Annotated in this window: 24 protein-coding genes; 8 read left to right on the forward strand and 16 right to left on the reverse strand. The window is 43.4% G+C overall.

The window, feature by feature from the left end:
• Window positions 1-7 precede the first annotated feature (7 nt).
• Window positions 8-14,332, forward strand: a complete 14,325-nt coding sequence (locus VHA01S_RS18300; protein ID WP_255209300.1) for a VCBS domain-containing protein — start codon at window positions 8-10, stop codon at window positions 14,330-14,332.
• Window positions 14,333-14,686: 354 nt separating this feature from the next.
• On the opposite strand, the gene VHA01S_RS03490 is transcribed toward VHA01S_RS18300, so the two are convergent.
• From VHA01S_RS03490 to VHA01S_RS03500, 3 genes are read right to left on the reverse strand one after another with little or no spacing between them, the layout of a single operon-like run.
• Window positions 14,687-15,979 (reverse strand): HlyD family type I secretion periplasmic adaptor subunit, encoded by a 1,293-nt coding sequence (locus tag VHA01S_RS03490; RefSeq protein ID WP_023402965.1) that lies wholly within the window; start codon window positions 15,977-15,979, stop codon window positions 14,687-14,689.
• 2 nt (window positions 15,980-15,981) lie between these two features.
• Entirely contained in the window at window positions 15,982-18,051 is a 2,070-nt protein-coding gene (locus VHA01S_RS03495) for an ABC transporter transmembrane domain-containing protein (RefSeq protein ID WP_023402966.1), read from the reverse strand.
• Window positions 18,048-19,667 (reverse strand): ABC transporter transmembrane domain-containing protein, encoded by a 1,620-nt coding sequence (locus VHA01S_RS03500; RefSeq protein ID WP_023402967.1) that lies wholly within the window; start codon window positions 19,665-19,667, stop codon window positions 18,048-18,050. The genes VHA01S_RS03495 and VHA01S_RS03500 overlap by 4 nt, the downstream gene beginning before the upstream one ends.
• A 378-nt stretch (window positions 19,668-20,045) precedes the next feature.
• On the opposite strand from VHA01S_RS03500, the gene VHA01S_RS03505 reads away from it, so the two are divergent.
• Window positions 20,046-20,639 carry a nucleoside triphosphate pyrophosphohydrolase family protein gene (locus VHA01S_RS03505; RefSeq protein ID WP_039970096.1) on the forward strand — a complete coding sequence of 198 codons (594 nt, stop codon included), beginning with the start codon at window positions 20,046-20,048 and terminating at the stop codon, window positions 20,637-20,639.
• Window positions 20,640-20,747: 108 nt separating this feature from the next.
• On the opposite strand, the gene VHA01S_RS03510 is transcribed toward VHA01S_RS03505, so the two are convergent.
• From VHA01S_RS03510 to cysD, 6 genes are all read right to left on the reverse strand, one after another.
• Window positions 20,748-21,632 carry a VirK/YbjX family protein gene (locus VHA01S_RS03510; protein WP_023402969.1) on the reverse strand — a complete coding sequence of 295 codons (885 nt, stop codon included), beginning with the start codon at window positions 21,630-21,632 and terminating at the stop codon, window positions 20,748-20,750.
• 275 nt (window positions 21,633-21,907) lie between these two features.
• A complete protein-coding gene (locus tag VHA01S_RS03515; RefSeq protein WP_023402970.1) occupies window positions 21,908-22,888 on the reverse strand; it encodes a DHHA1 domain-containing protein in 981 nt (326 codons plus the stop codon).
• Window positions 22,881-23,477 carry an adenylyl-sulfate kinase gene (gene cysC, locus VHA01S_RS03520; protein ID WP_023402971.1) on the reverse strand — a complete coding sequence of 199 codons (597 nt, stop codon included), beginning with the start codon at window positions 23,475-23,477 and terminating at the stop codon, window positions 22,881-22,883. The genes VHA01S_RS03515 and cysC overlap by 8 nt, the downstream gene beginning before the upstream one ends.
• 63 nt (window positions 23,478-23,540) lie before the next feature.
• Entirely contained in the window at window positions 23,541-25,274 is a 1,734-nt protein-coding gene (locus tag VHA01S_RS03525; RefSeq protein ID WP_023402972.1) for an SLC13 family permease, read from the reverse strand.
• Between the two features lie 3 nt (window positions 25,275-25,277).
• A complete protein-coding gene (cysN, locus tag VHA01S_RS03530; protein ID WP_023402973.1) occupies window positions 25,278-26,693 on the reverse strand; it encodes a sulfate adenylyltransferase subunit CysN in 1,416 nt (471 codons plus the stop codon).
• A 90-nt stretch (window positions 26,694-26,783) separates the two neighbouring features.
• The gene (cysD, locus tag VHA01S_RS03535) at window positions 26,784-27,692 is read right to left on the reverse strand and encodes a sulfate adenylyltransferase subunit CysD (protein ID WP_021713596.1); all 909 of its coding nucleotides are present in this window, start codon (window positions 27,690-27,692) and stop codon (window positions 26,784-26,786) included.
• A gap of 390 nt (window positions 27,693-28,082) precedes the next feature.
• Between cysD and VHA01S_RS03540 the strand changes: the two genes are divergently transcribed.
• Complete coding sequence (locus VHA01S_RS03540; protein WP_084309046.1) at window positions 28,083-29,027, forward strand: DUF1254 domain-containing protein; 945 nt, start codon at window positions 28,083-28,085, stop codon at window positions 29,025-29,027.
• A 120-nt stretch (window positions 29,028-29,147) separates the two neighbouring features.
• Here VHA01S_RS03540 and ppsA read toward each other — a convergent pair whose 3' ends face one another.
• Window positions 29,148-31,520 carry a phosphoenolpyruvate synthase gene (ppsA, locus tag VHA01S_RS03545; protein WP_023402975.1) on the reverse strand — a complete coding sequence of 791 codons (2,373 nt, stop codon included), beginning with the start codon at window positions 31,518-31,520 and terminating at the stop codon, window positions 29,148-29,150.
• Window positions 31,521-31,698: 178 nt separating this feature from the next.
• On the opposite strand from ppsA, the gene ppsR reads away from it, so the two are divergent.
• Window positions 31,699-32,532, forward strand: a complete 834-nt coding sequence (gene ppsR, locus VHA01S_RS03550) for a posphoenolpyruvate synthetase regulatory kinase/phosphorylase PpsR (RefSeq protein WP_023402976.1) — start codon at window positions 31,699-31,701, stop codon at window positions 32,530-32,532.
• A 163-nt stretch (window positions 32,533-32,695) separates the two neighbouring features.
• Here ppsR and VHA01S_RS03555 read toward each other — a convergent pair whose 3' ends face one another.
• From VHA01S_RS03555 to VHA01S_RS03580, 6 genes are read right to left on the reverse strand one after another with little or no spacing between them, the layout of a single operon-like run.
• The gene (locus VHA01S_RS03555) at window positions 32,696-33,475 is read right to left on the reverse strand and encodes a heme ABC transporter ATP-binding protein (RefSeq protein WP_023402977.1); all 780 of its coding nucleotides are present in this window, start codon (window positions 33,473-33,475) and stop codon (window positions 32,696-32,698) included.
• Window positions 33,475-34,539: a FecCD family ABC transporter permease gene (locus tag VHA01S_RS03560; protein WP_023402978.1), complete on the reverse strand. Its 1,065-nt coding sequence runs from the start codon at window positions 34,537-34,539 to the stop codon at window positions 33,475-33,477. Before VHA01S_RS03560 ends, VHA01S_RS03555 begins: the two co-directional genes overlap by 1 nt.
• 2 nt (window positions 34,540-34,541) lie before the next feature.
• Entirely contained in the window at window positions 34,542-35,390 is an 849-nt protein-coding gene (locus VHA01S_RS03565) for a heme/hemin ABC transporter substrate-binding protein (protein WP_023402979.1), read from the reverse strand.
• Complete coding sequence (locus tag VHA01S_RS03570) at window positions 35,387-35,809, reverse strand: ExbD/TolR family protein (RefSeq protein ID WP_023402980.1); 423 nt, start codon at window positions 35,807-35,809, stop codon at window positions 35,387-35,389. The genes VHA01S_RS03565 and VHA01S_RS03570 overlap by 4 nt, the downstream gene beginning before the upstream one ends.
• Complete coding sequence (locus VHA01S_RS03575) at window positions 35,806-36,477, reverse strand: MotA/TolQ/ExbB proton channel family protein (protein ID WP_023402981.1); 672 nt, start codon at window positions 36,475-36,477, stop codon at window positions 35,806-35,808. Before VHA01S_RS03575 ends, VHA01S_RS03570 begins: the two co-directional genes overlap by 4 nt.
• Before the next feature lie 18 nt (window positions 36,478-36,495).
• Window positions 36,496-37,359 (reverse strand): energy transducer TonB, encoded by an 864-nt coding sequence (locus VHA01S_RS03580; RefSeq protein ID WP_023402982.1) that lies wholly within the window; start codon window positions 37,357-37,359, stop codon window positions 36,496-36,498.
• Window positions 37,360-37,540: 181 nt separating this feature from the next.
• Here VHA01S_RS03580 and hutW point away from each other — a divergent pair, with 181 nt between their 5' ends.
• The 4 genes from hutW (at window position 37,541) to VHA01S_RS03600 (ending at window position 42,298) form a co-directional block, all read left to right on the forward strand.
• Window positions 37,541-38,896, forward strand: a complete 1,356-nt coding sequence (gene hutW, locus VHA01S_RS03585; protein WP_023402983.1) for a heme anaerobic degradation radical SAM methyltransferase ChuW/HutW — start codon at window positions 37,541-37,543, stop codon at window positions 38,894-38,896.
• 19 nt (window positions 38,897-38,915) lie between these two features.
• Window positions 38,916-39,437, forward strand: a complete 522-nt coding sequence (hutX, locus tag VHA01S_RS03590; RefSeq protein WP_023402984.1) for a heme utilization cystosolic carrier protein HutX — start codon at window positions 38,916-38,918, stop codon at window positions 39,435-39,437.
• Entirely contained in the window at window positions 39,434-40,021 is a 588-nt protein-coding gene (gene hutZ / locus VHA01S_RS03595; RefSeq protein ID WP_023402985.1) for a heme utilization protein HutZ, read from the forward strand. Before hutX ends, hutZ begins: the two co-directional genes overlap by 4 nt.
• 114 nt (window positions 40,022-40,135) lie before the next feature.
• A complete protein-coding gene (locus tag VHA01S_RS03600) occupies window positions 40,136-42,298 on the forward strand; it encodes a TonB-dependent hemoglobin/transferrin/lactoferrin family receptor (RefSeq protein WP_023402986.1) in 2,163 nt (720 codons plus the stop codon).
• Window positions 42,299-42,376: the final 78 nt, after the last annotated feature.

The following is a 42,376-nucleotide window of genomic DNA, read 5'->3' on the forward strand; positions in this document are numbered from 1 at the left end:
AACTGATGTGGATCACAATGCTGTATTAACTTATACGCCAGATAACTTGCAAGGCACATATGGCACATTTGTTTTAAATCCAAGCTCAGGCGAATGGAATTACCAACTAGATAACAAAGCTCATCAAGCGCTTGCGGAAGGTGAATCTCACGTTGAAACCATGTTGGTCACGGTGACTGATGATCACGGTGCTACCACTACTCAACAAGTGCGCGTGACAGTTGAAGGTACCAATGATGTGCCTGTTCTTCATGCTGATACTCACACAGGTAGTGTGGAAGAAGACGGCACGTTATCTACAAATGGACAAGTAATTGCGACAGATGTAGACAATCATGCGAAATTAACCTTTAGCGCAAATGAGCTGCATGGTACCTATGGTGAGTTTACTCTTGATGCAGATTCAGGCGAATGGACGTATAAGTTAGCCAATGACCAACATCAAGACCTCTCCGAAGGTGAAACACATAAAGAGTTGATGTCGGTAACGGTGACAGACGACAAAGGTGCCAAGGTTGTTGAAACAGTTGAAGTTGTAGTAACGGGTACCAACGATCTGCCCGTACTTACTTTTACAGACCAAGCTAGTGATCACACTCAAGGTACGCTGTCATTTACCGACGTAGATACATTAGATACGCACAGTTATGCGGTTAGCGGAGGTACTGGCTCTGGTGATACACAAACTATTGTCGGCCAATTTGGCGATCTTGTATTAGATACAAAAACGGGTGAATACACATACACCCAACACCAATCTGTTGCTGGAATGAGCATCGATGCAAACGGTGTTTATCATGGTAAAGAATTCTTTGAGGTTAGCGTTGCTGATAACCATGGTGGCACGTCAACAAAATACCTCACATTTGAACCAAGTGTTGTTGTTAATGCGCCAAGCACAGACGGTCAACCGCCGGTATTGACTCCAGAGCTTACTCAAGCTCCTGAGTTACTAGATCAACAACCTGTGATTGCGCCAATCGTTCCACCGACCAATCAATTGAATCCGCTTACTATAGATCCGTCAAGTGACACCGGTGCTAGTCAAACGGATGGTATTACAAGTGTAGTAACTCCTAGCGTGACAGGTCATACCGATATCCCATTCTCAGTGGTCACTTTGACTGATGAAAATGGCAACGTGGTAGCACTTACTACTTCAAATGAACATGGTGATTTTACTGTCGCATTAGCTCAACTGTCCGGTAGTGTTAGTGGTGATGTACATCAGATTTCTGGTACAGCGGTTGCGCCATCAGCCACAGTTTCTGTATCGACGCCAACGCCATTACAATTGACGATTGATACCGACATCAATCAACCAACAGTTGATATTACGGATGGAAAGACTCAGACAGCATTACATCCAAATCATATTATCTCAGGTACAGAGCTAAGCCATGTAGATATCTCTGGGGTCATTGATCACCAAGGGGTTGAAACTGATTTAACTGGGTTAACGGTAACGGATACCCAAGGAAATGTGGCTCCTTTAGATCCAAGTCAAGCGACAGTTGATCCTGCAACGGGTGTGTTTACACTTAATAATGTTGACCTATCTAAATTTGGACTTGTTGACGGCACTCTTACAGTTCATGCCATCGCTACCGATCTAGCAGGAAATACGAAAGAAGGTACATTCACTGCAACGTTAGACACACAACCGGGCACTATTGCCATTGACGGAACGTTAGGCGGTGACAATGTCATCAATGCCGTTGAAACTCAGTCACCATTAACCGTGTCGGGTACCACAACTGGTATCGAAGAAGGACAAGTGGTGGCCATTAAGTTTAATGGTCAATCATATAGCGCTATTGTTGGTAAGGATGGCACGTGGAGCACTGATATACCTGTATCGGATCTGGGTAAATTAACCGATGGTACGACGCCAATCATTACCGCTTCAGTGGATGATAAAGCGGGCAACGTTGCAACACCTGCCACACATGATATGCAGGTGGATACGCATATCGACACAACCACAGTGGCACTTAATGATGGTGGAGTAGGTGCAAACTTTGATGGTGTTATTAACGCTGCGGAGCAAACTCACGCGGTCATTACTGGCACCATAGATCCAACGGCGAAATTAACACTGCTAACGATCAGTGACGGAACAGACACTATCCCAGTACCATTGGCTTCGGTATTAGTCAGCCAAGATGGACATTTTACAGCGACAGGTGTGGATGTCTCTTCATTGTCTGATGGCCAACTAACGGTTACTGCAACCGCAGTCGACCCAGCAGGAAATGAGTCGTCGAATACAGGCAGTGCATTAATGGATACTGCGCCGCCAAATGCTCCGCAGTTAACGCCAATTCCAGTGGGTCATGATAAAACGCCACCTCTTTCAGGCACTGGTGAGCCGGGCAGTACCGTCACTTTCTTTGATGGTCACGGCAATACTATTGGTAGCACTGTTGTGGGTAAGACCGGCTCGTTTACCTACACGCCGAGCACAGATTTACCCGATGGCGGTACGATAAGCGCAACGTTAACCGATATTCATGGTAATACGTCAGCGTCAACGACGATTCAAACCAATATCGATACACATATTGCGCCAACCACAGCCGATATTACTGATGGCACAGTGGGTAGCACGCAGCACCCGAACCATCAAATCAGCGCTGACGAACTGCACTCTGTACTTATTACGGGCAGCATTGATCGCACCGATGGCACTGAAAAACTAACCACATTGACTGTAACAGACAGTGCTGGAACTCAGGTCAATCTCGATATTAAGTTGGCTACTTTCGATTCAAGTACCGGCAAGTTCAGCATCAAAGGCCTTGATCTTAGTGGAAGTCATTTTGTATCAGGGGCATTAACTGTAGAGGCCACTGCTCAAGATAGCGCAGGTAATATTAGTATCGGTCATGGCACGGCAACTTTAGATATTGCGCCTGGTGAATTATTCTTTGATAACGTATTGTCGGGTGACAATATCGTCAATGCGAAAGAAAGCCAGTCACCATTGACGATTTCAGGTACCACGACTGACATTGAAGCGGGCCAAATTGTCGATGTAACGATTGCAGGTACGACTTATCATGCCACTGTCGATGCATCAGGTCACTGGGCTGCGGTCATGCCACAAACTGACGTGGCAAAATTGCCTGATGGCGATGTAATCATGCAGGCGACCGTACAAGATTTAGCGGGTAACAGCACTCAGGTTATTTCACATCAATTGTCTGTTGATACTCATGTTAAACCACCAGAATCAATTACATTTGAAAGTACTGGCCAAGATAATCTTTATAACATTGATGAACTTGGCTCTGATCAGACGGTTACCGCGACGATTGAGTTGCCTGATGATGTGAAATCCGGTGATATATTAACCATTAATGGTGTGGCTCAGACGTTAACCGATCAAGATATTGCGCATAATTATGTCAATACTGAGGTTTCTCCAAACACCAAAGTGACGGCATCAATAACCGATCAAGCTGGGAATACGTCCCAAGATATCTCAAATACGGCAGCAGGCGAAGATTTAACACCACCATTAACGCCAGTATTATCTCCGATCCCTAATGCCGATCATAACAACGATAATACGCCACCAATCACAGGGATTACCGAACCGGGCGCTGTGGTTGAAATCTTCATTGATAACATTTCAGTAGGTACCGTTACCGCAAATCAGGCGGGCTCGTTTAGCTATACACCGCCGATTCTGCCAGATGGCCCGCACAGTTTTACCGCAAAAGCGACAGACCATGCTGGTAATCCGTCAACATTAAGTGCGGCAGTACAAACAACGATAGATACAACGCCTCCAGCGCAGTTAGATCTTAGTCTGGTGAAAGATACCGGGATATCTCATACGGATTTGATCACACAAACAGGCTCATTACACATAGGGAACCAAGAAGCAGGCTCTCATGTCTTGTATTCAATAGATCACGGCACCACTTGGAGCAACAGCTTTACCCCTGTAGAAGGCGGTAATACGGTGACCGTAAAACAAGTTGATCAAGCAGGAAACGAATCACCGACAACGAGCCTAACTTTCACTTTAGACACCAAAGTGGCGGCTCCTCAGGTCAAACTGAAACTAGACAGTGGTTCAAGTGCTATCGATCACATCACTAATAACGCTGAATTAGAAGTTTCAGACGTTGAACCTGGGGCTCATGTTGAGTATTCCATCGATGGTGGTCAGCATTGGTTGGACAGTATTGGCCATCAAATTGATGGTGATTATACAGTCTTAGTACGTCAAACCGATGTGGCAGGGAATGTGTCTGGTAGTACAACAATCAGTTATACCTTAGATACTCAAACCCATGTGGATGTGGCGATTGCCGATATTTCAACCGGTGCTGTGCATGGAAATCATTTTTTAAATGACTATGAAATTGTACATAACGAGAATGAAATCACGGGACATATCGAACTTTCAGGGGAGCTAACCAAACTGGTCATTTCCGATGGTAATCATCATCAAGTTACTGTGGATCTGAGTAAGGTTAACCTGCACAACGATGGTAGCTTTGATATTTCACACACAGATTTATCCAGCCTTGATGACGGCACATTAACGGTTATGGCAACCTCGAAAGATACGGCCGGTAATACTGATACCCAAAGCTCAACAATCTTCAAAGATACGATCAATGAAGCGACAGATATTACGGGTTCAGTTAAAGAAGAATCGAAGACAACTATATCTGGTCATGTCAACATGGAACCAGACGCTCACGGTAGCTCTAGTTACGCTTCTGGTAGTAGTTCATTGTCAGGAGATATTGACGGCACTTACGGCACTTTGCATCTCAATAAAGACGGTACCTACACCTATGATTTACACAACGCAAACCCTAAGGTTCAAGCGTTAGGTGAAGGTGCAACACTGCAAGATATCGTTACTTACAAAACCACTGATCCTGCAGGAAATGAAAAAGAATCGCACTTAACTGTAACCATTACTGGCACCAATGATCAGGCAGTCATTGCGGGTGTTGATAGTGGTGATGTAGTTGAAGATAAAGTATCAACAACTGATCATTCACTTCTGAAAACAGATGGTCAACTTACCATCGATGATATTGATACCAATACACTTACCGCTGGTGGTGAAGAGCAGTTCGTATCCAAAGTCACGCCAGCTGCAAATGCGCATAACTTAGGCAGCTTGAGCATTGATAAAGACGGTCACTGGCATTATCAAGTGCGCAATGACAATCAACATGTTCAAGCTCTGCAAGAGCAAGATACGCATGTGGATCAGTTTGTCGTGCACTCTATTGATGGCACAGCTCATACAATATCGGTCACTATTACAGGTACTAAAGATGCCCCAACCATAGAGGTGAAAGCAGGCGCTGATCATGGTGCTGTGGTAGAGCAAGGCTCCACTAGCAGTGGACACGCTATTGCAGGGCAACAAACGGCCACAGGTCACTTAGTGGCTCATGACGTAGATACTGCGGATACTCAAGCGTGGACTATTGTGGGTTCGTCCGATGGTAGCTATGGACATATTAGTGTGGATGCCAATGGCGAATGGACTTATACACTAGATAACGCTCGCGCCGCCACTCAAGGCCTAACGCAAGATCAACACGTGACGGAAAGTTTTACCGTCAGAGTCACGGATAGCACAGGTTTAACCGCTGATCAGAAAGTGGTAATCAATGTTACTGGTAGTAATGACCAAGCCCAAATAGGGGGCACTGATGCAAGATCTGTGAAAGAAGATAGCAATGCAGGCGGTAGCAAACATCAATTACATACCGATGGTCAATTAACCATCTCAGATGTAGATAGTGGTGAGGCTCATTTCCAAGCCAGTACTATGGTTGCAGGGCAGGATGGGCATCTTGGCAGCTTAAGTATTGATGAAACAGGTCACTGGGATTATGTAGTAGATAATTCGTTACTAGCAGTTCAACAGTTAAAAGAGTCAGACCATATCGATGATGTGTTTACGGTTTTAGGTGCTGATGGCACAGAACACATCATCACAGTAACGATTAATGGTACCAATGATTTACCTGAGATAGCCAAAGGAACGGGTGATAGTGGCGCTGTCACTGAAGCAGGTTCTCATGCAGATAGTCATCACAATAAGGTTGTTGATGACGGTCAGAGTTCGACTAGCGGTACTCTCTCAGCCACCGACCGTGATGCAGGTGATCCTGCTCACTGGCAAGTAGCACACCCTGATGGCACCTATGGTCATTTATCCCTAAATGCTCAAACAGGGCACTGGGTTTATACGCTAGATAATGCTAAAGCAGACGGTTTACATGCCAAAGAAACAGTAACAGAGACTTTTGCTATTACAGATACAGATTCCTCAAATAGCCCTGTATCTACGGAAATAGTCATTACTATCACAGGTAGTAATGATGTTCCTGTGATCACTGGAAGTCATGCCGGAGCGGTAACCGAAGCTGGGGGAACATTAAATTCTCTTGCTGGAGTGGTAACTATTGATGGCACACTAACCGCTACTGACCCAGATAATAACGACGGAACATTAGCTTGGTCTGTGCAGGGGGCAACCTCTGGCACAACTGTAAAAGAAGGCACTTATGGCTCAATTAGTATTGATCAGCATGGGCATTGGGTTTATACGATTGATGATAGTAAAGATGCGACTCAAGCGCTAACCGGTAAGCAGAGCCCGATAGAACACTTCACTTTCTTAGTGACGGATTCCTCAGGCCAATCGATTAAACAAGATGTAGACATTACCGTGCACGGTAGTAACGATAACCCCGTGTTATCGGCATATACTCCAACAACGTTTGCTGAAGATTCATCGCCTGTCCATAGGCATAACCATATTCAGACAGTTACCTTACCTAAAGTGACTGATGTGGATGATTCAACCTTTACCTATAGCATTGATTCACACCATAATCACCAATGGATTACGATAGACCGCCATACAGGGGTAATTTCGGTTCACACTGATGCAAAAGATTTACAGCACTTGTCGGTGGGCGCCACACATACTGAAGATGTTGTAGTGACAGTAACAGATGCTCAAGGTGGTACCACCCAGCAAACCCTGCACCTCACAATTGCGGGTACTAATGATGCGCCTAAAATCACTTCAGCGAAAATCACATCAAATTATGATGAACACGGAACAAAATCTACTTCTGGCGTTGGAGCTAATGCATTGGCTCGGGTGGATGTTATTGAAGATCACACTGTTAGCGGCATTGTTCAGTTTTCTGATGTGGATGACAAACTAGATCCAAACCATCCAACCGGCGATATACACCAATTTTATTTGGTTGACGATAAAGGTCACCAAATCAATGAGCCAGGATTTATCTTAGATAAGAATACTGGTGCCTTCTTATTTAATACGAACATTGCTAAATATCAACATTTGCAAATTGGAGAGACAGAACGGGTTAATTTTAATGTAGAGGTTGTTGATAACCATGGTTTAACTAGTACAAAAACACTTCATTTTATCGTTCATGGCCGAAATGATGCGCCGCAAGTTGTGTTGTTACACCCATTACAGGTGTTAGAAGATGCGACATTGAAGTTCTCTGTTGATGATCTTGTCGGTGACAAGAATCAGTATATTGTCGATCCTGAAGGTGATGCGATGGCAATTTCTGATGTGAAGGTGGTCAACGGTTCGGATGGTCAAGTTCACGGTTCAATTGTTGATCTAGGGATGGGGAATTATCAATTTAAGCCAGATGCCAATTACCATGGTGAGGTGCATCTTCAGTATAAAGTTGACGATGGCCGCGGAAATACCATGGTCAAAAATGGCATCATCATAGTAACACCACAAAATGACTCCCCAACAGAAAGTGCAACACAGTTAGCTCATGTCGCAGAAGATTCGGGTGCTATTACCTTTACCTCACAGGATTTGCTCAAACACATCCATGATATCGATAACGTTGGCTCTTCTAACGCTGGTATTGAGTTGGTAGCGGGTTCGGTTGCGTTGCAGCATGGAGAAGGAACACTTGTTCATAATAGTGATGGTACTTGGACCTTTACTCCAGATGCTGATTGGAACAGTCATAAAGGTGGCGGTGATGCAGAGTTTTCTTTCAAATATATCGAAACGGGTTCGGCTTTTGGTCAAGCATCGGGAGTACCAGTAGAATATTCTGGTAGTGCTGCAATCAAAATTGACCCAGTCCAAGACCCTGCGACTATACATGTCCCTTTACCTGCAAGTGTTATCACCGCTGGAGGGGCGGATATTACTGGAAAGCTAACGGTAACTGATCCAGATCTTAATGAGGATCATTTTAAGGCAGAAAGTAGTATTCAAGGCGCACATGGTTTCGCCAAAATTAACACTCAAGGGGAATGGCAATACCAATTAGCTACGCAAGATCCTGCTGTGCAAGCTTTAGGTGAAGGTGAAACAATAACCGATACGATAAAAGTTCATTCAATGGATGGTACTGAAGCTAGTTTAGTTATTGAGATTCATGGAACCAACGATAAACCAAAAATAGCTCTAGCTCGTCAAATTACGGCAACTGAAGCAAATGCTAATGATGATTTTACTACTGACCCTAAGCTGGTTACGGGGCATTTTGCAGCTACAGATCCAGATGCTCACGACACGGTGACGTTTACGTTAATTGGTCATAGCAATCCTGCTGGTACTCATTTTCATGGTAATACTGTACCAGGATTAACTCTCAATTCAGACGGAAGTTACCGTTTTGATAGAACAGATCCAGCGTACGATTATCTTCAAGAAGGCGAAACACTTTCTTTTGATATCACCATACAAGCATCTGATAACCATGGTGGTATTGATACTCGAGTAGTGCCTGTTGTGATTATTGGTACCAATGATGCGCCGACAATAAGTCAGCCAATAGCAAGCTTAGGTACATTAGATTCTACGACTAATTTCTTAAAATTCGAAGAATCAACTCTGCTTGGGTCAGCTACTGATGTTGATGGCGATTTGTTGAGTATCTTCAAAGTAGGCACATCCCAGAATGCTGATGTACAAGTGTTGGACTCTACACTTGGACGCATTGATGAAGATGGTGCTGGTGGATATATCTATCATCCCACAGCGAATGCACGTGGCAAAGATGTCACTATTTCGTATAAAGTGACAGATGGTCGAGAAGTTGTCATAGGTACAACGGTTATTCATGTGGATCCTCTTCCGCCGAGTACTGGCCAGTCAGGAACCGGTTCATCAACTACTACAGGTAATACCCAGACGAATGGGAATGTTCCTCCACCGGTTGTTACTGATACAGATATAATCTCTGGTGACTTAACTGGGGATGTTGGTGAAGATGGCGGTGCAAGCTATAAAGATGCATCAGGGCATGTTCATCAAATAGACGCTGATGGACATGTTACCGCTAAATCACCCACTGAAGGTCATAGCCATGGCGTATTTGGTGCGAATCACACTCCAGGTAAATATGGGTACTTAAGTGTGACTCCTGAAGGTAAGTGGACGTACCACCTTTATTCACATACCGGATTAACGGATCCTGTGAATCAGTTAAGTGAAGGGGAGACGTTAAAGGATTCGATCAGTATCGAAAGTGCTCACTCAGGCCATCAAGATATTACGATTACTATTCACGGTACTAACGATGCACCAATTATCATGGGTGTAGAGAATGTGCAGGTGTTTAAACAAGGTGGTAACGGCCATGCTTTAACTCAACCCAAAGCGATTATTGAAGTTGATAAAATGCACCTTGAGGGTGATTTAAAAGCTCAAGACCCTGATAGTCAAGATCATGTTATTTACGCTGTTGATCCTTCAAATAAAGTTCAAGGTTTTACTATTGATCAGCATGGGCATTATCGCTATACACCAAGCCATGGCGATCCTGTATTGCAAGGTTTAAAACCGGGTGATACTCGGGACGTTACAGCACAAGTGCTGGTTTCTGACGGACATGGCGGCCATGTAACCGTACCTATTGTGATGACTGTTCATGGGCAAAATACAGCTCCTACCGCAGATAAGGATGTGGATTTAGGTCATAGTGATGAAGACCTAACGGTTCAAATAGATGGTACGTCTATCGGTTCTGGGCAACTGGTAGCTCATGCTGGTACAGTCGATTTGGTGGCACTTGCGCATGCTAAAGACATTGATAATGATGACTTACACGTAGTGAATATAAAAGTTGATGGCGGACATGGTACTTTTACCGACAAAGGTAATGGAGTTTATGAGTTTGTGCCTGAAGCTAATTATCATGGGAGTGTCGGTTTTACTTATGAGATTACCGATGGTCTAGAGTCAGTCCAAGTGCATGCGACGTTAAAAGTTGATTCGATTAACGATAAACCGATAGCACATGATTTTACGCTTAAAACAACCGATGAAGACCGGGCTATCCATTTTACTACTCGCGATATTATTGGCCAAGGAAGCGCAAGAAATCATGGACATGTAGATGATCCTGATTTTGCAACGGATTCCAATGAGAGGATTGAATTAACAGATGTTTCTCTTGTTGACAAATCTCAGGGAACATTGGTTGCTGATGGCAAGGGTGGCTATACATTTACTCCAGCAAAAGATGTGAATGGTGATATACGTCTGCAGTACAAAGTGCATGACCATTTAGGTTCTCACCGTGGTGTTCAGGGCGGTCAACAATCTGACACAGGTACAGCTACAATTCATGTCAATCCAATTAATGATAAGCCGGTTATTACTGACTCAATCCATGGTTCCTCAACCGAGGATAAGGCACAAACATATGTGGCAGAGGGTAAGCTTGATATCACTGATGCTGATAGTGGAGAGGGTAGTTTTGTCGCAAATAGTCATATGACTCCGCACAGTGGTGGTAACTATGGTTATTTGGAACTAGACAAACAAGGTCATTGGAAATACCACTTGATGAAAAACTTTGATTCTCACATTCAAGGTTTAGCAGCAGGTGAAAGGCTTGAAGAGCACTTTATATTACATACTGATGATGGTGCAGGTACTACGCATGAGTTAGTGGTAGAGATTATTGGTACTAACGATGGTGCAACTATTTCTGGTACTCATGCTAGTACAATGCAAACGGAAGTTACTCAAAGTGTGACCGAACAACTCGGTAGTTCGGTCAGCGCTACGGCGGTGCAGAACGAGATTACTACTACAGGGAAATTAACTGTACACGATGTTGATCATGGCGAAGCATTCTTTAAAGCTCAAACATTACAACCAACAAACTCTGGGCACCATTATGGCACCCTGACTATTCAGCAGTCAGGTGCATGGACCTATGTGGTTGATAATAATAATCGAGACGTTCAAGCACTTCATGAAGGTGAACAGATACAAGAGCACTTTACTGTGACCTCTCTCGACGGCACTGCGACACAGGATATTACGGTTACACTAGTTGGTAAAAATAATGCCCCTGTCATTGCGCACGTGGCCAGTCAACCGGCCACAGAAGCCGGAGCAACGCTCACAGGTCAGCTACACAGTAGTGATATCGACAATGATCATGCAACTGTGACTTACAGCCTGCTGCAGGGTGAAAATGTTCCTGATGGGTTTGTATTGCAGCCAAATGGTCACTATACCTTTGACCCAACAAATAAAGCTTATAATGCGTTATCAGCAGGAGAAACAACAACGGTCGTCGCACATGTAGTGGCAACAGATTCACACAATGGTGTGAGTGAAGCTAAAGAGATTGAATTTGTCATTACAGGTACCAATGATGCCGCAACCATCACTGGTAAAAGTACTGTTCATGTACAAGATTCTAATAATATTAGTACTCATACGTTATCGACAAAACAACAATTAGATGTGACAGATGTTGACCACGGTGAAGAGCATTTCCAAGCAGAGAACTCCATACTTCCAGACAGTAGTTCTCCTTCACATAAAGGCTTATCTACTAGTGCTTACGGTCATTTGTCCATTACTGACAATGGTCAGTGGCAATATCATGTTGATCATCCAGATAGAGTAAAAACCATTCCAAAAGGTCAACATGTGACAGAAACATTTACGGTCCATTCGGCTGATGGAACCCCACATACGGTGACCGTGACCTTAGATGGTAAAAATGAAGCGGCAACGTTTAAAGGTGATTTCTCAGGTGAAGTTACTGACGGACAAAGCGCATCTGTTACAGGTACAGTGCAGGTAGCCGATGTCGATTACGGCCAAGCGGGGCTTACCAAAGCGCAGAATCATTTGGCACCATCGAACACCGATATTCAGCACCATACTGGGCTTTCAACTCATGCTTATGGCCACCTTACTGTCGATACTCGTGGGCATTGGGCGTATCACATTGACGATACTGCGGCGTTCAATTCAATTGCTGATGGGCAAAAGGTAATCGAAACCTTTTCCATAGCAGCAAAAGATGGCACTCATCATAATATTGTAATTACTTTGATTGGTCGCAATGATGCGCCAACGGTCTCAGGCGCTGTGGCGATGCAGCAACATGGCACCGAAGATAAAACAATGACGTTAGACCAAAGCCAGCTATTGTCACATGCTGTCGATGTTGATAATGCTGATCATTTAACGGTGGTGAATGTACTGGCATTGCATGGCACGATAAAAGTAGACCAACAAGGGAAAATACTTTACACGCCAAACGCAAACTATCATGGCCCAGAGACCTTTACTTATGATGTGCAAGATAGCAAAGGTGCCACAGTGCATACCCAAGCTAGCATGCAAGTTAATTCGGTAAACGATGCACCAACTGTGGCTCATAGCGTAACGTTGACAGGCATTAACGAAGACACACATAGCAGTATTGATGCTTTGGCGTTATTGGCAGGTGCAAGTGATGTTGACCGTGATCGCCTTTCTATCTTGGGTAATTCGGTCACCGCTGAACATGGACAGATACGATATGATTCGCATAGCCATACGTACTTATACTATCCAGACCATAATTTTAATGGTCAAGATACGCTGCATTACAAAGTGTCAGATGGACACGGAGGGCAGGTTGCACAAACAGCAACAATAGATGTTGCCAGTGTGAACGACGCGCCAACAGTCACAGCGCCGGTCTCTTTACCTGATCATGCAGAAGACAGCACAGTGACCATCACCTCGGCGCAACTGCTTACACATGCTCAAGATGATGATGGTGATTCACTTCAAATAAGTGGACTACAAGTTAACCATGGCAAGTTAGTTGATCATCATAATGGCACTTGGATCTATACGCCGGATCATAACTACAACGGAAAAGTGACACTTAATTATCAAGTGAGTGATGGGCAAGGTGGGCATGTTCAGCAACAGGCGTTGATGACAGTCACTCCTGAAAATGACGCAGCGCATATTGATGAGCCAGCGGCCATGTATGTGGATAATGGACACAACTCTTTTGTGGCTGACAAGTTATCAATCACTGATGTTGATGGATCTTCTGAAGAGCGCTTTAAGCCTGAAACAGGTTTAAAAGGACAGTACGGCGAGCTAGAAATCTCGGCAGACGGACAGTTCAAATACGTTCTGAATTCACATTTGCCAATAATCCAACAAATGATGGATGGGGACACCAAAACAGATACTGTAACTGTACACTCTGTTGATGGCACAGCATATGATGTGCAAATTCATATCGGAGGGCACACTAATCACGCCCCTACGGTGAGTCAACATACGCCGATTGTTTTACAAACCAATGAGCATCATCAGTTCTCTTCTACGGACTTTTTGTTTAGTGATACAGATGGCGATTCACTGGATCATATTACAATTACTCAGTTGCCGACTCATGGAGAGTTAACATTAAACGGACATCATGTTCAGGCTAATCAAACTGTTGCCGCAAGTGATATTGATAAGTTGTTGTTTACAGCGGATAACCATTACAGTGGTTCTGTTACGTTTGATTTTACCGCTAATGATGGTAAGAGCGACTCAGTAGCTGCAAGTATGACGATATCAGTTTCTCATCCGCATACAGGACATACTGCAAACTTGGCTGGCTTTAATCCAGCGCCTCCAGCCGATTCGTCGGATGAAGCTATGTCTCATGAAGCTATGTCCGATGAACCGGTTGAAACGGTTTCTTTAGAATCTCTGGCATCACACAGCGATAGTAGCCATATTGATGGCGCACAAGCTTACTTAAATCAGTTGGGGGTTAGCGATGATAGTCTGTCTGAACCGTCTTTTGCGACTCATCAACCGGTAGGAGATTTGGATTTAGTACTAGCTCAATCCTCTGATGTAGTATTGGATGCGCAAGGACATGTCGTTGAGACTATCAATACAGAACCAGATAATCTTAATGATGATGACCACAAACATCATGATGAATTGCATCATCAAGATCTACATCATCAATGGGATGATCATCATGGTTAATATCAGCTCGTAACAAATTACAATGTTAGATATCAACATCGTAGATCTTTTAATCTAGGATGTTGATATCTCGAAAGTTGATTTATGCAGTTATAAGCAATGGACAGCTAATTCGTGCAACTTCCTCAGTACGATTAGTATTTATAGGCTGAGCAAAAAAAAACGCCAAAGCATAGTTGCTTTGGCGTTTTTATTTCTTTGGCTAATCTCAGTACATCACGATTTATTGAGTAATGAGATCTAGTCATCTGAGTGTTAAAGGCATTATCTACGATCTTTTATGTATTGTTATTGACATACAAGTTAAGCCTACTGCTTATCAGAAACTAAAAAGTAAATGAGAGCGATAAAATGCTATCGCTCACCAAACGCATGACTCACATTGGTATAAATCGGTTTCCATAAATATTGGAATACTGTTTTTTCACCGGTTGTGATATCCACTTCACCTGTCATACCTGGGATGATTCTAAAGCGAGCAGGATCATCGCCAAAGTAGCCTTTATCCAGTTCCACAATGACGTCGTAATAAATTTCACCACGTTGAGTTTGGCTGGTGGTAGGGGATATTTCAGTAACTTTACCTTTTAGTGCACCAAACCGGCTGTAGTCAAATGCATCTACTTTAACGCGAGCGGCTTGTCCTATAGAGACAAAACCTACGTCACGAGGCGATAGCTTGGCTTTAAAAGACGATGTGCCGTCTATTGGAACAATTTCAACTACAGTGCCACCGGGTTTGATTACGCCACCATTACGAGTTGTAGGTAAGCTTTGAACTAACCCTTTTACTGGCGAGGTCACTAGAGTGTTTTTCACTTTAGCTTGTCCTGAGCGTAAACGAGCGTAAAGTGCGGATAATTCAGATACAGCTTTCGAACGATCTTTGCTGACTTCGAGTTGACCTACCGCTTTGAGTTGTTCTTCTTTACTTTTGTTTGATTCTGCTTGTTTGATCAGTACCGCTTTCTTAGATTTTGATTGCTCTAGTTCGCTTTCTAATGCGGCAATTTTTTGACGCATTTCCAATACTCTAACTTGAGATATATTGCCGGTTTTTTGTCCTTTTAGAAGAATGTTCAACTCTTTTTTTGAAGATTCAAGTTGTCTTTCTTCTGCTGGTAGTTGACGAATAACGCCATTTAATTCTTCGTTGATACGTTCGCTTTCTTTTTGCAATACGATACGTTTTTTCAAAAATAATGACTTAGTGGCTTCTAATTGTGCGCGCTGTTCTGCAACAACATCAGGGTAATCTTTCTCGTATTGAGAGAAGTCTGGTTCTCGTTCTTCAATTAGAGCCGTCATTCTTTCAATTCTCAAACGCAAAGTCGCTTCTTTAGAATGTAACTCTTCTAGAGCCGTGGTCTGAAAGGTGGCGTCAAATTCAACGATAGGGTCGCCAACGTTAACTAACTGTCCACGTTTAACGAAAATATTTTTTAGTTTACCGCCTAATTCACTTTGTATTACCTGACGTTCACCTTCTGGAATGACCGCACCTTTGGCTTTTGCAATTTCATCGACTTTAGTAAACACCGTCCAGCCAATAAAAAGGATGATACATGCCCCAATCAATAAACTGCTGGTAGTGAGTAGGCGGCGGGTAATACGAGACTCAATCACTTCCACTGATGAATTATTCATGCTTATCCCTCGATGACTTGAGTTGGTTGATCGGGTTGAACTTGTTGTTCAGTTTCATCTGGAATAGGCCCTGCATAGCTGACATTCCCTGCATTTAGCACGACAACCTGATCCGATAGTTTAATCAGCTCTGTATCATGAGAAGTAAATATAATGGTGCTTTTACCTCTGTTTGCTGTGAGCCATTGAATGAACTGTTGTTTCGCTTTGTTGCTGGTTACCGGATTATCCAATAGAACTAACGGATATTGGTTACACAGCAATTTTGTTTGCGTGAGCAAGGTGGCTTCATAGTCAGAAAACGGATGTGACATAGACTCAATTTGATTTAAGTGAGTTTGTAACCCGTCAGGCAAACTGTTCACCCAGCTTAATGCGCCTTTTTGTTTAAGCACTGCTTCAATGGTTTCTACCGGAACTTCGTGTCCATCAGAGATAAACTCTTGAATCGTGATCGGCACCATCTCCGGCAGGTCGGAATAATAACCAAACCATTGTCTAAGCAATTGTGGGTCGTATTGCGATAAATTAATGCCGTTGAGTTTGATTACGCCATTTTGAGCAGGAATTAACCCAGCAATAACCTCTAATAACGAGGTCTTTCCTGAAGCCATAGGGCCTGTAATCGCAATCACTTGTCCTGGCTCAGCTTTGAAGCTAACGCTAGATAAAGCCGGTTTTAACTGATTAGCAAAACGTAGCGTGACTAACTCTAGCTCAACGCTAGGTGCTTGGTCAGTAAGGTGATGATGTTGATAAGAAAAGTCACCTTCTGCTTTATGATTAATCGATTGGTTAATTTGTTGCTTGGTTTGCTCCACGTGATGCAAGCGTGAGTAACTATTGGCCAGCATTTGTGCCGGGCTAGTGACTCGAGAAATCAACATCATAGTGGCAATTAGGCCACCGGCTGTTAACACGTGACCAAATATCAATCCAATGCCTAAACCAATGACTGCTAATGTACTCAGTAGACTAATGGCGTAATAGATAGAGGTGTATTTAGCCTGATGATTAAGGTGACTAAAGCTATTTTTAGAGGCTAGAGTATTTGCTTTTTCAAAGCGAGACATCCAATGTGGCAAAATATCGCTAGAGCGCAGATAGTTCAGCTTACCATTTAACTCGTACAAAAGAGAAAAGCGTGATGTGCCCGATATAGTCACTTGATTGCTCAGTAATCGTTGTTGTTTTTGACTGCGTTTTGCCAGCAACCAGTACAGTGCTAGTGTCACGATTGGCACAATCACTAGCCACCCACCAAGCACGCCAATAGCCACAATAAAAATAATGACAAACGGCAGGTCAAACAATGCGCCGCCTAATGGCCCTTGTGCAACGCTTTTAAGGCTTTCTGCGGTAGTGATTCGGCTCATTAAGGTTGAAGAGCCTGCCATTCGAGTCAGGTTTAATTGGCTAAATAGAATTTTACGCAATACTGATTCAGACACTTCTCGGCTGATACGGTTGGAAATGGTAGTCAACAATTGGCTACGAATCACTTTCAGCAACAACATCATGGAAAAGAGTAAAATGGCGCCCACTGAAATCCCGACCACTTCGTGACCGGCATCGCCACCAATAACATGGTCATAAACAGACATAGTGATAAATGGGATGGACAAAGCAAACAGGTTTGCAATAAAGCTGACTAGCAGCAGTTTAGGAATCAGAGGTTTAAAGTTGCTTAATTTGCTGGCTAGCCAATCCACCTCATTTCGCTCTTGCGGTTGGCCATGAATAAGAATAACTACATCGTTTATGGAGTGATCTACAGTGGCGGCGACAAGCTCTCCATCGTCATATTCAGTATATCCAGTCAAGCCATAGTGGCACACTGTGCCAGAGTCGGCGTTAACTCGAATAGCAACTAAGTGATCAATCGATTTAAGTTTACGGTTTGCCGGATGAACACTGTATGGAATCATTAAACGGTCGAGCAGGGTAAAAATATCCTCTGCGTCGTACATTGGATTGCTTTGTAGCCACTGGTTAGCAAAGTTTTGTACGCCTGATTCGACTTTGATAATAGTGAGAACATTTAATACGGAATCTGAATAGCTTTGATTCATTGTTCGTCCCCAATTGCCTGAATTTTAATTTGTTGTGAAGTCAGATTTACCAGTACTTCGCTTTCCGTGTTTATCACAAAAGCACGACCTTGGGATAAATAATACTTGATGACATCGCTCAGTCTGTTCAGCGATTCAATATCGAGATCTCTTTCGGGTTGATCCAATACGACTATCGGTGTTTCTTTAGCCAGTTGAGCGACAAGGGCGACAAGTTTTATGGCGCCTCGGCTAAGGCTTGAGCCAATGTTATAGCCAACCTTTGTTTCCATACCGTCGGCTAAATCTGAAATAACGCGATTAAGTCCTAGGGCTCCAACAAGTAAGTTTGCTTCTTCTAATCTTTCATTATTAAAACCACAAACGTTATCAATGAGAGATCCTGAGATAAGCTGCGGATTAATCGGCACAAAGCTCACTTGATGACGCCAAGTAAATTGATCGCTATGAAATGGGGTATCATTCCATGTAAAGTTACCTGAGACTGTGGGTTCTAAACCTGCGAATACAGAAACTGCGTTGCTACTAAGATCATAGTCTTCATTATGCAATGTTATTGCTTCGCCTTTATGCAGTTGCAATGAGTAGCCAAATCTCTCTTTAAAACGTGTAAAAACCACATCATTCACATCCAGACGTTCGAACGCACTAAATCCAATATGTTCATCGGTTGGGTTGTCTAACTCTTTTAATAAGTCAGTGACTGATTCGTTGGCGATTAAAAAAGAGCTATAACGAAGACGCAGCCCCATTAATGCGCTTAAAGGGGCTACAGCTCGACCAGACAATATAGAACACGCGGCTAAGCCACCAGAGGTCAAATCGCCGGCCAAAACACTAAGACTTCCGATCAATACAACCGCTACAGATGTACCCATAGCGGCAATTTGAATTAGCTCTTGAGCAATAGCAACCTTGCGTTCAGATTCGGCCATAGAGAGGTAACGTTTTTCATTGAGATGACGAAAGTAACGATACGCTTTAGATTCAAAGGCATGCTTTTTCACTTCGCAAAAGAAGGAGAACACTAGTATGAGGAAGTTCATTCGGCTCTGCTCAAACAAAGACGCTTCTTTTGAATAGGAGCTAGATTTTTGAGTAAATAACCAAACAAAAGCAAAGGTAATCGCCCAAACAACGATGGGGATAAATACCAAGTTCCCACCAACATAATAAATAAGTGCTAAGAAAATAATGGCAAATGGGACATCGATAAGTCCGCTGATGAAACCACCAGAGTAAAAGTCTTTAATTAAGCTAATCCCTTTTAAACTCTCTTGCAGAATGCCAGGTTTAAGGTGTTTTAATTGCGATGTAGTCGCCCTATTTAGGTGCTGAATGATTACTCGATAGGTTGAATGTTCGGTATTTACTGCCGCAGCACCTAACATCCACGTCCGGACATAACGTAAAAAGGCATCTAAACCGATAGCAATGGCAGAGCCGCCTAGTAAAAGGAAAGCCGTACCATAACTTTGGTTAGGTAAAATTCGGTCGTAGATCTGCAAGATCACAAGCGGAATAACTAATGATAAGAGATTGATGAGCAAAGAAGAGGGCAGAACACGAAGTATAGTAGTCCGTTTGGACGTCTGACTATTTAATGCATTGTTCATGACGAGTTTTTGTCCTGTTTAGGCAATTTAACGAAACCTATATGAAGTACATTTAATAAATGTAATAGGTGATCCTATAATTTTCCATAACCAATTGTTTTTATGGTCATTTAGATTGCACATTTGATTTATTTTATATGTCGAGTTTTAACGTCTATAAACAATCAAAATGGCTATGAAGTTATGACATTGGAATATGAGAGGCGAATATCTAATAAAAGGATCACATAATTTGATTTTCTTAATTAGTGGTGCAGGTAGAAGGGTCACGTGCATTGCTCTATGGTATTCTTCTGTTCATAGCCTATTACTGTTTCAAGGTGCAGCAAGACTTTTGCTGTAATATTTTGAAACATATTAATTATATTGGATATTTCTGTGACAGTACATAAAGAATTTTTTGCAAGCTTTTCACAACTCACCCCTGAGCTTTGGAACAAACTGTATAACGACATTAGTGAATTTCGTCAGCTATTCAATTTGCCGATTAATACCGGTATAGAAAGTGAAAAACTGTGTCATTTGCATTCAAACTTGATGATTGAAGAGTTAACAGAATTGGCGCGAGCCACTAATAAAGAAGATCAAGCGGATGCCATCACCGATACTGTATACGTTGCGGTGGGCCGTGCGGTGCATGTCGGACATCAAGTGTTGAGTGACACCACGATTGCTCGTCAAGTTGATGTATTGCTAAACGTGGCAAAAACGTTACAGATCCCTTTTGAGCAATGTTGGGACGCTGTGCATGCCAGCAATATGAGTAAAGCCGCGTTAAATGAGCAACAAGCGAAAGAGACGGTAACTGTGTATGCGGATAAGGGCGTAAGTGCTGACTACCAATTAAAAAATGGCAAATATATCGTATTTTGTAATAAAGACTCTGTTGCCAATGACGGAATCGTTATTAAAGAAGGTAAGATATTGAAAAATAAATACTATCAAGCTGTAGATTTGAGCTTTGCAGGCTAGTTCTGATCACTTACTTAGTGTGATTGGTACTATTCGCCTCATTTAAATCGAATATTGAATGTTCGTTTTAAATGAGGCGTTGTTAATTACGATCTAGCTAGTCGCTAATTAATCGTGATTAACAGATAAGCTTTTGATTTTCTCACTTAGATTCGTCTCTAGCTCATCCAACCAAGCATAGCGTTTTGTGTATAAACGACGTTTGGTTTTCTTAAGCTCAGACGGGTCTTTACGCTCTGGATTAGCTGGGATCAGGTAGCGATATTTATCGGCTTTTTCTGCGCCGTATTCTGCCCACAACTCATCATAATCAAATGTCACAGATTTACTTTTAGAGCCTTTATAACGTAAGGCTTGGTAAATGTGTCCGCGATTTGATACGCCCACAAATTTGTTGACGCCCAAAGACTTACCAAACATTAATGCCACTTCAACCATTAACGCTTTTGGTCGTAGACCGTGGAAAGAGCGAGTTAAGGTTTTGATGACTTGGTTTCTATCTTCAATTTTCTCACTTGGCCCTTTTAGTGCGCCAACATGTAAAGTTGGTTCAGGATCAGTTGATAGATTGAACGTAATAGAATAAATGGTTTGGTTTAAATCGTTGATTAAGCGCAAGCCCAATGAACCTTCACGCATCTCACCATCAAACAAAATCAGAGTAAATTGATTGCCTTTAGAATCGGTTAGGTCGAGCAGAGGTAAACCTTTGCCGAAGACTTGATTAATCTCAGTATTGAACGTGGAGTTAAGCAAATTAAAGTGCTGCTCAATCAACTTCATTCGTTCATTAACCGGTAAATCAACAAACAGATACGGCTTTAATGCCTTTTCAATTAATCGCGGCTTTTGTTCAATCGCACTACGGAACACATCATTGTTATTTGAAAGTGATTCGATACGAGTGTATGTAGCGTGATACATCTTACTTAGTACGTAAAAACGAGCTTGAAGCCAAATGTGTTTGAGTGTTTTATCTGAAGAAGAATGCAAGGATGCCAGCTCCATGTTAACTGTGATGCGAATTTATGTCTTAGCGTAAGAGATAAAGGTTTTTGCGTGAGCGACCGTTGCGAAGAGTGTTTATCGCAATAGCCTGCAATCAGTGGCATTGAATGTAACAATGGATTGGTATGATTTATAGAAAACTTGCTGAGAAGTAATTATTCGTTTTTGAGTGTTATTGCTGAGTAGCTTAGTGGTGAACAGTTTAGCTAAGGCTCCTACATGAGTAGGAGAAAAGTAGGAACCTTAATTATTTCAATCTATTAGATAGCAAACTGCTGCTGCATTTTTTCAATAAAATCATCTAGCTGGCTTTCATGCAGGGCATTAATGCCCGCCGCAGCCTTTCGACCACCGCCGCTTGGAAATTGACTGCAAAGCTCATCTGCCCCTTCACGACGATTCAACGGGCTTCGTACGCTTACGGTATAAGTTTCTTGCTCTGGGTTTGCTGTAATTACCGCGATGGCTTGGTCTGGGTATTGATTGGCAAGCCAGTTACCAAAGGTGCCGCTGATGCGTCTCGCCCATGCTTGGTTAGGCAATAGATACACTGCAATGTGCGAGCTGCTATGGTAATGCTCGATGCTTTGTACTTGCGCCCAATCTGAATCAAAGCCTTCTTTTAGCTGATAAAAGACGCTGCTTTTATCGTTTTGCAGGGCTAAAGGAGAGGGATACGAATAGAGCTTTTGATATAAGGCTTGCGGATGAAAGTGTAAATCTTGGATGCTGTGACCGTAACCATTGTAATTAATCAAAGTGCCAAGCTGTTTTAAAAACTCAATCTCATTATTGGTCAGCCCATTCTGCTGGCCTAGCGCGGTTGCTTGAGTCATCAAATTGTCACCAAAAGCGCCGGTACAGGCCCATAAATATTGAGCGCCGCTCAGGTATTGATTGATCAGAAGGCTAGTACAAGTCTCAGGAGAGGTGTCTATTTGCGTAGTCAAATACGTCGACTCTGGTATAGCACCCGTCCTGTGGTGATCGCAGTAAAAGGTTGCAATATCGCGCTCGAGTAGCGCTTGTAGGGCGGCTTGGTTTTTCTCCATCGAGATATCCAATACACACACAGAATCGATGTTTTCCGAGTGGATGATGCTTTGCAATAATTGAATATTGCGCTTTACGCCAGTGATCAGTTGCCCATCTATTGGCGTTGTTTTACGCAATTGTAGCAGGGCGCAAATACCATCGGCATCGCCATTAAAAACGTCAAAATGCGTTAATGAGCTAGACATAACCGTGATCTCGTAAATATTGAACGACTTGCTCAGCTGTTTGCTCGATAGATAATTGGTCAGTTTTAAGGTGCACTTCTGGCGCGATAGGCGCTTCGTAATCTGATGTGATCCCTGTAAAGTGTTTTATTTCGCCACTGCGCGCTTTTTTGTACAAGCCTTTTGGATCGCGCGCTTCACACACGGCTAAGGGTGTATCCACGAACACCTCAATAAAATCACCTTCTGGCAATAGTGCACGAACCTGTTCTCTATCTTGAATAAACGGAGAAATAAATGCGGTCAGTACCAGAGTGCCCGAATCGACAAACAGCTTTGCTACTTCACCAATGCGTCGGATATTTTCAACTCTATCGTGATCGGAAAAGCCCAGATCGCGGTTTAAACCGTGTCGAACATTATCACCATCAAGAAGATAGCTGTGCATTGCCAGTTGATTGAGTTTCACTTCCACGGCATTGGCAATGGTGGATTTACCCGAGCCACTTAACCCGGTAAACCAAAGCACTGCTGATTTATGCTTTTTTAGTGCTTGTCGCTGACTTGCCGATACTGAGGCTTGATGCCACACAATATTTTCCGTTGTCATAGTAAAACGTTACTCCTTGTCGTGGTGCAGTGGTGTAGTGTGCAGTGGTTCGCAAGAACCATCTTACAAGCCAAAAAAATGTTCGATAGCGAAAATAGCGGTAAAGCTGTAAATAATGCTGATTGGCGCGCCTATTTTTACAAAATCTGAGAGCTTATATTGACCTGCGTTAAACACCATTAAGTTGGTTTGGTATCCATACGGGCTAATAAAGCTAGCACTGGCGCCAAAGGCCACCGCCATAACAAACGCAATCGGGTTGGCATTTAAGCTCAGCGCCAGCGAATAAGCGATAGGGAAGGTCACCGCCGCCGCGGCATTGTTAGTCACCAATTCAGTCAGTAGCAGCGTTGAAATAAACACAATAATTAACGCCACATGCGGGCTTAATGTCAGGTTATTACTGACCAATATGGTGTCTAAATACTGAAATAAGCCACTGTTTTGTATCGCAAATGACATCACAATCGCTGAGGTGATGATAAGCCAAATATGATACGGAAAGCGCTGAGTGACATCATTTAAAGTGAGCACGCCAAAGCATAATAGAGCGCCAAACAGTAGCAACATGGCTTTGAATAAAGAGACAATGCCGATTGATGCGCACAGCAGTGCAATCGCAAAGCTACATAGGGTGGCTTTTTCGCCCAGCCCTTTAAGTTTATTTTCCACTTCAATATCGCTAAGCAAAATAAAGTGTTTTTCAAAAGCGGGGGCAAGCGAAGGTGGCTCACCGGCGGTAAGCACCAGATAGTCTCCCGCTTTTAGTTTTACTTCACCTAACTTGCCGGATAATCGCACGCCGTTGCGCTTAATTGCGACCACGCCTGCGTTAAATTGTTGGCGGAAATTGCACTCTTTAAGAGAGCGGTTCACCAGGTTACTTTGTGGTAATAAGATAGCCTCAACGAAGCTTTTTGAAGCCAATCCTTCTTTTTCGGCAAAAATTTCCAGCCCATTGTAATGGGTCAACTGCGAGACTTTGGATACATCGCCGTTAAAAAACAGACGATCGTTCGCTTCTAGTACTTCGGTAGGGGAGACTGGGCTGATAATGCTGCCTTGTCGCTCCATCTCAATTAAAAACAAAGACTCCATATGACGCAGACCATTTTGATTGATGTCTTTGCCAATTAAGCTTGAACCATTAGAGACGCTCGCTTCAATAAAATAGCTGTCGCTAACTGGGGTATCGGTTTCATTGTTGGGTAAAAAGCGCAGTAATAGCGTGAGCATTAAGCCACAAGCGACCACCACACATAACCCGACCGCAGTGAAGTCAAAGAAAGAGAGCGGGGGTAAATCGGTATCGAGTAATAAACTATTGACGATCAAATTGGTGGAGGTGCCAATTAAGGTCAATGTTCCGCCTAATATGGCGGCGTAAGAAAGAGGTAATAACAGCTTAGTCGCGCTGTGATGAGGGTTGTTGCGTATTGGCGATAATAGGCTTGAAACTACGGCTGTGTTATTGAGAAACGCTGAGAAAACAACAGTAAAGCCAAATAGGCGAGCGAATGTCTCGCCATAGCTTGGGCGTATTACGAACTGTGCCATAATTCGTAATACGCGCGTTTTTTCCAGAGCAATAGAGCACAGCATTAGCAGAATCAGGGTTAATAACCCTTCATTGGAGCCAGCATTAATGACTTGTTCATTGGTGACAAGATTCAATGAAAACAAGGTCAATAATGCCAGACCAAACACCCGTGCCGGGTGTTTCTGAAAACGAATTAAAGCAACAATTGTGGTTACAAAAACCAGCAATACAACGCCGCTTTGAAGGCTCGTGCTCATTGGTTATGCCTTACCGAGTAGGTCTTTTGCATCCCAATGCGGGAAGTGCTTACGAACTAACTGGTTTAGCTCAAGCTCAAACTCAGAATAGGCATGAGTGGCTTTTTGTTGATTCTCTAATGCGCCTTGCACCATACCCGCACCAACCGTTGCGTTGGTAAAGCGGTCAATGATGATGAACGCGCCCGTAATACGGTTATTGTCGTAAGAATCAAAAATCACTTTTTCGTTAAAGTCTAAGTGACACTGACCAATCTCATTCAGATTTAGCTGAGTCGCCGGCAGTTTTTGCATGCTGTTTACGTCAACACGGTGAGCAATTTTTGATACTTGCCCCGTCACGGTTTTAGTACCGATCTTGATCAGATATTCGCGATTTAACTGCAGCGCATCTTCGTTCATCCAAACGATATTACAATCCAGCGCATTACTGTGATGAGGCTGTTGATCAGGGCGCACTAGTACGTCGCCGCGGCTGATATCTACTTCATCTTCTAGGGTTAGGGTAATGGCTTGCCCTGCAAATGAAGATGTCAGGTCGCCATCAAAGGTAACAATCGACTTCACTTTGCTTTCTTTGCCCGATGGCAATACTTGAATGCGATCGCCTACACGAATCTCACCGGACACTACCGTGCCACAAAAACCACGGAAATCGAGGTTAGGGCGGTTAACGTATTGCACAGGGAAGCGGAATTCGCCTTCTATTTTGCCTTTGTTGGTTTGCGCAGAGTTGAGTAGACGCATCAAGGTAGAACCTGGGTACCAACCCATATTTTTACTTGGGAATACCACGTTATCGCCATGCAGTGCAGAGACCGGCACAAACTGGATGCTGTCAAAATTCAGCGCCTTGGCAAACTCACGATATTCCTTTTTGATCTCTTTATAACGTTGCTGGCTGTATTCAACGGTATCCATTTTGTTTACTGCAATAATGGCGTGTTTAATGCCCAGCAGTGAACAAATGAATGAGTGACGGCGAGTTTGAGTTTGTACGCCGTGACGTGCATCAATTAGGATAATCGCTAAATCAGAGGTTGAAGCGCCAGTTGCCATGTTGCGCGTGTACTGCTCGTGTCCGGGAGTATCCGCAATGATGAATTTACGCTGGTCTGTGGTGAAGTAACGGTACGCCACATCAATGGTGATGCCTTGCTCACGTTCAGACTGCAAACCATCAACCAGTAAGGCTAAATCGAATTCTTGGTCGGTGGTGTTGTATTTTTTTGAGTCTTTTTGAATCGCAGATAACTGGTCTTCAAAAATCAGCTGATTGTCGTACAGCAAGCGACCGATCAAGGTTGATTTACCATCATCGACACTGCCACAGGTGATAAAGCGCAACAGATCTTTGTTTTCGTGTTGTTTTAGGTACTCTTCCACATCGTATGAAAGTAGATTTGAAATTGTGTTCATCGGTAATCCTTGTCAAATATTTCCGTTTTTGGCTTACGCTATGTCGTTGGCTTACCCTATATATCTGGGTAACGAGTTATCGAATGGGGCTTAGAAATAGCCTTCCATCTTCTTCTTCTCCATCGAACCGGAGGAGTCGTTATCAATCACGCGCCCTTGTCGTTCGGAAGTCGCTGTGAGCAACATTTCTTGGATAATTTCAGGAAGTGTTTCAGCTTTTGATTCGATAGCACCAGTAAGCGGGTAACAGCCTAAGGTACGGAAACGGACTTTTTTCATTTGCGGAGTTTCGCCCGGCTCTAAAGGCATACGTTCGTCATCAACCATGATCAGTGTGCCGTCACGTTCCACTACAGGACGCTCTTTAGCAAAATACAGCGGAACCATGTCGATGTTTTCTAAGTAGATGTATTGCCAGATATCCAGTTCAGTCCAGTTTGATAGTGGGAATACACGGATGCTTTCGCCTTTATCTACGCGAGCGTTATAGATTTGCCAAAGTTCAGGACGTTGGTTTTTAGGGTCCCAACGATGATTTTGATCTCGGAAAGAATAGACACGCTCTTTAGCGCGAGATTTCTCTTCATCACGACGGGCACCACCAAAAGCGGCGTCAAAGCCATGTTCATTAAGTGCTTGCTTTAAACCTTCTGTTTTCATGATGTCAGTGTGCTTTGCACTGCCATGAGTGAAAGGGCTAATGTCCATATCCAAACCACGTTGGTTTTTATGCACAATCAGATCAAGCTCATACTTTTCTGCGAGCTCATCACGAAATTCAATCATCTGCTTGAATTTCCAGTTGGTATCGACATGTAAAAGCGGGAATGGCACTCGAGCTGGATAAAAGGCTTTTCGTGCAAGATGAAGTAATACAGAAGAATCTTTACCAATAGAGTAAAGCATTACTGGGTTTTCAAACTCAGCAGTCACCTCGCGGATGATCTGAATTGATTCAGCTTCAAGGGCTTTTAAGTGGGTAAGTCGAGCGGTATCCATAATAGATGTCTATCCCTGTTATTAAGATGTGATAGCAAGCTAACAACAATCGATAGCTTTGGCTCATAACTAAGCTATCTAAGATAGGCAGAGAAGGACTAAGGGAAAATTATCTGATGTGGATTTACTGACAATGTTTATGTTTATCAATAACTTAAGTTCAATTTATTGTCGTAGGAATAATCTTTTAAATACCCACCCTCTTAAAGCATAAAAAGAACATACTTATAACTAAAGTGAATATATTGAAGTTTTGATAACATTCGCTCTGTAGAGTCTTGGTTGTAAAAAATAACCGAGCTCGCAGGTGCTCGGTTATATTGTGTTTAATCTGCCTATTTAAGAGTCAGGTTTGGCTTAAGGATTGAGCTGCCAATTAAAAGCGTCACTATGAGGTTTGGATTGTATGCAATCTACGAAACGGCGCGACAGTATCTGAAAGTTCAAGAAAAGGTGGGCGTGAATAACTTTGAACATAAGCGCGTTCTCACTCCGACCGATCAACAGCCCGTAGTACGCATGAACCGAGATACATTCTATTCGATGGCTGTTGTTAACGTTTCACAGGGGGCAACGATTACGCTTCCACAAATTCCAGAAGGCAAATACATGTCTATGGAAGTGATTACAGAAGATCACCGCATTCAGGCAATGCAATACGGTTCGGGTACTTTTGATCTTTCTACTCATGCTGGCGACCATGTGTATGTGATTGTTCGTACCGATGCGACATTTACCGAAGATGAAGTGCATGCGATTCAAGATAAAATGACCATTGACGCAAAAGCGAGCGCAGAATTTAAAGCGCCACAAGTACAAAAAGGCCCTTTTGAAAAGGTAGAAAAAGAGCTGAAAGCGGAGATGCCAATCATATTGAAACGAGATGGTGCTCAGGCAACCGCAGGTATGTTTACTGATCCGCAAGATGAATCCAAAGAGCTATTTACAGAAGAGAAGTATGCGGTAGGTGCGGCAATCGGTTGGGGCGGGGCGCAACTGCAAGACAATATTTATGAAGTATCAGGTAACTTCCCAGCAGATACTTGTCACCAAGCGACTTTTGAAGACCCAGAAAATCAGGCTTTTTGGTCAGTAACTGTATATAACAAACAGGGCTTTATGTTTAACGATGTGGCAAATGTCAGCTCGAATACGGCGACTAAAAATGCTGATGGTACTTATACCGTGAGCTTTGGTTGTGGTGATGATGCGCCAAACAATATTGCGACTAAGAACGACTCTGGCGTATTTAACCTAGCGTTCCGTCATTATATGCCAAGCCAAAAGATGCGCGATGGTTTCCGAGTGCTGCCTTTAGTGAAGGCGGTTAACTAAATAGAAAACAGCATCAGTTTTGCATAATTAGTCTATAAATCGGAGTGTTTGTGAATGCAAAGCCCTGCTTCTTGTTGAAGCAGGGCTTTGTTAGGTATTGCATGAAGCGTTCTTATTTATCTACTTATTTATGACGTTACCAAGCTTCAACCATGTATCGATAACCGTATCCGGGTTTAGTGAAACAGAGCTGATGCCTTGTTCCATTAACCACTCTGCTAGGTCGTCATGATCAGATGGGCCTTGGCCACAAATGCCCACGTATTTACCTGCTTTGGTTGCTGCATCGATAGCCATTTTCAGCATCGCTTTTACAGCAGGGTCACGCTCATCGAATAGGTGTGCCACATCACCTGAATCTCGGTCTAGGCCAAGAGTCAGTTGTGTCATGTCGTTTGAACCGATAGAGAAGCCATCGAAGTACTTCAAGAACTCGTCAGCCAAGATTGCATTCGATGGTAGCTCACACATCATGATAACTTTTAGACCTTGCTCGCCACGGCGAAGATCAAACTTAGCCAGAATGTCAATAACCGATGCCGCTTCGCTTGGAGTACGAACGAATGGAATCATGATTTCAACGTTCTTAAGACCCATTTCGTTGCGAACGCGTTTGATCGCTTGAGTTTCTAGCTCGAAGCAGTCTTCGAATACCGGTGAGATGTAACGAGATGCGCCACGAAAGCCCAGCATTGGGTTCTCTTCATGCGGTTCAAACGTTTTACCGCCGACTAGGTTGCTGTACTCGTTTGACTTAAAGTCAGACATACGTACGATTACACGCTTAGGCCAGAACGCAGATGCGATAGTCGCGATGCCTTCTGTCAGTTTGCTTACGTAGAAATCGATTGGATCTTTGTAGCCGCGAATACGTTCGCTGATTTCTGCTTTTAGCTCGTCAGTTTGTGCATCGAAGTTCAATAGGGCTTTCGGGTGAATACCGATCATCTTGTTGATGATGAATTCAAGGCGAGCTAGGCCAACACCTTCGTTGGGGATTTGTGCGAAATCGAAAGCACGATCTGGGTTACCTACGTTCATCATTACCTTAGCGGGTAGCATTGGTAGCTCATCAACCTCAGAACGTTTGATTTCAAAGTCGAGTTCACCGTTGTAAACGTAGCCTGTTTCACCTTCTGAGCATGACACTGTTACGGTATCGCCAATGTTTAGGCTGCTTGTTGCGGTACCACAACCAACAATCGCAGGGATACCAAGCTCACGAGCAATGATTGCAGCGTGACAAGTACGGCCGCCACGGTTAGTGACAATCGCAGACGCTTTCTTCATCACAGGTTCCCAATCTGGGTCTGTCATGTCTGTGACCAGTACGTCACCTTCTTGGACCAGTGACATTTGGTCTAGAGAGTCAACCAAACGAACAGGGCCTGAGCCGATACGTTGACCGATAGCACGGCCTTCAACTAAGACATCGGCCTTGTTGTTTAGCTCGTAACGCTCAATAACGTTTTGATCGCTTTGAGAACATACCGTTTCAGGACGTGCTTGAACAATGTATAACTTACCGTCGATGCCGTCTTTAGCCCACTCAATGTCCATCGGACGTTGGTAGTGCTTCTCGATGATCATCGCTTGTTTGGCCAGTTCTTTGATCTCTTCATCGTTCAGTGAAAACTCGTTACGCTCTTGCGTGTCGGTATCGATGATATCAACTTGCTTGCCGATCTCTTGGTTGGTTGAGTAGATCATCTTGATCAGCTTAGAACCAAACGTCTTCTTAACGATTGGGTCGTGACCCGCTTCTAACATTGGCTTATGAACGTAAAATTCATCTGGGTTCACTGCGCCCTGTACAACCATTTCGCCGAGACCCCAAGAAGAGGTGATGAATACCACTTGGTCGAAGCCAGACTCAGTATCCAGCGTAAACATCACGCCTGAAGAGGCTTTGTCTGAACGAACCATGCGTTGAATACCCGCAGACAGTGAAATGCCACGGTGGTCAAAGCCTTGGTGTACGCGGTAAGAGATAGCGCGGTCGTTAAACAGTGATGCGTAAACGTGCTTGGTTGCTTCGAGTACCGCATCGATACCTTTCACGTTAAGGAAGGTCTCTTGCTGACCTGCGAATGAAGCATCTGGAAGATCTTCTGCGGTTGCCGATGAGCGCACCGCTACAGACAATTCTTCGTTGTCTTCAATTAGTTCGCGGTAGTTATCACGGATATCTTGCTCTAGTGATTCTGGGAAAGGTGCGTCTAGAACCCATTGTCGAATCGTTGCACCTGTCTTACGCAGTGCGTCGACGTCTTCAACATCAAGTTCATCAAGTAGTTGATGAATGCGCTCATCGAGACCTTTGTAGTCAAGAAAGTCGTTAAACGCATACGAAGTGGTAGCAAAACCATTAGGAACAGAAACACCAGCATTGGACAGGTTAGAAACCATCTCGCCCAGTGAAGCGTTCTTACCGCCGACTTTGTCGACATCTTCCATGGATAGGCCATTGAACCATAAAGTATTATTTTGCATTTATTTCTCCAGAAACATAGCAAGCATTGTAGGGATTTAAAAGCAAACGATTACGTAGCAGTTTAAAAAAATGTAAATTATTTTTTAAAGCTGTGGGGGAGGTAATAGTCAGCAGGGTTTTATTATCTATATTATGGAGACCATCCTACTCAAAATAATTTTAAACATTAAATAAAAAATGCAAATTGATATTCAAAATCGTGACGTATTCTATGTTTCTGATGGAACGGCTATAACATGTGAGACTTTAGGGCGTGTTGTTCTAGGTCAATTTCCATTCAAAGCCAATGCAAAAACCTTTCCGTTTGTGGAAAGTGAAGACAAACTTTCTGATTTATTAAAAGAGATTGAAGTTTCGTATCGTGATACTGGGTTAAAACCGCTGGTGTTCTTTTCGATTGTGATACCGGATATCAAGGCCAAGCTGCTCGGAGCGCCCGCGCACTGTTATGACGTGTTAGAGAGCATAGTGCAGAAAGTACAAGATGACATTCAGATGGCTCCTGTTCCTAAATTGCAGCGCTCACACAGTGTAAATAAGGATTCAGTTAAGTATTTCGATCGTATTGCTGCGATAGAGTATACGCTCGCACACGATGATGGCATCACGCTAAAAGGGTTGGAAGAAGCCGACATCATCTTATTGGGTGTTTCTCGAAGTGGCAAAACACCAACTAGTTTGTATATGGCGATGCAATTTGGTTTACGCGTAGCAAACTACCCATTTATCCATGATGACCTAGCGCGCTTAAAGCTGTTGCCAGAATTTGAAATCTACCGACACAAACTGTTTGGGTTAACGATTGAAGCAGAAAGATTGATGGAGATTCGAGAGAACCGCTTAGCAGGCAGTGAATACGCCAGTGACTCACAATGTTTGTATGAGTTACAAACGGTAGAGGCGATGTTCCGCCGAGAAGCGATACCTTACATCAACACCTCTTCACTATCGGTTGAAGAAATTTCGACACGCATCTTGGAGCGAACGGGTTTACGACGCCGCTTGCTTTAAGTGTTTGGTTGATAAAAGCTATGCTTTTGTTTTGTTGCTCCTGCTATAAGGAGCAACAAGGTGATCTTGTCCGTGATTCCTACCTATTGCTTAAGGAAAGGTTAACGAAATGGATCACTGGTTTTATGGACTGAACGGTCTCTAGATGTAGAGAAATGAATGTCTAGTGAGCCGATAATATGACTGGATGCTGCTGAGTAGGGTGCGGCATAACTTGTGTTTGCCAACTATACACCTCTTTAATGGTTTCAGAGGTCAGCACTTCCCACGGCGTGCCGTCGGCAACTATGTTGCCTTGGTTGAGGACGACAATTCTATCGGCGTATTGCGCGGCAAGGTTTAGGTCGTGCAGTACGGCGACCACACAAGCACCTTGTTTAGCTTGTTGCTGGGTAAGTTGCAAAGTGTTGTGCTGGTGGCTTAAATCCAGCGCCGAGGTGGGTTCATCCAAAAACAGTATTTTGCTGTGCTCAATGGAGTCTAGTTGAGTCAGCACACGCGCCAAATGCACGCGCTGTTTTTCGCCGCCAGACAGGCTAGGATACAGGCGCTGGGCTAGGTGTAATATCCCTGTTTCTTCCATTTTTGTTTTTGCTACGCGAGTGATGTTCTTTTGCCCGCCCGATAAGGTTAACCCGCCTAATTCAACCACTTCTTGCGCGGTAAAATTAAAGGTTAGTGAGCTTGATTGAGGCAGTATTCCGAACTGCTTAGCCAGCACTTTTTTATCCCAATCACACAAAGGTTTACCCATGATCAGGTGCTCACCTGAGTAGGGCATTTCATTGCTGAGTGTTTTTAATAAAGTGCTTTTTCCTGTGCCATTCGGGCCAAGTAATACGGTGAATTCATGAGAATGAAATTCGATATTGACCTTATCTAAAATGGACTTTTTACCGATATTTACTGAAATATCGGAGCATTTTACTACTGGAATGCGCATTAAATTCGTCCTTTTTGCGAGATAAGTAACCAAATAAAGAAAGGGGCACCTAATACTGCGGTAATGATTCCCACCGGGATTTCTAAGGGAGCAATTAAAATGCGTGACAACATATCAGAGATAAGCAGCAGCAGTGCGCCCAATACCATAGCCAGAGGCAACAAGGTTTTGTGATTAGGGCCTGAAATCATGCGCCCAATATGCGGCACGATTAGGCCGATAAAACCTATCATTCCCGCCAGAGAAACCGTTACCCCAACGCCGGCGGCGGTAAGTAGAATCAATCGACCTTTCAGTTTTTGTACGTTAATGCCCAGATGATTCGCCTCAGCTTCGCCTAACAATAATGCATTTAAATTCTCGGCGTCTCGGTAAAATAAAAGGCCTAGAATAACGAGCACACTAAAGGCAAATATTACGCCCGAGAAATTGGCCCCCGCGAGCGAACCCATGGTCCAAAGAGACAAGTCTCTAAGGGCTTGATCATCGGCAAAGTAGTTTAAAAGCCCCAACATAGCCCCCGAAAGTGCGCCAATGGCCACCCCGGCAAGTAGCATCATAGTGACTGAGGTTCCCGTGGGGGAGGTGCCAAGTTGATAGACTAATAAAGTGGTGATTGCGCCACCTAAAAACGAGAACATGGGCACAGTGCCAAACATTAATAGCTGCGGATAGCTTTGCGCCAATGAGCCGAAGACCACAATCGCTAGCGCCGCACCTAATGCCGCGCCTGCTGAAACGCCAATAATGCCAGGATCGGCAAGAGGGTTTCTAAATAGTCCTTGCATTACCGCGCCACAAATCGCCAATATGCCGCCTATGGCGATGGCCAGTAGGGTTCGAGGCAAGCGCACTTGCTGCACTATCATATGAATATGCGCAGGCAGTGCCCCATCATGCAGATCCAAAAACTTAACATTGGAGGCTAAGGCTCTCATGCTTTGACTAAAGCTGATCTCCATCGGCCCAACACTGATGGAAAGCACGCTAGTGAAGCAAACACAAATCAGCGCAATACTGAGTAAGGTTGGCGTTGATAGTTTAATCGAGGGTGCAAAGTTCATAATTAGTCGCGCTGGAAGGTTTGATAAAGAGTTTGGCTTAACTCAATGCTTTCAATACCAAATCCGCCAATAAGAGCGCTGCCCGGTACTGGAATGATTTGGTTGTTGGAAGCCGCTGAAGTGGCTGCTAGCAGAGGGAATTTATGCAGAATACCTTGCTGCCCGCCCATGGCATCCCAGGTGCGTTGTGGCACTAAAATGTAATCGGGTTGGATATTGATAATGGCTTCAAAAGACATGGATTTATAAGAGTTAAAGTCTTGATTTGCAGGGTTTTTACCACCAGCAAGTTGAATGACTTTGTCTATAGTCGTTTCTGAGCCAGCAATAGTGGCAGGGCGACCTTCACTTAACATAGCAAAAATAGCTTTAGGGTGATGTTTAGGATCAAGCTTGGCTAGATTTTCCATTTGATTGTGAAGTTTATCTTTAAGTTCAATGGCTTGTTCTTCTTTGCCTGTGACACTGGCTACCGTATCAATACGTGCATCTAGATCAGCTTCACTGTTGCCCGCAGGGACAGTAATTACCTTTATGCCTGCAGATTTTAGTAAGGCCAGAGCTGTGTCAGGGCCCATTTCGTTAGAGCCGATAATATGCGTTGGATTTTGCGCCATTAACCCTTCTGCTGACAGTTGGCGATGGTAACCCACCTGCGGCAACTCGCCAGTAGGATCAAAATGCTTACTGGTGATATCAATCGCTACCAATTGATCTTTAGCATCTAGAGCATACAAAAGCTCGGTAACGCTAGAGCCCACGCTGATGATTCTGTTAGGTTCACTTTGCGTATTAGCTAAAGTAAACGAGGAGAAAAACGCTAGGGTGATGAATAAAAGTGTTTGTTTCATTGGGTACTCTCTTCCATGACAATGTTTGTCGCATCAATATTGTTGGTTTGTAGCCAAGCGAGCAGTTTTAGCATCGACTCCACATCGGCAGATTTATCGGGCGAGATAATCAAATCTCTTTCTGGTGACATTGTCACTTTTTCTAATAAGGTACGGGTAAAAGCATTCCAATTGGCAAAGCTTTCACCATCAATGGCCCACTTGGGCTCAGAGGTTAAAATATTCACGGTAATCACCGTTTTATTTTGGTCACTGAGTACTTGTGCATCTTCTGTTTGAGGAATGGCCACCTCCATTGTTTTAATGGTGATATTGGCGGTTAATAAAAGAAACACCATCACGATAAAAATAATATCGAGTAGGGGAGTCAAATCGGGTTTAAATTCTTCATCAAACAGAGAAGACTGAGACTTGATCATGCAACGACCTCTTCACATGACTTTGCATTATCAGGACACTCAATAGAGATACCTTCAATGTGTAAGTTACTGTGATTTAAGGTGTATTCGATAGTCGCTAAGGTTTTTTCTATCCACATGCTAAGCAGTTGTGCGCCGGTAATGGCAGGCAAAGCAATTAATAGCCCGACCGCAGTGGTAGACATTGCCAAGCCTAAGCCATCAGCCAAAACTGATGGAGAAATCGATCCTGAGGTCAGTGCTAAGCCTTTAAACATTTCAATTAGGCCCAATACCGTGCCAAGCAAACCAATCAAAGGGCTGATGACTCCTATGATAGAAAGGGTACGTATGCCTGATTTATATTGCTGACGCTTTTTAAACAACCAGATGCTAACGGCTTCTTCTCGGAGATCTTTAGTAAAAGAGCGATGACCAAGCAACATGCGCATGGCTTGAAACATAATAGTTTTACCTTGCAGATCGCGTTCAATGAACTTTTCAACTTGCTCAGAATTTGAAAAATCAATGCGGTGCACTTTGGATAATATTTGTGTGGTGTGAGTTCTGCCATTAAGCAGCATATAAAAAGTGCGTTCGATGATGAGCATAAGCGTGAGAGCTGACAAAACGGTCAGTGGTATGGTCATCATTCCTAATTGGCTGTGAAGCGTAATCAAGGTGTTCATAGTGAGCTCGTGTTAAATCTAGTTAAGTTTAAAATTAATTGGCACTTGCACGCGATACGCCATGCGTTGTCCTTGTTCATTTCGACGTTGGAATTTCCATTTGGTGACGGCTTTAACCGCCGCAACGTCTAAAATTTCATGACCTGAAGAGTGCACAATCAGCTGTTTCATTTGCTGGCCCTCTTCATTTATCCAAATCTCTACCAAGGTGTTACCTTGCCAGCCACGTCGCTGGGCCAGTTTGGGATAATTCACTGCTGTTGGTTTGGCAGAGAAAGTTGGCTTGCGGATCATTTTTGGTTTAGCGCTTTCACTGGCCGTTGTAGTTTCAGTCGCTTCAGTAACAGTGACGTCATCTATTTTTACTTTTTCATCTAAGTTTTCTTTCACCACTTGTGTTGTTTTTGCTGGGGCAACTTTGGCCACTTCTTTTGGCTCAGGCTTAACTGGCTCAATGGGTTTTTTAGCTGTAGTAACTGGCTTTTGAACAGGTTTAGGCACAACTGGTTTTGGGGTTATCTTTTTCTGTTCAGGTTTCTTCTGTACAACTTTCTGTGGCTTTTCTACGGGCTTAGGTTTAGTTACTGGTTTAGGTTTTGGCGGTTGAACTTCTTTGTTTACTTCTTGCGGCAGTGGTTTTTCTATTGCCTGTGGAGCCTCTTCCATAGGCGCAGGTTTGTTTTCAGTCTCTTGACGAGTGGCTTCTTTTTTAACTTGTGCTACAGAGATAAATTGAATGTTAAGTGCTTGACCTTGCAGATCATTGGCAAGGGTGATCTCTGGTTTTGGTGAAGAAAAAGAAAGTGCAACACCATGAATTAAAAGGGAAATAGCACCTGCTATTAAATATCTATACTTCTTCACTGTCGTCAAAATTGTCATAAATTAATCCTGAATTAATGCGAGTATACATAAGGCCGTAATAAGAACAATAATCATTTATATTTCGATTTAAGATCGTGATCTTAGTCACGATTCAGGTTGAATGAGATTTATTATCATTAAAAAGTATGACAATAATCCGCCAAATCGTTATTTAGAATATGGAAAGTAAGAAGTAGATATGAATCTTGAATTGGACAATTTAGATATCATAGGCAGGCATACACCTGATCCGTTGCGATTTGCCTTTGAGAAGAAAAAAGGTGCGCACGCAGGAGGAGTGGCTAAGCCGGTATCCCCAGATTTGGTGCAGTCTACATTAACTAGCGCTTTCTCAGGTTCAGGAGAAAAGACGCCACGCTGTCTGTATATCCATATTCCTTTTTGTCGGGTGCGCTGCACCTACTGCAACTTTTTCCAATACGCTTCTAGCAGCCAATTAATCGATCGCTATTTTGCCGCACTTAAAAAAGAGTTGTTGTGGAAGGCGAGTATGCCTTGGAGTCAAGATTACCCATTCCAAGCGGTTTACATTGGCGGTGGCACGCCTACTGATCTAAGTGCAGAGCAAATTAAAGAGTTGGCTCAGTTGGTTCGTCGTCACTTCCCGTTGACTCCAGATTGCGAGTTCACCCTAGAAGGACGCATTAATCGTTTTGACGACCAGAAATTTGAATCGGCATTAGAAGGTGGCATCAATCGTTTCTCTTTTGGCGTGCAAAGTTTTGATACTAAGGTGCGTCGTAGCGCTAAACGCCTTAATGACGGCGATGAGGTGTTAGAACGTTTACAGCATTTTGTGAGTTACAACAGCGCCCCGATTGTGATTGACCTGTTGTATGGATTACCACATCAAACTTTAGATACATGGGCCAATGATCTAGAACTTTACCTAGAAAGTGGTGCTAATGGGGTCGACCTTTATCAGTTGATCGAGATGCAGAACTTGCCGATGGGGCGTTTAGTCGCACAAGGGAAACTGCCAGAACCCGCCAATACACAAACCAAAGCGAGCATGTTCCAAATGGGTGTTGAGTTTATGGCGAAGCACCATCAAACACGCTTGAGTGTCAATCACTGGAGTTCAGGCAACCGCGAGCGTTCAATTTATAACAGCCTAGCAAAAACGTCTGCACAAGTGATGCCATTGGGTGCAGGCGCTGGTGGCACAGTAAATGGTATTAGCTCAATGCAATATCGTGATATGGACAAATATATAGCCGCTGGCGAAGCGAATGAATTTGCCGCGGCAATGGCGTTTCATCGTTCACCGAACGCGCATATTGAAAGCATCATCAAAGCGGCATTTGATCGTGGTGTTTTGAGCGCAAATGCCTTGCCAAAAGGAATGTTCGAACGTCTACAACCCCTTTTCCAAGCGTGGAAAAAGAACGGTTTAGTTGAACTTAGTAGTGGCTATTTATCGTTGACCTTAGCGGGGCAGTTTTGGTCTGTCACGCTAGCTCAAAATCTAATTCAGGTTGTCTCAAGCAACCAAGCACAACCACATAACAAGAAAATAACACAAGCAGCATAATTGATTTTAGGGGATAGAAATGTATAGCAAATTAAGCAAACAACAAGTTTTAGAAGCTGTTGCCACTTTGATGGAGAAGGATGACTCTGTGCCTGTCTCTGAAATGTCGGCGCAGCTAGATTTAACCGAAGGTGAGATCTCTTTTGTACTGCCTTCTAGCATGATGACCGCTATTTCCGGTGAGCATGCACAAGCTATTTTAGAAGCTTTGCCTGCATGGGGCAAAGTAACGACTATCGTGCATTCATGTGGTTCGATATTTGAATACAAAGCGCCTTTCCCTAAAGGCAAGGTGGCGCACGGCTATTACAACCTAATGGGTCGTGAAGGTGAATTACATGGGCATTTGAAACTGGAATTGGTTAAACATATTGCGGTCGTTTCAAAACCATTTCATAAGATGGAAAGCCACTACATTGGCTTTTTTGACAAGATTGGCGAGTGCGTGTTCAAGGTCTATTTGGGCCGTGACCAAAAACGTCAGTTATTCCCTGAACAATTAGAAAAACTAGCTCAACTTAAAAAGGAATTTGCACAATGAGTGCCCATGATCAAGGTGAAAAGAGTCGCGCAGAAATAAAGCAGGAGCGCCTACAGGGTCGTTTAGGACCTGAAGTTCAAGAATTTCGTGATACTTGCAAGAGTTTACAGCTAGCCACTATCACCAAAGATGGCTTACCGCACGTAAGCTACGCGCCTTTTGCGTTTAACAATGCCGGTTATTACATTTTGGTCAGCGATCTTGCCACCCATGGTAAGAATCTAAAATCGAACAAGAATGTGTCGATCATGATGGTAGAAGATGAAGCCTGTGCCAACAATGTGCACGCCAGAAAGCGCCTTACATTTGATACTACTGCTGAGCATCTAGATAAAAGTTCTCAACAAGGGATTGAAGGGGTGCAAGCATTGCAACAACGTTTTGGTGAAATGGCGCAAAATTTAGCCAAATTAGGCGACTTTAACCTCTATAAACTCACCCCAAGTAATGGGCGTTATGTGAAAGGATTTGGGCAGGCATTCAATGTATCAGGTAATGATTTAGTAGATTTTCTGCACTTATCTGAAGGGCATGTGCAGCATGAGAAAGAAAGCATGGCTGAGCTAACACCTGAACAAAACTAATCTCTAGCTCTCACATATAGAGAGCAAAAAATTATAACCAATCTTGATGCTGACTTTGAGCCTTCTTAGTCGGCAGGGCTTTTACAACTTTATAAATGGATTTTTGGTCTAATCATGTATAAAAAAACAACTTTAGCCGTTGCCATCAGTGCAATTGTTGCCTCTTCAGCTGTATTTGCTGAGGAAACCTTTACCTTTGATGAAGTGGTCGTTTCAGCCACAAAAACAGAGCAAAATAAAAGTGATGTCTCTTCATCTGTCGCAACCGTAAGTCGCGACGACTTAGATTCGCAGATGAACAATAATTTAAAAGATACTCTGAAATATACCCCAGGCGTTCAAGCCCAAGGCAGTGGTCGCTTTGGTGTTTCAGACTTCAACATTCGTGGTATGGATAATAGCCGCGTAAAAGTGATGGTGGATTCGGTACAGCAACCTTTCTCATACAATCCAGGTTCGACTCAACAACGTAAATACCCAAACACCATTGAAACCGACACTTTAGCAGGTATTGAAGTAAGTAAAGGTTCGTCGTCTAGCCTGTATGGTTCAGATGCCATTGGTGGTGTGGTATTGATGCGTACCAAAAATCCGGATGATGTATTAATCACTGATGGTGATGAAAATCGTTTCGGTATTAAATCTGGCTATTCATCGGTTAATAATGAGTTTAAAAACACCGCCACCTGGGCAATGCGTCAAGGTAAGTGGGAAACATTAACCATGTTTACTTATGCCGATGGTAATGAGCATCAAACGCACGGTGATGGTGCTGATATTAATGGCGAAGATCGCGGGGCAGCGGATCCGGCTGATACCGAGCTATACAACGGTTTGGTAAAAGCATTTTATCAAGTGAACGATGCGCATCGAGTAGGTTTGACGTTTGAGTATTTTGACCGAACTTACGATGAGACCGTGCTTTCTCAAGAGGGTTGGGAAATTTTCCCTGGCTTCCAGTATTCGGACGTCAGTGCTAAAGACAACACTACTCGAACTCGTATTGGTTTAGATCATGAATGGGCACTGAATAGCGTGATCGCTGATGATCTGAAATGGACAGTGTCATACCAACTCTCTGAATCGAACTCAGACAACTACGATACAACAAATTACACGGCGAATGGTTTTCCAATTTACCAAGATCGTATTCGCAACCGTCAAAGAGTGGCAAGCGATGATTCTATCCAGTTTGATATGCAGTTTAATAAAGTGATTGTTGCAGATACGCATTATCATGAGTTGACCTATGGTGCGAGTTTCTTACACAACGACTTTAGTTTAGAGAATACCGATCACTTTATTCAAAGTGGTACAGGTGCTCCGCCAAGCTCAGCTCCGGGTAGCACAGGTTTGCCGGATGCAACGGTTCAGCAATGGGGGGTATTCTTCCAAGATCAAGCCTTCTTGATGGATGAAAAATTGGTGTTAACAGCAGGCGTTCGTTATGACTCGTTTAAAACCGACCCTGAAGCAAACGATGGTTACGCGGATACTCATGCAAGTAACTCCGATGATGCCTTTACTGGGCGTGTAGGCGCGGTGTACCACGTTGCGGATGCATTCAGTCCTTATGTTCAAGTGAGCCAAGGCTTTAAAGCGCCAACGGTTTACGATCTATATTATTTCTACAACCAAGGCGCAATCTTCTATGGTAACCCAGATCTGAAAGCGGAAAAGAGTCTTTCTTATGAGCTAGGTTTCCGTGGTAAAGGCAATATTTATCAGTATGAAGTCAGTGGTTTCTACAATGAATACGACGATTTCATCACTACCGAAAAAGTGGGTACCGATCCTGCAACCGGACGTGATATTTTCACTTCAGTTAACATTGATGAAGCGCGAATCTATGGTGCAGAAGCCTCTGGTACAGTGCTTGGACCAATGGGGACTTACACTAAGTTAAGTGTGGCTTACGCCTATGGTGAAGATGTGAATACTGGTCGTGAACTGGATTCTGTTGCACCGCTAACGGGTGTGATTGGTTTAGGTTATGACAGCGAAAACAACATGTTCGGTGGTTTAATTAACTTCACTATGGTGGCAAGTAAAGACGAGTGGACAGAAGAAGATAACGTTGAAGCGCCAGCTTATAACCTACTTGATATCACCGCTTACTACCGCCCAATTAACGATCTGACACTGCGTGCTGGTCTATTTAACGTAATGGACGAAAAGTACTGGTTGTATGAAGATTTGCGAGGCAACACTGAGAAAACGGACTTTGAAACACAAGCCGGTCGCAACTGGGGTGTAAGCTTAGAATATTTCTTCTAACTTGATTTAACCTATTAACACTCTACTGGGCGTTTAGCCTATACCAATCACATTAAGTAAGTGATCAGAACTAGCGCA

Source organism: Vibrio halioticoli NBRC 102217 (assembly GCF_000496695.1).
Classification (GTDB): domain Bacteria; phylum Pseudomonadota; class Gammaproteobacteria; order Enterobacterales; family Vibrionaceae; genus Vibrio; species Vibrio halioticoli.

Coding starts and splice junctions, on each gene's coding strand:
- VHA01S_RS03525 (WP_023402972.1), bottom strand. CDS start 25,274: ATGAGCACGAGCCTTCAAAGCGGCGTTGTATTGCTGGTTTTTGTAACC.
- cysC (WP_023402971.1), bottom strand. CDS start 23,477: ATGACAACGGAAAATATTGTGTGGCATCAAGCCTCAGTATCGGCAAGT.
- VHA01S_RS03570 (WP_023402980.1), bottom strand. CDS start 35,809: ATGATCAAGTCTCAGTCTTCTCTGTTTGATGAAGAATTTAAACCCGAT.
- VHA01S_RS03490 (WP_023402965.1), bottom strand. CDS start 15,979: ATGAATAATTCATCAGTGGAAGTGATTGAGTCTCGTATTACCCGCCGC.
- ppsR (WP_023402976.1), top strand. CDS start 31,699: ATGCAAATTGATATTCAAAATCGTGACGTATTCTATGTTTCTGATGGA.
- VHA01S_RS03580 (WP_023402982.1), bottom strand. CDS start 37,359: ATGACAATTTTGACGACAGTGAAGAAGTATAGATATTTAATAGCAGGT.
- VHA01S_RS03540 (WP_084309046.1), top strand. CDS start 28,083: ATGAGGTTTGGATTGTATGCAATCTACGAAACGGCGCGACAGTATCTG.
- hutZ (WP_023402985.1), top strand. CDS start 39,434: ATGAGTGCCCATGATCAAGGTGAAAAGAGTCGCGCAGAAATAAAGCAG.
- VHA01S_RS03495 (WP_023402966.1), bottom strand. CDS start 18,051: ATGAATCAAAGCTATTCAGATTCCGTATTAAATGTTCTCACTATTATC.
- VHA01S_RS03575 (WP_023402981.1), bottom strand. CDS start 36,477: ATGAACACCTTGATTACGCTTCACAGCCAATTAGGAATGATGACCATA.
- VHA01S_RS03515 (WP_023402970.1), bottom strand. CDS start 22,888: ATGTCTAGCTCATTAACGCATTTTGACGTTTTTAATGGCGATGCCGAT.
- cysD (WP_021713596.1), bottom strand. CDS start 27,692: ATGGATACCGCTCGACTTACCCACTTAAAAGCCCTTGAAGCTGAATCA.
- VHA01S_RS03565 (WP_023402979.1), bottom strand. CDS start 35,390: ATGAAACAAACACTTTTATTCATCACCCTAGCGTTTTTCTCCTCGTTT.
- VHA01S_RS03555 (WP_023402977.1), bottom strand. CDS start 33,475: ATGCGCATTCCAGTAGTAAAATGCTCCGATATTTCAGTAAATATCGGT.
- ppsA (WP_023402975.1), bottom strand. CDS start 31,520: ATGCAAAATAATACTTTATGGTTCAATGGCCTATCCATGGAAGATGTC.
- VHA01S_RS03600 (WP_023402986.1), top strand. CDS start 40,136: ATGTATAAAAAAACAACTTTAGCCGTTGCCATCAGTGCAATTGTTGCC.
- VHA01S_RS03500 (WP_023402967.1), bottom strand. CDS start 19,667: ATGAACAATGCATTAAATAGTCAGACGTCCAAACGGACTACTATACTT.
- VHA01S_RS03560 (WP_023402978.1), bottom strand. CDS start 34,539: ATGAACTTTGCACCCTCGATTAAACTATCAACGCCAACCTTACTCAGT.
- cysN (WP_023402973.1), bottom strand. CDS start 26,693: ATGAACACAATTTCAAATCTACTTTCATACGATGTGGAAGAGTACCTA.
- hutX (WP_023402984.1), top strand. CDS start 38,916: ATGTATAGCAAATTAAGCAAACAACAAGTTTTAGAAGCTGTTGCCACT.
- hutW (WP_023402983.1), top strand. CDS start 37,541: ATGAATCTTGAATTGGACAATTTAGATATCATAGGCAGGCATACACCT.